General features: G+C 64.7%; 39 protein-coding genes and 1 other RNA gene (1 of these 40 only partly in view). 28 read left to right on the top strand and 12 right to left on the bottom strand.

Annotated elements, in window-relative coordinates; genetic code table 11:
• Nucleotides 1-793 carry the end of an FAD-dependent monooxygenase gene (locus tag AWB66_RS24265; RefSeq protein WP_087632638.1) on the top strand. The gene continues 926 nt to the left of window position 1, outside the view, so the window shows 793 of its 1,719 coding nt (coding positions 927-1,719); its start codon lies off the left edge, out of view; it ends in the stop codon at nt 791-793.
• Here AWB66_RS24265 and AWB66_RS24270 read toward each other — a convergent pair.
• The gene (locus tag AWB66_RS24270) at nt 790-1,395 is read right to left on the bottom strand and encodes a CDP-alcohol phosphatidyltransferase family protein (RefSeq protein ID WP_087632639.1); all 606 of its coding nucleotides are present in this window, start codon (nt 1,393-1,395) and stop codon (nt 790-792) included. The two genes, AWB66_RS24265 and AWB66_RS24270, sit on opposite strands and share 4 nt — an antisense overlap.
• Before the next feature lie 470 nt (nt 1,396-1,865).
• On the opposite strand from AWB66_RS24270, the gene AWB66_RS24275 reads away from it, so the two are divergent.
• Entirely contained in the window at nt 1,866-2,492 is a 627-nt protein-coding gene (locus AWB66_RS24275) for a lysophospholipid acyltransferase family protein (RefSeq protein WP_087632640.1), read from the top strand.
• A gap of 31 nt (nt 2,493-2,523) precedes the next feature.
• Nucleotides 2,524-3,465, top strand: coding sequence for a phosphatidate cytidylyltransferase (locus AWB66_RS24280; protein ID WP_087632641.1), 942 nt, complete (start codon nt 2,524-2,526; stop codon nt 3,463-3,465).
• A 51-nt stretch (nt 3,466-3,516) separates the two neighbouring features.
• On the opposite strand, the gene AWB66_RS24285 is transcribed toward AWB66_RS24280, so the two are convergent.
• From AWB66_RS24285 to AWB66_RS24300, 4 genes are all read right to left on the bottom strand, one after another.
• Nucleotides 3,517-3,762: a formate dehydrogenase subunit delta gene (locus tag AWB66_RS24285; RefSeq protein ID WP_087632642.1), complete on the bottom strand. Its 246-nt coding sequence runs from the start codon at nt 3,760-3,762 to the stop codon at nt 3,517-3,519.
• A 2-nt stretch (nt 3,763-3,764) separates the two neighbouring features.
• Nucleotides 3,765-6,710 (bottom strand): formate dehydrogenase subunit alpha, encoded by a 2,946-nt coding sequence (gene fdhF / locus AWB66_RS24290; protein ID WP_087632643.1) that lies wholly within the window; start codon nt 6,708-6,710, stop codon nt 3,765-3,767.
• Nucleotides 6,711-6,783: 73 nt separating this feature from the next.
• Entirely contained in the window at nt 6,784-8,340 is a 1,557-nt protein-coding gene (locus AWB66_RS24295; protein ID WP_087632644.1) for a formate dehydrogenase beta subunit, read from the bottom strand.
• The gene (locus tag AWB66_RS24300) at nt 8,337-8,846 is read right to left on the bottom strand and encodes an NAD(P)H-dependent oxidoreductase subunit E (RefSeq protein WP_087632645.1); all 510 of its coding nucleotides are present in this window, start codon (nt 8,844-8,846) and stop codon (nt 8,337-8,339) included. The genes AWB66_RS24295 and AWB66_RS24300 overlap by 4 nt, the downstream gene beginning before the upstream one ends.
• Nucleotides 8,847-8,975: 129 nt before the next feature.
• Between AWB66_RS24300 and AWB66_RS24305 the strand changes: the two genes are divergently transcribed.
• From AWB66_RS24305 to AWB66_RS24315, 3 genes are all read left to right on the top strand, one after another.
• Nucleotides 8,976-10,058 (top strand): substrate-binding domain-containing protein, encoded by a 1,083-nt coding sequence (locus tag AWB66_RS24305; RefSeq protein ID WP_087632646.1) that lies wholly within the window; start codon nt 8,976-8,978, stop codon nt 10,056-10,058.
• 151 nt (nt 10,059-10,209) lie between these two features.
• On the top strand, nt 10,210-10,476 hold the full coding sequence (locus AWB66_RS24310; protein ID WP_087632647.1) for a hypothetical protein: 267 nt from the start codon (nt 10,210-10,212) through the stop codon (nt 10,474-10,476).
• A 462-nt stretch (nt 10,477-10,938) separates the two neighbouring features.
• Nucleotides 10,939-12,012, top strand: a complete 1,074-nt coding sequence (locus tag AWB66_RS24315; protein WP_087632648.1) for a glycosyltransferase family 4 protein — start codon at nt 10,939-10,941, stop codon at nt 12,010-12,012.
• 111 nt (nt 12,013-12,123) lie between these two features.
• Here AWB66_RS24315 and AWB66_RS24320 read toward each other — a convergent pair whose 3' ends face one another.
• The 5 genes from AWB66_RS24320 to ompA form a co-directional block, all read right to left on the bottom strand.
• A complete protein-coding gene (locus AWB66_RS24320; protein WP_235021216.1) occupies nt 12,124-14,526 on the bottom strand; it encodes an FG-GAP-like repeat-containing protein in 2,403 nt (800 codons plus the stop codon).
• A gap of 209 nt (nt 14,527-14,735) precedes the next feature.
• Nucleotides 14,736-15,105: a transfer-messenger RNA gene (gene ssrA, locus AWB66_RS24325) on the bottom strand.
• 62 nt (nt 15,106-15,167) lie between these two features.
• Complete coding sequence (gph, locus tag AWB66_RS24330) at nt 15,168-15,926, bottom strand: phosphoglycolate phosphatase (protein WP_235021217.1); 759 nt, start codon at nt 15,924-15,926, stop codon at nt 15,168-15,170.
• Between the two features lie 4 nt (nt 15,927-15,930).
• Nucleotides 15,931-16,629, bottom strand: a complete 699-nt coding sequence (gene ubiG, locus AWB66_RS24335) for a bifunctional 2-polyprenyl-6-hydroxyphenol methylase/3-demethylubiquinol 3-O-methyltransferase UbiG (RefSeq protein ID WP_087632649.1) — start codon at nt 16,627-16,629, stop codon at nt 15,931-15,933.
• A gap of 216 nt (nt 16,630-16,845) precedes the next feature.
• Nucleotides 16,846-17,499, bottom strand: a complete 654-nt coding sequence (gene ompA / locus AWB66_RS24340; RefSeq protein ID WP_087632650.1) for an outer membrane protein OmpA — start codon at nt 17,497-17,499, stop codon at nt 16,846-16,848.
• A gap of 714 nt (nt 17,500-18,213) precedes the next feature.
• On the opposite strand from ompA, the gene gyrA reads away from it, so the two are divergent.
• The 17 genes from gyrA (at nt 18,214) to cysM (ending at nt 37,344) form a co-directional block, all read left to right on the top strand.
• Nucleotides 18,214-20,874: a DNA gyrase subunit A gene (gyrA, locus tag AWB66_RS24345; protein WP_087632651.1), complete on the top strand. Its 2,661-nt coding sequence runs from the start codon at nt 18,214-18,216 to the stop codon at nt 20,872-20,874.
• Nucleotides 20,875-21,027: 153 nt separating this feature from the next.
• On the top strand, nt 21,028-21,642 hold the full coding sequence (locus AWB66_RS24350) for a DUF2059 domain-containing protein (RefSeq protein ID WP_087632680.1): 615 nt from the start codon (nt 21,028-21,030) through the stop codon (nt 21,640-21,642).
• 184 nt (nt 21,643-21,826) lie between these two features.
• Nucleotides 21,827-22,909 carry a 3-phosphoserine/phosphohydroxythreonine transaminase gene (gene serC / locus AWB66_RS24355; protein WP_087632652.1) on the top strand — a complete coding sequence of 361 codons (1,083 nt, stop codon included), beginning with the start codon at nt 21,827-21,829 and terminating at the stop codon, nt 22,907-22,909.
• A 57-nt stretch (nt 22,910-22,966) separates the two neighbouring features.
• Nucleotides 22,967-24,049 (top strand): prephenate dehydratase, encoded by a 1,083-nt coding sequence (gene pheA, locus AWB66_RS24360; protein WP_087632653.1) that lies wholly within the window; start codon nt 22,967-22,969, stop codon nt 24,047-24,049.
• Nucleotides 24,050-24,088: 39 nt separating this feature from the next.
• Nucleotides 24,089-25,201: a histidinol-phosphate transaminase gene (gene hisC, locus AWB66_RS24365; protein WP_087632654.1), complete on the top strand. Its 1,113-nt coding sequence runs from the start codon at nt 24,089-24,091 to the stop codon at nt 25,199-25,201.
• A 36-nt stretch (nt 25,202-25,237) separates the two neighbouring features.
• Complete coding sequence (locus AWB66_RS24370) at nt 25,238-26,209, top strand: prephenate dehydrogenase (RefSeq protein WP_087632655.1); 972 nt, start codon at nt 25,238-25,240, stop codon at nt 26,207-26,209.
• 45 nt (nt 26,210-26,254) lie between these two features.
• Entirely contained in the window at nt 26,255-27,559 is a 1,305-nt protein-coding gene (gene aroA / locus AWB66_RS24375) for a 3-phosphoshikimate 1-carboxyvinyltransferase (protein WP_087632656.1), read from the top strand.
• A 49-nt stretch (nt 27,560-27,608) separates the two neighbouring features.
• Entirely contained in the window at nt 27,609-28,292 is a 684-nt protein-coding gene (cmk, locus tag AWB66_RS24380; protein ID WP_087632657.1) for a (d)CMP kinase, read from the top strand.
• A 217-nt stretch (nt 28,293-28,509) separates the two neighbouring features.
• Entirely contained in the window at nt 28,510-30,225 is a 1,716-nt protein-coding gene (gene rpsA, locus AWB66_RS24385; RefSeq protein ID WP_087632658.1) for a 30S ribosomal protein S1, read from the top strand.
• Nucleotides 30,226-30,247: 22 nt separating this feature from the next.
• A complete protein-coding gene (locus tag AWB66_RS24390) occupies nt 30,248-30,574 on the top strand; it encodes an integration host factor subunit beta (RefSeq protein WP_087632659.1) in 327 nt (108 codons plus the stop codon).
• A gap of 297 nt (nt 30,575-30,871) precedes the next feature.
• On the top strand, nt 30,872-31,165 hold the full coding sequence (locus AWB66_RS24395) for a LapA family protein (RefSeq protein ID WP_087632660.1): 294 nt from the start codon (nt 30,872-30,874) through the stop codon (nt 31,163-31,165).
• A 65-nt stretch (nt 31,166-31,230) separates the two neighbouring features.
• Nucleotides 31,231-32,406: a lipopolysaccharide assembly protein LapB gene (gene lapB, locus AWB66_RS24400; protein ID WP_087632661.1), complete on the top strand. Its 1,176-nt coding sequence runs from the start codon at nt 31,231-31,233 to the stop codon at nt 32,404-32,406.
• 90 nt (nt 32,407-32,496) lie between these two features.
• Nucleotides 32,497-33,888, top strand: coding sequence for a UDP-glucose dehydrogenase family protein (locus AWB66_RS24405; RefSeq protein ID WP_087632662.1), 1,392 nt, complete (start codon nt 32,497-32,499; stop codon nt 33,886-33,888).
• A complete protein-coding gene (gene rfaE1 / locus AWB66_RS24410) occupies nt 33,866-34,855 on the top strand; it encodes a D-glycero-beta-D-manno-heptose-7-phosphate kinase (protein WP_087632663.1) in 990 nt (329 codons plus the stop codon). The genes AWB66_RS24405 and rfaE1 overlap by 23 nt, the downstream gene beginning before the upstream one ends.
• 7 nt (nt 34,856-34,862) lie before the next feature.
• Nucleotides 34,863-35,855: an ADP-glyceromanno-heptose 6-epimerase gene (gene rfaD, locus AWB66_RS24415; protein WP_087632664.1), complete on the top strand. Its 993-nt coding sequence runs from the start codon at nt 34,863-34,865 to the stop codon at nt 35,853-35,855.
• Nucleotides 35,856-35,939: 84 nt separating this feature from the next.
• A complete protein-coding gene (locus AWB66_RS24420) occupies nt 35,940-36,284 on the top strand; it encodes a ComEA family DNA-binding protein (protein ID WP_087632665.1) in 345 nt (114 codons plus the stop codon).
• Between the two features lie 157 nt (nt 36,285-36,441).
• Nucleotides 36,442-37,344, top strand: coding sequence for a cysteine synthase CysM (gene cysM / locus AWB66_RS24425; protein ID WP_087632666.1), 903 nt, complete (start codon nt 36,442-36,444; stop codon nt 37,342-37,344).
• Between the two features lie 90 nt (nt 37,345-37,434).
• On the opposite strand, the gene mltB is transcribed toward cysM, so the two are convergent.
• On the bottom strand, nt 37,435-38,613 hold the full coding sequence (gene mltB / locus AWB66_RS24430; RefSeq protein ID WP_087632667.1) for a lytic murein transglycosylase B: 1,179 nt from the start codon (nt 38,611-38,613) through the stop codon (nt 37,435-37,437).
• 224 nt (nt 38,614-38,837) lie between these two features.
• Here mltB and AWB66_RS24435 point away from each other — a divergent pair, with 224 nt between their 5' ends.
• Nucleotides 38,838-39,761 (top strand): histone deacetylase family protein, encoded by a 924-nt coding sequence (locus AWB66_RS24435; protein WP_087632668.1) that lies wholly within the window; start codon nt 38,838-38,840, stop codon nt 39,759-39,761.
• A gap of 6 nt (nt 39,762-39,767) precedes the next feature.
• On the opposite strand, the gene AWB66_RS24440 is transcribed toward AWB66_RS24435, so the two are convergent.
• Nucleotides 39,768-40,658: an alpha/beta hydrolase gene (locus AWB66_RS24440; RefSeq protein ID WP_087632669.1), complete on the bottom strand. Its 891-nt coding sequence runs from the start codon at nt 40,656-40,658 to the stop codon at nt 39,768-39,770.
• Nucleotides 40,659-40,852: 194 nt separating this feature from the next.
• On the opposite strand from AWB66_RS24440, the gene AWB66_RS24445 reads away from it, so the two are divergent.
• From AWB66_RS24445 to AWB66_RS24460, 4 genes are all read left to right on the top strand, one after another.
• Complete coding sequence (locus tag AWB66_RS24445) at nt 40,853-41,887, top strand: methionine ABC transporter ATP-binding protein (RefSeq protein WP_087632670.1); 1,035 nt, start codon at nt 40,853-40,855, stop codon at nt 41,885-41,887.
• On the top strand, nt 41,877-42,530 hold the full coding sequence (locus tag AWB66_RS24450; RefSeq protein ID WP_087632671.1) for a methionine ABC transporter permease: 654 nt from the start codon (nt 41,877-41,879) through the stop codon (nt 42,528-42,530). The genes AWB66_RS24445 and AWB66_RS24450 overlap by 11 nt, the downstream gene beginning before the upstream one ends.
• A gap of 40 nt (nt 42,531-42,570) precedes the next feature.
• On the top strand, nt 42,571-43,365 hold the full coding sequence (locus tag AWB66_RS24455; RefSeq protein ID WP_087632672.1) for a MetQ/NlpA family ABC transporter substrate-binding protein: 795 nt from the start codon (nt 42,571-42,573) through the stop codon (nt 43,363-43,365).
• A 195-nt stretch (nt 43,366-43,560) separates the two neighbouring features.
• A partial coding sequence (locus AWB66_RS24460; protein WP_407642311.1) for an electron transfer flavoprotein subunit beta/FixA family protein occupies nt 43,561-43,787 on the top strand: 227 nt, incomplete at its 3' end.

Genomic DNA, 43,787 nt, shown 5'->3' on the forward strand with positions numbered 1-43,787 from the left:
GGGCATTCAGGAGGCGCTCAATCTCGGCTGGAAGATCGCGCGCATGCTGTCGGGCGGCGCGTCGGACCGGCTGCTCGACAGCTATCACACCGAGCGCCATCCGATCGAGCGCGACGTGCTGCGCCAGTCGAGCATGCTCACGCAGATGGCGGAGGCCGAGCACGGTCCGATGAAGCTGATGCGCGATCACGTGATGCCCGCGCTTGCCGCGATCGGCCCGTTACGCGACGCGATGCGGCGCACGGTGAGCGAGTTGTCGATCCAGTACCGGCGCTCGCCGCTCACGCTGGAGCGTCTGCTCGACGGCGGTCCGCGCGCGGGCGAGCGCGCGCCGGATGCGCGGGTGCATGTGCTCGACGGGCCGCTCGGTCGTGCGCCCGGCTTCTGCTGTCTCTACGACCTGCACGATCCGGCGTATTTCTCGCTCTTTTTGCTGATCACCCCGGAAGGCGCCGACGACATCGCGCTTGCGCCTGCCACCATTACGGTTGCGCACGCGATGCGCGATCCCGATCTGAACGGGCTCGCGGAACAGGTGGAGAGGGTGTTGCCCAACGCCGTGCGCGTGTGGCGCATCACCGACATCATGCAAGGCGAGGGCGCGCAATCGCTGACGGACAACTACGGACGCACGCGGCCGTCGTTCTATCTGGTGCGCCCGGACGGCTACATCGCGACGCGCGGACGGGCGCCGTCGGATGTGCATGGACTGTTGCGTCACTGCGAGACGTGGTTCAGCGCGAACGCGAGTGCCGGGGATGAACCGGCGGAGCCGCCGTATCGGGAAGATTAGCCGCGCGCCTCGGCGACGCCGTTCGCGACGCGCTTGACTATCGTGATCGCCGAAAGCGCCACGAGCGCGAGCCACAGCCACGAAGCGGCTGGCGCGACCGGCAGTCCCGCGCCGATCCACAAGCCGAGCGCGCCGATCACGACCGCGCGGTCGCTCTTGCCGAGCGGGCCGTCGTAGCGGCGGCTCGCGCCGGCGAGCGGCCCAATCAGCCCGGCGCATTCCACCAGCAGCGCCGCCATCGCGAAGAGCCAGATATCGGCGGCGCGAAACGCCGGAATCGCGAGGAAGGGCAGGGTCAGCGCGATGTCGGAGACGACATCGCCGAGTTCGTTGTAGTACGCGCCGAGCGCGCTCTTCTGGCCGAACTCGCGCGCAAGCATTCCGTCGATCGCGTTGAACGCCATGCGCAGAAAGAGCCACACGGGCAAGAGCAGAAAGAGCCGCTGCATCGGGAAACCGAATCCGGCGATCAGCCCGACCAGAATGGACCCGAGCGCCGCGGAGATCGTGATCTGATTCGCCGTGACGCCCGCGTGCGCGAGCTTGCACGTGACGGGCCGCAGCAGGTTCTGAAACTTCGGCTTCAGCGAGTACACGCTCATCGCGACTTCTCTTCTCGATTGTTTGATTAGCTGGACTTGCGATCGTGCAACGCCTCGCGAGCCAGGAAGGCGGCGCCGATCTTAGCAGCTTATCGGGTCAACTTATCGGGTCAACTTATCGGGTCAACTTATCGGGTCAACTTATCGGGTCAACTTATCGGGTCAACTTATCGGGACAACTTATCGGGCTCCTTTCGAGCGCCTGCGGCGTTCTTCTCGCGGCCGCTTCCGGGCGGTCTTTGTCAACCATTGTTAAGTGCTTGGCCGTCGCGCGCGCGGGGCGCCCAATCCCCGTACGTCTGTGGCCGTTTCGGACCGCGTTGGCGCCCACGCGCCCGCTAGTGCGGCGCGGCAAAAATGGTGATAATGCCGCGGGCACGAGAACCCCGATGAAGCCGGGTCATCGACTCGTCCCACAACAAGGGAGCTGATTTGCAATTCGAGACGAACGCGACCCCGGGACACGCGCAATGAATATCCTGCACGCATGGCAGCGCGACCTTTTGCTCGGTGCGGTGCGCCTCGTCGTCGGCGCGTATCCGGTCTGGCGCGACGGCGCGCCCAACGCCCGCCAGAAAATCTACATCTCGAATCACACGAGCCACGTCGATACGCTCGCGATCCTCGCGGCGCTGCCGCGCGCGCTGCGCGATCAGGTGCGACCGGTCGCCGCGCGCGACTACTGGCAAAGCGGCAAGGCGAAAGTGCATATCGCGCGCAATCTGCTCAACGTCGTGCTGATCGACCGCAAGCACGAAGGCGAGGGCGATCCGCTCGATCCCGTGCGCGAAGCGCTGCGGCTCGGCCACTCGATCATCATCTTTCCCGAAGGCACGCGCAGCGCCGAAGCGTTGCCGCAGCCGTTCAAGAGCGGACTGTTCCGGCTCGCGAGCGAGTTCCCCGAGATCGAACTGTGCCCGGTCTATCTGGAGAATCTGCAGCGCGTGATGCCGAAGGGCGCGTTGCTGCCGGTGCCGCTCATCTGCAAGGTGAATTTCGGCGCACCGGTCATGCGCGCCGCCGATGAACCGAAGCAGGACTTCCTGCAACGCACGCGCGATCTCGTGGTCGCGCTTGCTCCCGTGCCGGCGGCGTGATGCCCGCCTGTTCAAACAACGAAGCGACATCATGCGAACCGTGTTCTGGGAACTCATCGCCGGGCTGACCGGCTTTCTCGTGCTTGCGTCGGGCATCGGCGCGCTGCTTGCCTGGCGCGACGGCAAGAGCGGCGGCGGCAGCGCGACCATCGCCAATCTGAACCAGCGCATCCGCGCGTGGTGGGGAATGATCGCGATCATGGCGGCCGCGATCGGGCTCGGCCCGGCGACCACTTACGTCGTGTTCGCGCTGGTCTCCTATCTCGCGCTGCGCGAGTTCATCACGCTCACGCCGACGGCCGCAAGCGATCACACGACGCTCTTCATCGCGTTCTTCGTCGCGATTCCGGCGCAGTATCTGCTGCTCTGGGTCGAGTGGTACGGCATGTTCTCGATTTTCGTGCCGGTGCATCTCTTCATCACGCTGTCGCTCGTCATGGTGCTCACCCAGGACACGCGCGATTTCCTGAGCCGCAACGCGAAGATCCACTGGGCGCTGATGGTCTGCGTCTACGGGCTGAGTCATGCGCCGGCGCTCCTGATTCTGGATATCCCCGGTTACGCTGGACAGAACCCGCTGCTGCTGTTCTATTTCCTGCTCGTCGTGCAGATCAGCGATGTCTTCCAGTATGTCTGCGGCAAGCTTTTCGGCAAGCGCAAGATCGCGCCGAAGCTGAGTCCGTCGAAGACGGTCGAAGGGTTTGTCGGCGGCGGGCTGCTCGCGGCGCTCTGCGGCGCGGCGCTCTATCGCATCACGCCGTTCGGTTTCGGCACGGCGTTTCTGATGTCGCTCGCCATCGTGTTGGCGGGATTCGTCGGCGGGCTGGTGCTGTCGGCGGTGAAGCGCTCGCTTGGCGCGAAGGACTGGGGCGCGATGATCGCCGGTCACGGCGGCGCGCTGGATCGCGTGGATTCGATTTGTTTTGCGGCGCCCGTGTTCTTCCACCTCGTGCGCTATGTCTATGTGCAGTGAACGAACGCGGCGGGATGGCGTGCAGCGCGCCATCCCGCCGGCCCGCCCCTCTCAGGCCGCCGCCGAAGCCGGCGTCAAATCCTGCCGATGATCCGTCAAGGCCTCGCGCACGATCGGATGCATCGCGGCGCTCGCGTCTTCGTCATCGAGCGAATTGAGGATCGCGAGCCGCATGCGCGGCTCCCAGAAGCGGCGAATGTGATCGGCGATGCTGTCGGCGGCTTCATGCTGGTCCGGCAGCGAATCGAAGAACTCGCCGATGCGGTTCGCCATGTCGATCAGGTTGTCCAGATCCATGTCTATTTCCCCGAAGTCGTGACGAGCGCGTCGGTTGTCGCGTCAGTGCGCATTTCGAGCAGGCCGATCTGCTGCGCGTTGAAGCGCGAGTAGTCCTTCTGCCATTGCGACGGCTGCTCGACCGGCATCACCTGCACCGCCGTCACCTTGTATTCCGGACAGTTCGTCGCCCAGTCGGAGGAGTCGGTGGTGATCACGTTCGCGCCCGATTCCGGGAAGTGGAACGTCGTATAGACGACGCCCGGCTGCATCCGCTCGGTGATCTTCGCGCGCAGCACGGTCTGCCCCGCGCGCGATTCGATGCCGACCCAGTCGCCCGTCTTGATGCCGCGATCCTCGGCGTCGACCGGATGAATCTCCAGCCGGTCCTCGTCGTGCCAGCGCGAATTCTCCGTGCGCCGGGTCTGCGCGCCGACGTTGTACTGCGACAGGATGCGGCCCGTCGTCAGCAGGAGCGGGAACTTGCGCGTGACCTTTTCCGGCGTCGCGACGAACTTCGTGATGACGAACTTGCCCTTGCCGCGCACGAATTCGTCGATGTGCATCGTGGGCGTGCCTTCCGGCGCGTGTTCGTTGCACGGCCACTGGATGCTGCCGAGTTCGTCGAGCCGCTCGTACGAGACGCCGTGGAAGGTCGGCGTGAGACGCGCGATCTCGTCCATGATCTCCGACGGATGCGTGTAGTTCATCTCGTAGCCGAGCGCACGGGCGAGCAGGATCGTCACTTCCCAGTCCGCGTAGCCCGGCTGCGGCGGCATCACCTTGCGCACGCGCGAGATGCGGCGCTCCGCGTTGGTGAACGTGCCGTCCTTTTCCAGGAAGCTCGTGCCTGGCAGCAGGACGTGCGCATACTTCGCGGTTTCGTTCAGGAAGATGTCCTGCACGACGATGCACTCCATCGCCGCGAGCGCGCTCGTCACGTGATGCGTGTTCGGGTCGGACTGGACGATGTCCTCGCCCTGGCAATAAAGACCCATGAAGGTGCCGTGCGTCGCGGCATCGAACATGTTCGGGATGCGCAGGCCCGGCTCCGGTTGCAGCTTCGTGCCCCAGGCTTCCTCGAAGAGCGCGCGCGTGGCGGCGTCGCTGATGTGGCGATAACCCGGCAGTTCGTGCGGGAACGAACCCATGTCGCACGAGCCCTGCACGTTGTTCTGGCCGCGCAGCGGATTCACGCCGACGCCTTCGCGGCCGATGTTGCCCGTTGCCATCGCGAGATTCGCGATGCCCATCACCATCGTCGAGCCTTGCGCGTGCTCCGTGACGCCCAAGCCGTAGAAGATCGCGGAGTTGCCCGGCCGCGCATAGATGCGCGCGGCTTCGCGCACGAGCTGCGCGGGTACGCCAGTGATCGCTTCCATCGCTTCGGGCGAGTTGTCTTCCTGCGAGACGAAGTCGCGCCATTGACCGAACGCGCGCGCTTCGCAGCGCTCGGCGACGAACGCCTCGTCGACGAGACCCTCGGTCACGATCACATGCGCGAGCGCGTTGATCATCGCGACGTTGGTGCCCGGACGCAGCGCGAGGTGATGCGAGGCCTTGATGTGCGGACCGTCGACGATATCGGTGCGGCGCGGATCGATCACGATCAGTTGCGCGCCTTCGCGGATGCGCTTCTTCATGCGCGACGCGAAGACCGGATGGCCGTCGGTCGGATTTGCACCGATCACGACGATCACGTCCGACTTCTCCACCGACGCGAACGTCTGCGTGCCGGCCGATTCACCGAGCGTCGTCTTGAGACCATAGCCCGTCGGCGAGTGGCAGACGCGCGCGCAGGTGTCGACGTTGTTGTTGCCGAACGCGGCGCGCACGAGCTTCTGCACGAGATACGTTTCCTCGTTCGTGCAGCGCGACGACGTGATGCCGCCGATCGAGTCGCGCCCGTACTTGTCCTGGATGCGGCGGAATTCGCTTGCCGCGTATTTGATCGCTTCGTCCCACGAGACTTCGCGCCACGGATCGGTGATCTTCGCGCGGATCATCGGCTTCTGGATGCGGTCCTTGTGTGTCGCGTAGCCCCACGCGAAGCGGCCCTTCACGCACGCGTGGCCTTCGTTCGCCTGGCCGTTCTTGTTCGGCACCATGCGCACGACCTGGCTGCCCTTCATCTCCGCCTTCAGCGAGCAGCCGACGCCGCAATACGCGCACGTCGTCACGACCGAATGCTCCGGCTGGCCGAGCATGATGACGGTCTTTTCCTGCAAGGTCGCGGTCGGGCACGCGGCGACACACGCGCCGCACGACACGCATTCCGATTCCATGAACGGCACGTTTTCGCTCGCCGCGACGCGCGATTCGAAACCGCGCGCGGCGATCGTCAGCGCGAAGGTGCCTTGCGTTTCCTCGCAGGCGCGCACGCAGCGATTGCAGACGATGCACTTCGACGGATCGTAGGTGAAGTACGGGTTCGATTCGTCCTTCTTGTCCTTCAGGTGGTTCGCGCCTTCATAGCCGTAACGCACTTCGCGCAGGCCGACGACGCCCGCCATGTCCTGCAGTTCGCAGTCGCCGTTGGCGGGGCAGGTGAGGCAGTCGAGCGGGTGATCGGAGATATAGAGCTCCATCACGTTCTTGCGCAACGATTGCAGCTTGTCGCTTTGCGTGCGCACCTTCATGCCCGCTTCGACAGGCGTCGTGCACGATGCCGGATAGCCGCGCTTGCCTTCGATCTCGACGAGACACAGGCGGCACGAGCCGAACGGTTCGAGCGAATCCGTCGCGCAGAGCTTCGGCACGTTGACACCGGCTTCGATCGCCGCGCGCATCACGGAAGTGCCCGCGGGCACCGTCACCGGTTCGCCGTCGATTTCGAGCGTGACATCGACATCGGCGTGGCGCAGCGGCGTGCCGTAGTCGGTGAAGTCGAAGGGATCGCGCCGCTGGACCGATGCCGCGCTCTTGCACGCGCAATTTCCGGAGCCGCAGCCGTTGTTCGTGTTGGACATGTCTTGTCTCCTGTCGACCAGAGTTGGCGCTTTAGCGCCTTACTCTGGTCCCATGCAAGGTGTATAGCTTGTCTTAAGCCGCTTTCTGCGCCGGCGCTTTCGCAAGGCCGAAATCTTCAGGGAAATGTTCGAGTGCCGAGAGCACCGGGAAGGGCGTCATGCCGCCCATCGCGCAGAGCGATCCGGACACCATCGTGTCGCACAAATCGCGCAGCAGCGTGACCTGCTTCGGCGACGTATCGCCCGAGCGGATCTTCGCGATCACCTCGACGCCGCGCGTCGAGCCGATCCGGCACGGCGTGCATTTGCCGCAGGATTCGAGCGCGCAGAAATGCATCGCATACTGGGCGAGGTCCGCGAGGTTCGACGTGTCGTCGTGGACCACGAGTCCGCCGTGACCCACCACCGCGCCGACCTTCGCGTATTCCTCGTAGTCGAGCGGGATGTCCCACTGGCTTTCCGGCAAATACGTGCCGAGCGGGCCGCCCACCTGGACCGCGCGCGCCGGCCGGCCGCTCGCCGTGCCGCCGCCGTAGTCGTAGAGGAGTTCGCGCAAGCTCACGCCGAACGCGAGTTCGACGAGTCCGCCTTGCTTCACGTTGCCCGCTAGCTGGAACGGCAGCGTGCCGCGCGAGCGTCCCATGCCGAAGTCGCGATAGAACGAGGCGCCCTTCGCGAAGATGATTGGCACCGTCGCGAGCGTGATGACGTTGTTGATGACAGTCGGCTTGCCGTACAGGCCGACGAGCGCCGGCACCGGCGGCTTCGCGCGCACGATGCCGCGCTTGCCTTCGAGCGATTCGAGAAGCGCCGTCTCTTCGCCGCACACGTACGCGCCCGCGCCCTTCGCGACGAACAGGTCGAACGCGTGCGAGCTGCCGAGCACGCTCTCGCCGAGCCAGCCGGCTTCGCGTGCGCGGTCGATCGCGCGGTTGAGCGTCGTGATCGAATGCGGATATTCGCTGCGCACGTAGATGTAGCCCTGGGTCGCGCCCGTCACGATGCCCGCGATGATCATGCCTTCGATCAGCACGTAGGGATCGCTTTCCATGACGAGGCGGTCGGAGAATGTGCCGGAATCGCCTTCGTCCGCGTTGCAGACGATGTACTTCTGGTCCGCCAGCGCGCCGCGCACCGTGCGCCACTTGATGCCGGCCGGGAACGCCGCGCCGCCGCGTCCGCGCAGGCCCGATTCGATCAGCGACTCGCAGGCGGCATCGCCGTTCATGTCGAGCGCGTGGCGCAAGCCTTCGAGGCCGCCGTTCGCGGTGTAGTCCTCGACGGAGAGCGGGTCGGTGATGCCGATGCGCGCGAACGTCAGGCGCTGCTGGTTCTTGAGGTACGGAATGTCGTCGACCACGCCGACGTTTCTTTCGTGCGCGCCGCCTTCGATGAACCCGGCGTCGAAGAGCGCGCCGACTTCCTCGGCTTCGACATTCGCATAGCCGATGCGGCCTTGCGACGTCTCCACTTCGACGAGCGGCTCCAGCCACAGGAGACCGCGCGAACCGTTGCGCACGATCTGGACGTCGACGCCGCGCTTGGCGGCTTCATCGGCGATGGCGAGCGCGACTGCGTCGGCGCCGAGTGCGAGCGCCGACGAATCGCAGGGAACGTAGATGCGTGTCATGCCGTTTCCTCCGTGCCGGCGTTCGCGCGCGTTTGCGCGGCGGCGTAAAGCCGATCGAATTTCTGCGGCGTGACCTTCGCGTGCAGCTCGCCGTTAATCATCATCGACGGCGACAGCGCGCACTGACCGAGGCAGAACACCGATTCGAGTTCCGTATCCGCGTGATGGCCGCTGTCGAACTTGCAGCCCGTGTGGCCTTCGACATGCTGCGCGAGCGCTTCGGTGCCCATGCTGCGGCACGCTTCCGCGCGGCACAGCTGCACGGTGACGCGCGCGGGCGGCTCGGAGCGGAAGTGATGGTAGTAGGTGATGACGCCGTGGACCTCGGCGCGCGACAGCGACAGCGCCTGCGCAAGCGGCGGGACGACCGCGGGCGGCACGAAGCCGACATCGTCCTGGATCGCGTGCAGGATCGCCATCAGGGTGGCGCCCTGCGTGGCGTGACGGCGCACCAGTTCGTCGGGCGCACTGACGGATACGGCAAGGGCGTGCTGCGGGTGTGTCATTGGGGGCTCCTCCAAGCTCGGCATATGTCTATCGTGTGCATATTCAGGACTTATAATTCCTTGCACCGAGCCGATGTAGTGAACAATAGGCGCCGTGATATATCTTGGCAATAGGAAGGAGGAGTTCATATGATCGACGTCCAATGCCGCGCCGAACTCGTGCTGCGCGACGCCGACGGCCGGGAAACCAGTCTCAGCGCGGTTGTGCCGCTCTTGCAACTGGTTTCGCAGACCGGAAGCATCGCGAACGCCGCAGCCGCTAAGGGTTTGTCCTATCGGCACGCGTGGGGTTTGTTGCGCGAAATCGAGGCCCGGCTGGGCGGCGCGCTGATCACCAAATCGCGCGGCCGCGGCTCCGTGCTCTCCGAACTCGGCGAATCGGTGCTGCGCGCGCAGCGCATCTCCGGCGAAAGGCTCGACGCGCCGCTGCAATCGGTTGCGAACGAAGTGGCCGGCGAGCTGAACCGCCGGCTTTCGCGCGACGCTTTGCCCGTGCGCATCCACGCATCGCACGGTTACGCGGTCGCCACGCTCGTGCGCGCGCTCGGCGAAAAGCGCGTTCCCGTCGACATCAAGTATCGCGAGAGCGCGGAGGCCGTGAGCGCCCTTGCGCGCGGCGAGTGCGAACTGGCCGGTTTTCACTTGCCGATCGGCGAATTTCGCGCGACCTGCGCGCAGGTGTACCGGCAATATCTCGATGCCGGCAAGCATCAGCTAATCCATCTCACGCGGCGCACGCAGGGACTCTTCTTGCCGAAGGGCAATCCGAAGCGCATCGAGGGTTTACACGACCTCGCGCGCGGCGACGTGCGCTTCGTGAACCGCCAGCCGGGCTCCGGCACGCGCATGCTGCTCGATTTGTCGCTGCGCAGCATCGGCGTCGATCCCGACGAGATCAATGGCTACGCGACCACGGAACTGACGCATTCCGCGATTGCCGCGTTCGTCGCGAGCGGCATGGCGGACCTCGGCTTCGGCGTGCAGCCCGCCGCGCAGCATTTCGCGCTGGACTTCATTCCGGTCATCGACGAGGACTATTTCTTCGCCTTCGAGCGCAAGCGTCTGGATGAAGGACGGCTCGCCAACGTGATCGCCATTTTGCGCAGCGACGCGTTCAATGACAGCGTCGCGCATCTCGAAGGCTACGATCCGGTGCGCTGCGGCGTGGTGGTCGGGGTGGAGCAGGGATTGAGCGGCGTGGACGCGGCCTGAGCGGCGGCATCGAAACCCGCCGCCAGCGCCCGATCCGAAACGAACGGTAAAATTCGCCCGTCAGCAAGGACTGTCGCTCATCCCAAATTACGTTAACCTATCGGTTCGCCGTCCACGTTCCGCGCGTTGCCCACGCTGCGCCCAATCCGCCATGAAACTGCCTCTCGTCGCTTCCGCCTGTGCCGCGCTCGTCGCCGGCGCGGTCTATCTCGTTCCCGTCGCCTTTGCCCAGAACTCGCCGGGCATCCCGGGCGGCATCCTTCAGGATCAGTTCCGTCTGAACGAACATCCGCAAATGCAGTTCGCCGCGTCCGCGCCGGGCGACAAATATCAGCAGGGCAAGTCGGCCTCGCGTCGCCGTGCGGATAACGGCGATCCGAACGGCTGCAACCTGAAGTGCCCGAAAGAGCCTGAATAACCTCCCCAAGCGTCGGCGAACCCGCCTGGTCGCGGGTTCGCCGACCGCCGCTTTCCCCATCGCCGTTTTGTGCTGCTCTGCGCACGTATTCAGCCCGCGCGCTTCCGCTACACTGGAGAATCCATCCGCTTCATGGCACGGTTCGTTGCCGGGACGTGCGTCGTCTCCCGGCCGGTGTTGGTTATCGCGCGCTCAAGTTCAACAACCGCTGCACAGCGACCGAAAAACACTACGAGATGGCGGGCGTTTGGTATGACGTCAGGAGTAACTTAGCAAGGCGTCGCCGAATGTCGTTCGGCGACGGGCCACTTCCTTCCAGACAAACAATAAAGGAAGCGCGCTGGTTGATCCGAAGTCGCGCAAAATCAACGTGCGGCGACATGCGGCGTCGGGGGGCCGTGGCTACCCGTTTGCCCGTCGGGCCGCCAGACGACGCTTCGGATATGCCGAGGGACTGCATAAATGCGAATTCTCCAGGTCATACTGGCGCCGCGCCTGTCGGGGGCCGAGGTGCTCGCGAAGGGCGTCGCGATCGGGCATCAGCGCGACGGCCACGACGTGTGCATCGCGTCGCTCATGCCGCAGCACAGCGACTTCGAGCACATCAGCGCCGAGCTGCGCTCGCATGACGTGACGTGTCTGTTCCCGACGCGCGCGCACGGCAAAGTGGGCCGGCTGCTGTTCCTGTATCAGGCGATCCGCGCGTTCAAGCCGGACATCATCTTCGCGCACGCGACCATTCCCGCGCTCTACGTGCGCGCGCTGCCGACGCGCGTGCCGATCGTCTGGGTCATGCATTCGGGCGCCAACGATTTTTCGAACAACGCGCTGCTGCGCGCGGAACGCCTGTTGTCGGGGCGCGCGAAGGCGGTGATCGGCGTGTCGCAGAAGAATATCGACGACTACGTGAAGGAAGTCGGCCTGCATCCGTCGATGATCGTCGTGCCGAACGGCGTCGACGTCTCGCGCTTCACCGACGACGTGTCCGCCACGCCCGTCGCCTGCAAGCAGATCGTGCAGATCGGGCGCTATATCCCGGAGAAGAACCAGTTGCAGACCGTGGAGGCCTTCGCGCGGGTCGCGAGGGCCGATCCGGACGCGCGCCTCCTGCTGTGCGGCGTGATCGAGAACCTTGCGTATCACGCGTCCGTGGTCGATCTCGTCGCGAAGCTCGGGCTCACGGATCGCGTGGTGATCGACGGTCCGCAGTCGAACGTCGCGCAGATTCTGCGGGCGTCGGCGGCGTTCGCGATGCCGTCGAGCTTCGAGGCGCACAGCATCGGCTTTCTGGAGGCGCTGGCGTCGGGCATTCCGGTCGTCGCCAACGCGATTCCGTCGTTCGCGTTCGCGGGCAATTTCTCGGGCGTGCGCCTGCTCGACACGAGCGATGCCGACGCCTACGGCCGCGCCTTGCTCGAATCGCTGACGCAGCCGCGCGCGACGCGGCCGCTCAACGGACTCACGCTGCAAAGCACCGCCGACCGCTATCTCGCCATCGCACGCGATGTGCTGAATCTGCGCGTGGGATTGAGCTGAGCGATTGCGCCGATCAGAATGCGCCGCCGATGAGAATCAATGAGAATCGGCGGCGTTTTTTTCGGCTGAACGATCGAGGGCCGGCCGCGTGCCGCGCTGCCGGCGCGTCTCCTACTGGCTGAGCGAGCGCAGCCAGAGCGATTCGGAGAAAAGCCCCGGCAGGTTGCCCCAGATCTGCAAGGGACCGAGCCGCGTGCCGCCGTCGAAGTCATAGCCCGAGATGCTCGGCGCGCCGCCCGTGAAGTAGTACTCGCCGAGCGTCGCGTTGGCGCGCCTGAAGAGCATCAGCGTCGTGCGGTCGTTGCGGCGGACGATGGCGGGCATCGTGTCGGCGTAGGACGTGTCGGCGAGCGTCGCGATGCGCACCGGTGCGCCGAACGTCTTGCCGCCCTTCATCTTCCACACGTCGACGCTCGCGCTGTCGCCGCGCGGCTGCAAGAGAACGAGGTCGTCGATGCCGTCGCCGTCGACGTCGCCGGCGGCGGTTTTGACCCACGCGCCCGGGAATGGCGGATACGGCGTACCGCGCTCGCCGCTCGCGAACGCGCTGCCCGTGCTCGCGAGCGGCGTCACCGCGAGCGCCGACTTCACGTTTTCGATCGCGAGGACCCCGCCGTGCGCGGCGCCCGCGACGCGCGCCGGCAGGAAGCGCGCGGCGGCGTCGAGTTGCGGGGCTTCGAGCCAGCGGGCCGGCGCGCCGCTCGCCGTATTGCCCGACGCGCTGCCCGTCAGCACCCAGAGGTCGACGCCGGCGTCGCCGCGCTTTTGCGCGATCATCACGTCGGCGCGGCCGTCGCCGTTGAAGTCGCTCGCGACGTATTGCTGCGCCGTCGCGGGCGTGAACGCCGAGTCGGTCTGATACCACAGGCGGGGCGGTTCGAAGCGGCTGCCGCTGCTGCGCAGGAGCCAGAACGCCGTGCCGCCGTTGCGCGGTTCGACGACCATCAGATCGGCGCGACCGTCGCCGTCGAAATCCGCGACCAGGAAGCGTGCACCGTCGAAGCAGAGCGTGTCGGCGGTGCAGGTGGGGGCGGTGGCTTCCGGATCGAACGGCACGGCGTTCAGATACCACGGCATCGCGCCCTCGAAGCGCGACATCTCCGCGACCCACACGTTGAAGCCCGGGCCGTCCTTGCGCCGCTGGACGTAGACCGTGCTGTCGCGTCCCGCGCCGCGCACGTCGCCGTAGAGCGCGCCTTCCTCGCGCGTGTCGGTCCATTGCGAGCGCGGCGACACCGCCCAGCGATATTCGGCGGTTAAAAGCGAGCAGCGTCCGATCGACACCGCGCCGTTCACCGCGCCGAGGCAGCGGCCCGATGGCGTGTAGACGAGCCCGAAGTCCCACGGTGTCCAGCGCTGGGCGGTGGCGCTCGCGCTGCAGGTTTCCTCGACGAGGCGGCCGTCGCGCTCGGCGACGCACAGGCGCGTCGCCTCGTTGACGAGCTGCGCGTCGTTCTTGTCGCCGGGCGTGACGGGCAGCGGCTGCCAGTGCCAGTCCTGCGTAGCGGATTGCGAGCATGCCGCGAGGCGCGGGCTCTTGCCCGCACCGCCGCCGGAACCCAGGCACTGGCTGGAATATTCGTTGACGAGCCGGGTCGGGCGCGGCCGGAAGTCGGCGCCGGGCTCGCTCGTGCGGGCGGCGCTCCAATAGCGGCGCGCGACCCAGTTGCCGTCCCACTGGAATTCGCCGAAGACGTGGCCGGCGTCGTTGCCGTCGACGGAGAAATAGCTGCCGACGACATCGCGCTTGCGCAGCGTCTCCGCCGTGCTCAGGTTCTTCGGCAGGCCGCCCGTCGGGTAGGTGACGTGATAGCCGATCGGCAGGCTCTTGTCGAGGCTCTGCGCGAGCGTGCGCGTGATGCGCGCCGCGTAGATGTGGTCGGGATGCTCGATGAACGGCACGGTGTCCGGGTTGAGCGTGTAGACCTCGGTCGCCTGCGAAAGGATCGCGCGCAATGTCGCGATGAGGGCGGGGCGGTCGTAGGTCGTGAAGCCGGTGCCGTCGCGCTGCATCGGGTAGGTGCTGAGCGTGGCGCCGCGGTCCCACAGCAGGCCGAGCGGCACTTTTCCGCCGCGCACCGCGCCGCCCGGCAGACGCAGTTCGAGCAGCTTCACGCGCGGCTGCGCCTTCAGCACGAGTTCGTGGACCGGTTTGCCGGCGAACATCACGTTCGACTCGCTCCATTCGTTCGCGACGCCGGCCATGCGCGCGTAGGCGAGCTTGGTGCCCGTTTCGCGCAGGAGCACGTAGTCGAACTTCGCGCCGTTGGCGCCGCCGATCAGATGCACGACCGTGACGCACCAGCCGGCGTCGATTTTGTCGCTGATGCCGGGGTTGACGAAGAGCAGGTCGTCGTCGAGGTGCGCGACGACCGTCACGAGCGTGCCGGCGTGACAGTCGGCGGTCGATGCGCCGGTCGTCTCTTCCGCGTGCGCGTGCGCCGGGAAGAGCGCCGCACAGAGCGCGCAGACGAGCGCGAGCCACGTGATCGACATCGACTTGCCCCTGCCCATGCTTTCTCCTTAAACGCCCGTTTAGCAGAATAAATCGGAAGATTGCCGGGGGATAGGGCGGGAGTCGGTGGTCAAGCGAACATGGGCGGGGTTTCGGTGCATGTTAGGAGGCGTTGCCGTCGGGCTTTGCGTGGAAGGCCGCGACGATGGGCTGGAAAAGAAAAAATCCCGTAAGGCTTTGACCTTACGGGATTTCTTTTTTCAGCGATTGGTGGAGGCGGCGGGAATCGAACCCGCGTCCAGTAGCGCTCTACGACCAGTTCTACATACTTAGTTCTGTCTTTTGATTTAGCCGCACCGACGCGAACGAACACGCTTCGTTACAGCGATTCACTAGATTTTCGACCCTGGCGTCGTGACGCCACCAGGACTTAACTGACGTATATGACCTCTGTCGGTATTGCTACCGGTCTTGCGACACTAGCCCGTCAGTAAACTAGGCAGAGGACGGCGGCCCTTAGGCTGCCAGTGCGAACGTATCGTCGTTTGCAGTTACGTTTTTCCCATTGATTAACGAGGTGACGGGTCCTCGGTATGCCCTGGCCGCTTCGCAACCCCTGTCGAAACCAGGTCGCCCCCAAGCGGATTTCATTATCCCACAGAACCCCAGTTGAGGCGAACCGCCCGTTTTTGCAAGGCTGTCATCCGATGTCGCGCAGAAGATGCTGCAGTTCGACCGGCGAGTCCACCACGTGATTCGCGTGCCAGCGGCGCGGCGGAATGTCGTCGCCGCAATAGCCGTAGGCCGCCGCGACCGTGATCATGCCCGCCGCAAAACCGGCTTGCACGTCGCGCAAGTCGTCGCCGACATAGACGATGCGCTCCGGAGCGACGTCGAGCAGTTCTGCCGCGTGCAGCAGCGGGGCAGGGTGCGGCTTCGAATGCGGCGTGGTATCGCCGCAGACGAGGCACGCCGCGCGCGTGTCGAGCCCGAGCAGCGCGATGAGCGGCTCCGAGAGGCGCGTCACCTTGTTCGTCACGATGCCCCAGCGCACGCCGCGCGCGTCGAGCTGGTCGAGCAGGATGTCGATGCCGGGAAAGAGCGTCGTCTCGATGCACAGATCCGCTTCGTAGTTCGCGAGGAATTCGTCGCGCATCGCCGGGAAGTCGTGATGCTCCGGTCCGATCTCGAACGCGCCGCCAAGCAGCCCGCGCGCGCCCGCCGATGCGAACGGCCGCAGTGTCTCCAGCGGCCGCATCTCGAGACCGCGGTCGTGGCGCATCTTGTTGACCGCCGCGACGAGGTCGGGCGCGGTGTCGGCGATGGTGCCGTCGAGGTCGAAGAGCACCGCCTGGCACAAGCCCAGCCGGTCACCGTCCAGTACATGCTGCGGGAGGGGCGTGGGGTCGTCGGGCAGGACGGTCGGCTTTTGTTCGCCCATCAGGTCGTCTTGGTTCATGGCGTCAGGCTTCGCGGCGGCAAGCCATCAGGTAGTTGATGCTGGTGTCGCCCGAAAGGCCGAAGTGCTTGCTGAGCGGTCGGTACGTGATGCCCTTGATGTCGACGGGCGACAGTTCGGCCGCGCGCGCGAAGCCCGCGAGCTCCGACGGCTTGATGAAGCGCGCGTAGTCGTGCGTGCCCTTGGGCAGCATCCGCGCGATGTATTCGGCGCCGATCACCGCGAAGAGGTACGCCTTCGGATTGCGGTTCAGCGTGGAAAAGAAGACCCAGCCGCCGGGCTTCACGAGCGATGCGCACGCGGCCACGGTGCCCGCCGGATTCGGCACGTGTTCGAGCATCTCCATGCAGGTGACGACGTCGTACGTGCCGGGCTCGCGGGCGGCGAGCGCCTCTGCCGAGATCTCCTCGTAGGCGACTTCCACGCCGCTCTCCAGGCTATGCAGGTCGGCCACGCCGAGCGCGCTTGACGACAGGTCGATGCCTTTGACCGTCGCGCCGCGCGAGGCCATCGATTCGGACAGGATGCCGCCGCCGCAGCCGATGTCGAGCACGCGTTTGCCCATCAGATGTGCGTGCGCGTCGATCCATGCGAGCCGCACCGGATTCAGCTCGTGCAGCGGTTTGAACTCTGCGTTCGGGTCCCACCAGCGGTGCGCGAGCTCGCTGAATTTCTGAAGTTCGTGGGGATCGACGTTCGTCATGGTGAAAGCAGCCCTTCCTGATGTCGTGAATCGGTTAGCCCCGAGTATATAGGCGGCGCAGGGGGTGGGCAAAAGCGCTCAGGCGTCGCGGGCGCGCATCGGCGGCGGCGGGAATGCGTGCGGCACGCACGCGCCGGACCTGCCTGCGTTAAGTGTGCGCGCATAAAAAAACCCCCGCCGAGGCGGGGGTTCGATCCTGCGGCAACCTTGCTGCTATTACTGCGGTGCGCGCGAGGTACCGACAACTTCGACTTCCACGCGACGATCCGGTGCGAGGCAGGCGATGAGTTGCTTGCGGTTCTTCTGGTTGCAACCGGTCGTGACCGGGTTGCGCTTGCCCTTGCCTTCCGTATAGACACGGTTCGCTTCGATGCCCTTGCTGACCAAGTATGCCTTGACAGCTTGTGCACGACGCAGCGACAGGCGATCGTTGTACTTGTCCGAACCGATGCGGTCGGTGTAGCCGGTTGCGACCACCACTTCCAGGTTCAGGCCGCCGATCTTCGATGCGAGATCGTCCAGCTTTTCCTTGCCAGCCGGCTTCAGGACTGCCTTGTCGAAGTCGAACAGCGCGTCAGCCTGGTAGGTAACCTTTTGGCTCACGATAGCGGGTGCCGGAGCGACCGGTGCCGGCGGCGTCGGTGCTTGGGCGACCAGCGCGCCATCGCACTTTGCGTTTGCCGTGGCCGGCGTCCAGAACGCGTCACGCCAGCAAAGCTCGTTCGTGCCGTTCATCCACACGTATTCGCCCGTGCCGTTCACCCAGTTGTCGTTCACTGCTTGTCGCGATGCCGGCACCGACTGCGCCGAAGCCGATGCAGCCATAACTGCGGTAGCTGCAATGAACGCGAGCTTTGAAAGTTTATTCATATTTCTCCTCTCGAAATTGAGATTACCGCAGGTTTACTGCGAGCTTGTTGACGAAGACAAGTCATACATTGCTCGAAGTATAACATTACCGCGGAACAAAACGCGCCGTGTAGACTTCGAGCAGTGTCTAACTTTGTGCGTTGGCATTTTGCCATATCGTTCCCTTGCTTCGATAAAAAATATCCCCCCTCCTATAGACCCGCAACCTTATGTGGTGCTAGAGCAACAAGAAAGGGACAGGGAGCGAATGAAACTTTGCTGGGGCGCGTCGCTTGCGCATTTTGCGTGCCACAACGCGCCCGTTTCTTAGCTTTTTTTGCCAGTTCCCTGTCAAAGGGTCCCAACAGGCGAGGCGGAATCATAGCCGTTTCACATGATGATTTCACGCGCCGCGGTGCAGCAATTTGTAAGCGCGCGTGACTATGTTCGTGCGCCGTCGATTCCGGTGTATACGAAGCCCCCCCCGGCGACTATTCCATTCGTAACCGCTGCGAACTGTATGTATACGCACCCCGCCCGGGCACGGATGCCGCGCATGTTAGAATCGCGTGATTCGCTGCGTTCGCAGCGTCGTTGCGAAAGCGCAGTCAAGCGGCAGCCAACCCGGTGGCAAACGGTCCTAATGCGGGCCCTAGTGCGGGTCCTGATGCGGGTCATTAGCGCCCGAACCGGGCTCGCCGCCGCGCTGCCGTCGCACAGTTCAAGACACGGATAATGGATCAATTCGCCAAAGAGACTCTGCCAATCTCCCTTGAGGAGGAAATGCGCCGCTCATATCTCGATTACGCGATGAGCGTGATCGTCGGGCGGGCGCTTCCCGATGTCCGCGATGGCCTGAAGCCGGTTCACCGGCGCGCGCTGTATTCGATGCACGAGCTGAACAACGACTGGAATCGCGCTTACAAGAAGTCGGCGCGTATCGTCGGCGACGTGATCGGTAAATATCACCCCCACGGCGACGCCTCCGTCTACGAGACGATCGTCCGGATGGCGCAGCCGTTCTCGCTGCGCTACATGCTGGTCGACGGGCAGGGCAACTTCGGTTCGGTCGACGGCGACAACGCCGCCGCCATGCGCTACACCGAAATCCGCATGGCGAAGATCGGCCACGAGCTGCTCGCCGACATCGACAAGGAAACCGTCGACTTCGGCCCGAACTACGATGGCAGCGAGAGCGAGCCGCTGGTTCTGCCCGCGCGCATCCCGAATCTGCTGATCAACGGCTCGGCCGGCATCGCGGTCGGCATGGCGACCAACATTCCGCCGCACAACCTGCGCGAAATCGTCGATGCCTGTCTGCATCTGCTGAACAATCCTGAATCGACGATCGACGAACTGATCGAGATCGTGCCGGCGCCGGATTTCCCGACGGCCGGCATCATCTACGGCGTCGCGGGCGTGCGCGATGGCTATCGCACGGGACGCGGCCGCGTCGTGATGCGCGCGACCACGCACTTCGAGGAAATCGATCGCGGCCAGCGCATGGCGATCATCGTCGACGAAATTCCGTATCAGGTGAACAAGCGCACGCTGCTCGAGCGCATCGCCGAACTCGTCAACGAGAAGAAGATCGAGGGCATCTCCGACATCCGCGACGAGTCCGACAAGAGCGGCATGCGCGTCGTGATCGAGCTGAAGCGCGGCGAAGTGCCCGAAGTCATTCTCAACAACCTGTACAAGCAGACGCAGTTGCAGGACACCTTCGGCATGAACATGGTCGCGCTCGTCGACGGCCAGCCGAAGCTCCTGAACCTGAAGGAAATGCTGGAGTGCTTCCTGTCGCACCGGCGGGAAGTGCTGACGCGGCGCACGGTCTACGAACTGCGCAAGGCGCGCGATCGGGGCCATATCCTCGAAGGTCTGGCGGTTGCGCTCGCGAACATCGACGAATTCATCGCGCTCATCAAGGCCGCGCCCACGCCGCCGATCGCGAAGCAGGAGCTGATGAACCGCTCGTGGGATTCGTCGCTCGTGCGCGAAATGCTGACGCGCACCGAGACGGAAGCCGCGGGCGGGCGCATCGCGTACCGGCCGGAAGGGCTGAATCCGGCGTACGGCTTGCAGGAGGACGGTCTTTATAGATTGTCGGACGTCCAGGCGCAGGAAATCCTGCAGATGCGCCTGCAACGCCTGACGGGGCTCGAACAGGACAAGATCGTCGGCGAATATCGCGACGTGATGGCGCAGATCGCCGACCTGCTCGACATCCTCGCGCGTCCGGAGCGGATTCGTCAGATCATCGTCGACGAACTCGGCCAGATTCGCAGCGAATTCGGCGACGATCGCCGTTCGCGCATCGAACTGAACGCCACCGAACTGAACACCGAAGACCTGATCACGCCGCAGGAAATGGTCGTGACCATGTCGCACACGGGCTACGTGAAGTCGCAGCCGCTGTCCGAGTATCGCGCGCAAAAGCGCGGCGGCCGCGGCAAGCAGGCGACGCAGATGAAGGAAGACGACTGGATCGACACACTCTTCATCGCGAACACGCACGATCACATGCTGTGCTTCTCGAACCGCGGCCGCGTGTACTGGGTCAAGGTGTACGAAGTGCCGCAGGGCTCGCGCAACTCGCGCGGCCGGCCGATCGTCAACATGTTCCCGCTGCAGGACGGCGAGAAGATCAACGTCGTGCTGCCGATCAAGGAATTCTCGGCCGACAAATACGTGTTCATGGCGACCGCGCTCGGCACCGTTAAGAAGACGCCGCTCGAAGCGTTCCGCCGGCCGCTGCGCAAGGGCATTATCGCGGTCGGCCTCGATGAAGGCGATTACCTGATCGGCGCGGCCATCACCGACGGCCAGCACGACGTCATGCTCTTCTCCGACGCCGGCAAGGCCGTGCGTTTCGACGAGAACGATGTCCGCGCGATGGGCCGCGAAGCGCGGGGCGTGCGCGGCATGCAGCTCGAAGACGGGCAGCAGGTCATCGCGATGCTCGTCGCGGGCGGCGAGAACCAGTCGGTGCTCACGGCAACGGAAAACGGCTTCGGCAAGCGCACGCCGATCAACGAGTACACGCGGCACGGCCGCGGCACGAAGGGAATGATCGCGATCCAGACGTCGGAACGCAACGGCCGTGTGGTCGCCGCGACGCTCGTCGAGCCGGAAAGCGAGATCATGCTGATCACCAATTCCGGCGTCCTGATTCGCACCCGCGTGTCCGAGATACGCGAGATGGGGCGGGCAACCCAAGGTGTTACACTCATCAGTCTTGATGAAGGGACGAAGCTCTCGGGACTGCAGCACATCGCCGAGGCGGAAGCCGAAGCCGAGCTCGATGCCGACATTGACAACGCTGCCGACTCGAACGGCGCAAACGGCGTCAATGGCGAAGGCGACGTCAATGGCGATGAAGGCGGTGAAGCCTGATTCTCGTTTCTCTCGCGTGACTCGCGTTCTGAATGGATCAAGTCGTGCGACTCGCGTCATGCCGCCGGGCTCGCTCGTTTGAAGACGAGCCGGGCCACGGGCGGCGAAGCGGTGTCGCACGGCTGTTTTGAATACTTTTCAAAGGGAGTAATGATGCAAAAACGATTTAAACAGTGGATGTTGCTGGCCGCCCTCGTGCCGACCTTCGCGATGGCTCAGTCGCTCCAGAATCAGGCCCCGAACCAGGCAGCCGCTCCGGCCGCCCCGGCAGCGGCGCCGGTCGATTCTGCGAAGCAGGCGGCCATCAACGATCTGCTGAGCGCCATCGACGCGCAGAAGCTCGTCGGTGCCATCGGCAACAGCGCGCAGATGCAATCGAAGCAGCTCGTTCCGGCAATCCTGTCGGACGCGCTCTCCGAGAACAAGTCGATGAACGACAAGCAGAAGCAGGCCGCCGTGCCGGCGCTGCAGAAGAACGCCGTGCCGAAGCTGGTTGACGCGGCAGGCCAGGTGTTCGCGACGGATTCGTTCCGCCAGGACGCCATGAAGGCTCAGTTCGACGCCTACGCGAAGTACTACACGACGGAAGAAATCAAGGACCTGACGGCGTTCTACAAGAGCCCGACTGGCCGCAAGTTCATCCAGGTGCAGGATCAGGTTGGCCGCGACGTCGTGAACGGCCTGATGCAGAAGTACATGCCGCAAGCCATCAAGGCGACGCGCACGCAGGCCGACGCTGAAGTCGCCAACGTGAAGCCGGCCAAGTAAGGCGCTGATCGGCCTGAACCGGCCATCTGGGCGGGCGCCGCGCGGCGCCCGCGGATTGGCGGGTTTTCAGGACGGTGCGATAATGGCTGTTTGCGCGAAAGCGCAAACAGCCATTTCTTTTCCGGGCGCGGTTTTCCGTACGTGTTGTGCCTTCCCGCCGCGCCAGGCCATTCGGGGTTCCTAGATGCGCGTGTTCAATTTCTCCGCCGGTCCTGCGGCGATGCCCGAAGAAGTGCTGCGCCAGGCAGCCGACGAGATGCTCGACTGGAACGGCAGCGGCATGAGCGTGATGGAGATGAGCCACCGCGGCGCCGAGTTCATGTCGATCCACGAAGCCGCGCTCACCGATCTGCGCGATCTGCTACAAGTACCGGCGTCGCATCGCATTCTCTTTTTGCAGGGCGGCGGTATCGGCGAAAACGCCATCGTGCCGATGAACATGCTCGGCACGAAGCAGACCGCCGATTTCATCGTGACCGGTTCCTGGTCGCAGAAGTCGTTCAAGGAAGCGCAGAAGTACGGCACGCCGCACATCGCCGCGAACGGCAAGACGGAGCAAGGTTTCACGCACGTGCCGCGCATCGCCGAGTGGCATCTCTCCGACGACCCCGCCTACGTGCATCTCTGCACGAACGAAACCATCGACGGCGTCGAAACCTTCGAGATTCCCGATCTCGGCGACATTCCGCTCGTCGCCGATGCGTCGTCGCACATCCTGTCGCGCCCGATGGACATCGCCAAATACGGCGTGCTCTTCGGCGGCGCGCAGAAGAACATCGGCATGGCGGGCGTCACGGTCGTGATCGTGCGCGAGGACCTGCTCGATCGCGCGCTTTCGATTTGCCCGTCGGCGTTCGAATGGAAGACGGTCGCCGAGAACAATTCGATGTACAACACGCCGCCCAGCTACGCGATCTACATCGCGGGCCTCGTCTTCAAGTGGCTGAAACGGCAGGGCGGTCTGGAAGCGATCGAGGCGCGCAACGCCGAAAAGGCGAAGCTGCTGTACGACACCATCGATTCCAGCGATTTCTACGTCAACAAGGTGGAGCGCCAGTCGCGTTCGCGCATGAACGTGCCGTTCTTCCTCGCCGACGAATCGCGCAACGCCGATTTCCTGGCCGGCGCGAAAGCGCGCGGGCTGCTGCAACTGAAGGGCCACAAGTCCGTAGGCGGCATGCGGGCATCGATCTACAACGCGGTGCCGATCGAGGGCGTGAAGGCGCTCGTCGAATACATGAAGGACTTCGAGCAGGGCCGCGCGTAACGTGCGCGCCTTGCACCCCGCACTTTGACTTGCCCTCAACGCCCGCCCGCACAACGCATGGACGACGATCTCGATTCAAGACTCAAACCGCTGCGCGAACGCATCGACGCGATCGACGCGCAGCTCATCGCCCTTCTGAACCAGCGCGCCGGGGTGGCGCTGGAAGTCGGCGAGGTGAAGAAGCATTTCAACGCGCCCGTGTTCCGTCCGGAGCGCGAAATGCAGGTGATCCAGCGCTTGCAGGACATGAGCGACGGCCCGCTTGGCTCGGATCACATCAGCGCGATCTGGCGCGAGATCATGGCCGCGAGCCGCGCGCTCGAACAGACGATCCGCGCCGCGTTCCTGGGGCCGGTCGGCACCTATAGCGAGCAGGCGATGTTCGAATACTTCGGTCATTCGATCGAAGGCGTGCCGTGCCCGTCGATCGACGAAGTGTTTCGTTCGGTCGAAGCGGGCGCAGCGGAATTCGGCGTCGTGCCGGTCGAGAATTCGGCGGAAGGCGCGGTGTCGCGCACGCTCGACCTGCTGCTGCAGTCGTCGCTTACGATCGGCGGCGAACTGGCGCTGCCGATTCATCACAATTTGCTGACGTCGACCGGCAAGCTCGACGGCGTGACGCGCGTCTGCGCGCATCCGCAGGCGCTCGCGCAGTGCCAGCGCTGGCTCACGGCGAACGTGCCGCATCTGGAGCGGCAGGCGGTGTCGAGCAACGCGGAAGCAGCGCGCCTGGCGGTGAACGATCCGACCGTCGCGGCCATCGCCGGCGATCGCGCCGCGACGCACTACGGGCTCGGCGCGGTCTTCACGCATATCCAGGACGATCCGCACAACCGCACGCGCTTCGTGATGATCGGCAAGCAGCCGACCGGTGCGAGCGGGCACGACCAGACCTCGCTGATCGTGTCGGTGGCGAACGAACCCGGCGCGGTGTTCAAGCTGCTGGAGCCGCTGGCTGCGCACGGGGTCTCGATGACGCGCTTCGAGTCGCGCCCGGCACGCGTGGGCACGTGGGAGTACTACTTCTACATCGATGTGGTAGGACATCGCGACGACTCGTCCGTCGCGGCCGCGCTCGCCGAACTCGGCCAGAAGGCCGCTTTCCTGAAGATCCTCGGCTCGTATCCGCGCGCCCGCTAACGCGCGATCGCGCCGCATCGACTGGAACTGGAGAACACCATGACATCGCAATTCGGCCCTTCGTATGTGCGCGCCATCGCGCCGTACATCGCCGGCAAGCCGATTTCCGAAGTGGCCCGCGAGTTCGGCCTGAACGAAGCGAGCATCGTCAAGCTCGCCTCGAACGAGAATCCGCTTGGCATGCCGGCGTCGGCGAAGCGCGCGATGACGCTCGCCATCGAGGAACTCGGGCGCTACCCGGATTCGAACGGCTTCGAGCTGAAGGCCGCGCTCGCCGCGCGCTACGGCGTGCCGCCGGAATGGATCACGCTCGGCAACGGCAGCAACGACATCCTCGAAATGGCGGCGCACGCGTTCGTCGAAAAGGCGCAGTCGATCGTCTATTCGCAGTATTCGTTCGCGGTCTATGCGCTCGCGACGCAGGGCTTGGGCGCGCGCGCGATCGTCGTGCCGGCGCTCGAATACGGTCACGACACCGACGCGATGCTCGCCGCCATCGAGGACGACACGCGCCTCGTCTTCGTCGCGAACCCGAACAATCCGACCGGCACGTTCATCGACGGCCCGGCGCTCGAAGCGTTCATCGCGAAGGTGCCGCGCCACGTGGCGATCGTGCTCGACGAGGCCTACACCGAATATCTCCCGGCCGACAAGCGCTACGACTCGATCGACTGGGTGCGCCGCTATCCGAACCTGCTCGTGTCGCGCACGTTCTCGAAGGCGTTCGGACTCGCGGGCCTGCGCATCGGCTTTGCGATTGCGCAGCCTGAACTCACCGATCTGCTCAACCGCCTGCGTCAGCCGTTCAACGTCAATTCGCTCGCGCAGGCGGCCGCGGTCGCCGCGCTGAACGACCGCGCGTTCCTCGAAGAGAGCGCGTCGGTGAATGCGCGCGGCTACCGGCGGCTGACTGAAGCGTTCGACCAGCTCGGGCTTGCGTACGTGCCGTCTTACGGCAATTTCGTGATGGTGCGCGTCGGGGACGACGACGCCGCCGGCGCGCGCGTGAATCTCGCGTTGCTCAAACAGGGCGTGATCGTGCGGCCGGTCGGCAACTACGGTCTGCCGCAGTGGCTGCGCATCACGATCGGGCTGCCGGCGGAGAACGAAGCCTTTATCGCCGCGCTCGAGAAGTCGCTCGTGTCCGTCTGAACCCGCGCGCCGCAAGGCGCTTTTTGGCAAGGTCCCGTGGCTGCGTTCACTTTCAACAAACTGGTTATTTTCGGCGTCGGCCTGATCGGCGGATCGCTCGCGCGCGCGTTGCGCGAACGGGCGGGGCTCGCGGGCGAGATCGTCGGCGTCGGGCGCTCGGAGAAGTCGGTCGCGCGTGCGCTGGAACTCGGCGTGATCGATGCGGCGGTGTCCATCGACGACGACCGCGCGCTGCGCTCAGCACTCGAAGGCGCCGATGTCGTGCTGCTCGCCGCGCCGGTCGCGCAGACCGAGCCGCTCCTCGCGCGCATCGCGCCGTTTCTCGACGCGCGCACGGTCGTGACGGACGCCGGCAGCACGAAAAGCGATGTTGTCGCGGCGGCGCGCTCGGCGCTCGGCGCGCGGATCGCGCAGTTCGTGCCCGGGCACCCGATTGCCGGGCGCGAGTCGAGCGGCGTCGATGCCGCGTTGCCCGAGCTGTACGTCAACCGCAACGTCGTGCTGTGTCCGCTCGCCGAGAGCCCGGCGGGCTCGGTCGAACGCGTCGCCGCGATGTGGCAGGCGACCGGCGCCGCCGTGCACCGGATGAACGAGGCGCAGCACGATCGCGTGTTCGCGGCGGTGAGCCATTTGCCGCACGTGCTGTCGTTCGCGCTCGTCGAACAGATTCTCGAAGCGCCCGACGCCGCGCTCAAGTTTTCATTCGCCGCGGGCGGATTCCGCGATTTCACGCGCATCGCGGCGTCGAGCCCGGAAATGTGGCGCGACGTGTGCGTCGCGAACCGGGCGGCGCTGCTCGCGGAACTCGACGCGTACACGGCCGTGCTCGCGCGCTTTCGCGCGGCCATCGACGCCGCCGACGGCGCCGCGCTGGAAGCGGCGTTCGACCGCTCGCGCGCCGCGCGCACCGAATGGCAGGAACGCGGAACGATCGACGCAGCGAAGGCGCACGGCGCATCCGGCACGCCGAACGCGCCCAAATCCGCCGACGACTTCCCCGCGAAATAGGCGGCCGAACAGCCGCCAGACAAGGCGCGAATCAAGGACTCAATCATGGAATATCTCGATCTCGGACCCTTCTCACGTGCGTCCGGCACGGTCCGGCTGCCCGGCTCGAAGAGCATTTCGAACCGCGTGCTGCTGCTCGCCGCGCTGGGCGTGGGCGAAACCACGATCACGAACCTGCTCGACTCCGACGACACCCGCGTGATGCTCGCCGCGCTCGCCGCGCTCGGCGTGACCGTCCGGAACGACGGCGAACGCTGCATCGTGACGGGCACGGGCGGCGAGTTTCCGGTCAAGGCGGCCGAGCTTTTTCTCGGCAACGCGGGCACTGCGGTGCGCCCGCTGACGGCCGCGCTCGCGGTCAATGGCGGCGAATATCGCGTGCACGGCGTGCCGCGCATGCACGAGCGGCCGATCGGCGATCTCGTCGACGGTCTGCGGCAGATCGGCGCGCGCATCGACTACGAACTGAACGACGGCTTTCCGCCGCTCAAGATCCACCCGGCGCAGATCGCCGTCGACAAGCCGATCCGCGTGCGCGGCGACGTGTCGAGCCAGTTCCTCACGGCGCTTCTCATGACCTTGCCGCTCGTAAAGTCGCCGGGGGGCGCGATTCACGTCGAAGTCGAAGGCGAACTCATCTCGAAGCCGTACATCGACATCACGATCCGGCTGATGGAGCGCTTCGGCGTCACGGTCGAGCGCGACGGCTGGGCGCGCTTCACCGTGCCGGCGGGCGCGCAGTATCGGTCGCCGGGCACGATCATGGTGGAAGGCGATGCGTCGTCGGCGTCGTATTTTCTGGCGGCGGGCGCGATCGGCGGCGGTCCGGTGCGCGTGGAGGGCGTCGGGCGCGCGAGCATCCAGGGCGACGTCGGTTTCGCCGACGCGCTGATCCGCATGGGCGCGAACGTGATGATGGGCGACGACTGGATCGAGGTGCGCGGGGTCGAATCGGACGACGGGCGGCTCGCGGCCATCGACATGGATTTCAACCTGATCCCCGATGCCGCGATGACGATCGCCGTCGCCGCGCTTTTCGCCGATGGCCCGACGACGCTGCGCAACATCGCGAGCTGGCGCGTGAAGGAAACGGACCGCATCGCCGCGATGGCGACCGAGCTGCGCAAGGTCGGCGCGACGGTGGAAGAGGGCGCGGATTATCTGATCGTCACACCGCCTGTCGCGCTCGTCGCCGACGCCGCGATCGACACCTACGACGATCACCGCATGGCGATGTGCTTCTCGCTCGTCGCGCTCGGCGGCGTGCCGGTGCGCATCAACGACCCGAAGTGCGTCGGCAAGACTTTTCCCGACTATTTCGACCGCTTCGCCACGCTCGCCCAACCCTGAACCACCTGAACGACATGACTGTAACAACGCGTTTGCGCACCCTCATTCAATGAAACCGACCCGTCCCTTTCATCAGACTCCGGTCATCACCATCGACGGGCCGACGGCATCGGGCAAGGGCACCGTGGCGGCACTGGTCGCCGCGACGCTCGGTTTTCACTTGCTCGACAGCGGCGCGCTCTACCGCCTGACCGCGCTCGCGAGCCTGCGCTACCGCGTCGATGCGGGCGACGCCGACGCCCTTGCAAAACTCGTCGACGCGCTGCATATCACGTTTCGCGAAGGTTGCGCGCAACTCGACGGCGTGGACGTGTCGGCGGAAATCCGCGCCGAGGAAGTCGGCAACCGGGCGTCCGCGATCGCGGTCCACCCGGAGGTTCGGCGCGCACTGATTGCCCGTCAGCGGGCGTTCCGCAAGCTTCCGGGCCTCGTCGCGGACGGCCGCGACATGGGCACGGTCATCTTCCCGGATGCCACGCTGAAGGTCTTCCTGACGGCGAGCGTCGAGGCCCGCGCGGCCAGACGGTATAAGCAATTGATACAAAAAGGTTTTTCTGCTAATATGGAAAACTTGCTGAGAGATTTGCGTGAACGTGACGCGCGCGATAGCAATCGCGCGACCGCGCCACTCAAGCCCGCGGCAGACGCGAAGACGCTGGACACATCCGGCTTATCCATCGACCAGGCGGTCGAGCAGATCATCGGCTGGTTTAGCGAAGTGAGCGTCGAGTAGCGGCAGCAAGGAAGCAGCAAAAAAAGCAGCAAAAAAAGCAGCAAAAAAAGCAGCAAGGCTGGCGAGGCATCGCCGGTTCGCAAGGTGCTCCGTGAGAAACGCGGAGCGTGTTTCAACCCCTTAACCCCGCGTGGCATTCGCCCTTTTTGCCGTTTTGCCTTTGGTCGCCGACCAGACAGGCAGGCATCGCGAAATAGCCAGGCAACTATCGATTTTTATGTCCGACCTGCAAACCTCCACCCCGAATACCGAATCTTTCGCGGCTCTGTTCGAAGAGTCGCTGACCAAGCAAGACATGCGCGCCGGCGAAGTGATCTCCGCCGAAGTCGTGCGCGTCGACCACAACTTCGTGGTCGTCAACGCTGGTCTCAAGTCCGAAGCCTACATTCCGCTCGAAGAATTCCTGAATGACGCGGGCGAGGTCGAAGTGCAGGCGGGCGACTTTGTTTCCGTCGCGATCGACGCGCTGGAAAACGGTTACGGCGACACCATCCTGTCGCGTGACAAGGCGAAGCGCCTCGCTTCGTGGCTGTCGCTGGAAAAGGCCCTCGACAACAACGAACTCGTGACCGGCACGATCACGGGCAAGGTCAAGGGCGGCATGACCGTCATGGTCAACGGCATCCGCGCGTTCCTGCCGGGTTCGCTCGTCGACACGCGTCCGGTCAAGGACACGACGCCGTACGAAGGCAAGACCCTCGAATTCCGCGTCATCAAGCTCGACCGCAAGCGTAACAACGTGGTGCTGTCGCGCCGCGCCGTGATCGAAGCCACGCAAGGCGAAGAGCGCGCGAAGCTGCTCGAGACGCTGAAGGAAGGCGCGATCGTGGAAGGCGTGGTCAAGAACATCACCGACTACGGCGCGTTCGTGGATCTCGGCGGCATCGACGGCCTGCTGCACATCACCGACATCGCATGGCGTCGCGTGCGTCACCCGAGCGAAGTCCTCTCGGTCGGCCAGGAAGTCACCGCGAAGATCCTCAAGTTCGACCAAGAGAAGAACCGCGTCTCGCTCGGCATCAAGCAACTCGGCGACGATCCGTGGGAAGGCATTTCGCGCCGTTACCCGTCGGGCACGCGCCTGTTCGGCAAGGTCACGAACATCACCGACTACGGCGCATTCGTCGAAGTGGAATCGGGCATCGAAGGCCTGGTCCACGTGTCGGAAATGGACTGGACGAACAAGAACGTTGCACCGTCGAAGGTTGTGCAGCTGGGCGACGAAGTCGAAGTCATGGTTCTCGAAATCGACGAAGACCGCCGCCGTATCAGCCTCGGCATGAAGCAGTGCAAGCCGAATCCGTGGGATGACTTCAGCCGCAACTTCAAGAAGGGCGACAAGATCAGCGGCGCCATCAAGTCGATCACCGACTTCGGCGTGTTCATCGGTCTGCCTGGCGGCATCGACGGTCTGGTTCACCTCTCGGACCTGTCGTGGTCGGAAACCGGCGAAGAAGCCGTGCGCAAGTACAAGAAGGGCGACGAAGTCGAAGCCGTGGTTCTGGGCATCGACGTCGAGAAGGAACGCATTTCGCTCGGCATCAAGCAGCTCGAAGGCGATCCGTTCAGCAACTTCGTCGCGATCAACGACAAGGGCGCAATCGTCGACGGCGTCGTGAAGTCGGTCGATCCGAAGGGTGCGGTCGTCACGCTGTCCGGCGAAGTCGAAGGCTACCTGCGTGCTTCGGAAATCGCACAAGACCGCGTGGAAGACGCTCGCAACGTGCTGAAGGAAGGCGACAAGGTCAATGCGATGATCATCAACATCGACCGCAAGTCGCGCGGCATCAACCTGTCGATCAAGGCCAAGGATTCGGCCGAGCAACAGGAAGCGATGCGCGGTCTGGCAGCATCGGACTCGAACGCCGCTGCTACCGGCACGACCAACCTCGGCGCGCTGCTCAAGGCCAAGCTCGACGGCCAGAACAGCTAAGCCTTAACGGTACTGCTGCAGTATGACCAAATCGGAATTGGTCGCCCAACTGGCGTCGCGATTTCCGCAACTTGTCCTCAAGGATGCGGATTTCGCGGTGAAGACGATGCTCGATGCGATGTCCGAGGCGCTCGCCAACGGTCACCGCATCGAAATTCGCGGCTTCGGCAGCTTCGGGCTCAATCGTCGTCCGTCGCGCGTCGGGCGCAATCCGAAGTCGGGTGAAAAAGTGCTGGTGCCGGAGAAATTCGTGCCGCACTTCAAGCCGGGCAAGGAATTGCGTGAACGCGTCGACGGCCGCGCGGGCGAGCCGCTGAAAGCGTCCGACGACGAAGACGACGATCTCTGATCGGCATCGGAATCGAAGGCCGCCGTGTCCCGCCAGACGGCAATGACCGGAAAAAAGCACCCCACGGGGTGCTTTTTTTCGTCTGACGCTTTCGCGTGCGCCTACGCGGGCGCGCATGGGTTCGACTCTTGCTGCAGCAGGCGATGCCGTTTCACTCTTACCGGCCGTCACCGTTGCACTGCCGGGGATACGCATCAATTACAATACCGGTCACTTTCGGCCCGGGTCGTTGCCTCGCGCGGACTCACGCGCGCGGTCAAACCGATGCCGTCCGCCACCGCCGTCGAGAGAGTCTCCATGAAATTTTTTGTCTGGCTGATCCGTGTTCTCGTCTTCGTCCTGCTGCTGGTTCTGGCGCTCGCCAACACGCAGACCGCGGAGCTCAAGTTCCTCGCTGGCTATGTGTGGCAGGCGCCGCTGATCCTGATCGGCCTGGCATTTTTTGTCGTCGGCTTGCTGGCAGGGCTCGTGTCCGCGCTGCCCGCGATGTTCCGCCTGCGCATGGAGAACGGCCGTCTGAAGCGCGAACTGCGCATCGCGCGCGAGCAGCCGGTCGCGGTGGAAGAGCCGCCGATGCCGCCGCTCATCTGAGCCGCCGCCGCCCACGCCGGCACCCGAAACCCGACTCACCGACCTTACCGACCTCATCGCATCGCATGGATCTAGACTTCTGGTGGCTGCTTGTCATTCCCGTTGCCTTTGCGCTCGGCTGGATGGCATCGCGCTATGACCTGAAAACGCTGCTGTCCGAAAACGCGAATCTGCCGCGCTCGTACTTCCGCGGCCTGAACTTTCTGCTCAACGAGCAACACGACAAGGCGATCGATGCCTTCATCGAAGTCGCGAAGCTCGATCCGGAAACCATCGAATTGCATTTTGCGCTCGGCAACCTGTTTCGCCGTCGCGGCGAGACCGACCGCGCGATCCGCGTGCATCAAAACCTCCTGAGCCGCGCCGACCTGCCCGATGCCGAGCGCGATCACGCGCTTTTCGAACTCGGCCAGGACTTTCTGAAAGCGGGCCTGCTCGACCGCGCCGAGGAAACGTTCCGCTCGCTCGAAGCCGGCGAGTACGCGCTAGGCGCCCAGCGCGCGCTCCTGACCATCTACGAGATCGAGAAAGACTGGCCGAAGTCGATCGTGACGGCCGAGCGCATCGAGAAAATGGGCGCGCCGACGCTCGCGAAGGAAATCGCGCACTTTCACTGCGAACTCGCGCAGGAAGCGTTGCAGCGCAAAAGCCCCGACGACGCGCGCGCCGAGTTGAAACTGGCGCTCGACGCGAACCCGGACAACGTGCGCGCGACCATTCTCTCGGGCGACGTCGATGCGGCTGCCGGCAATCTCGTCGGCGCGATCGCTTGCTGGAAGCGCGTCGAGGAGCAGAATGCGGTTTATCTGCCGCTCGTCGCCGAGAAGCTGATGAACGCGTACAGCGCGCTCGATCGCGCGGAAGAGGGCGTCGATCTGCTGACCGATTACGTGAACCGCTATCCGTCGAACGACCTGCTCGACGTCGCGTTCAAGCACGTCGAGGCGCTGCGCGGCCTCGACGCCGCGCACACGCTCGCGCGCAAGCAGATGCAAAGCTCGCCGAATCTCGCGGGCATGACGCGTCTGCTCGAAGCGCAGGAAGCGGTCGCGGAAGAGCCGCGTCGCGGCGAACTGCAACTGATGCGCGCGCTCGTCAAGCAGCGCACCAAGAACCTGCCGCGTTATACGTGTCAAACTTGTGGTTTCCGCGCACGTCTTTTCTACTGGCAATGTCCCGGCTGCAGCGGCTGGGAAACCTATGCGCCGCGCCGCGTCGAGCCGATCACGGCGTCGGCCTGACAGCGCGAGCGGCAAGCCCGCCGGTATGAGGCGCTCGGGCCATCCCCCGTTCGCGTGCCTGCCGGCAACCTCAGAACAACGGGAACGCGAATGAAAATTACCATCGTCGGCACGGGTTACGTCGGTCTGGTGACCGGCGCGTGCCTTGCTGAAATCGGCCACGACGTGTTTTGCGTCGACGTCGATCCGCGCAAGATCGAGATCCTCAACAACGGCGGCGTGCCGATCCACGAACCGGGCTTGCTGGAAATGCTAAAGCGCACGCGCGCGGCCGGCCGCATCCAGTTCTCGACGGACGTCGAGGCGAGCGTGAAGCATGGCGAAATCCAGTTCATCGCGGTCGGCACGCCGCCCGACGAAGACGGCTCCGCCGACCTGCAATACGTGCTCGCGGCGGCGCGCAATATCGGCCGCTATTCGAACGGCTTCAAGGTGATCGTCGACAAGTCGACGGTGCCGGTCGGCACGGCGCTCCAGGTGCGCAAGGTCGTCGCGGAAGAACTGAAGGGGCGCGGGCTCGAGACGTCGGACGAACACGGCTTTTCGGTCGTATCGAATCCGGAGTTTCTGAAGGAAGGCGCCGCGGTCGACGATTTCATGCGCCCGGACCGGATCGTGATCGGTCTCGACGACGACGAAGCCGGCAGCATCGCGCGCGAAAAGATGAAGCGGCTCTACGCGCCGTTCAACCGCAACCACGAACGCACGCTGTACATGGACGTGCGCTCGGCCGAATTCACGAAGTACGCGGCCAACGCGATGCTTGCGACGCGCATCTCGTTCATGAACGACCTGTCGAACCTGGCGGATACCGTCGGCGCGGATATCGAAGCGGTGCGCCGGGGGATCGGTTCCGACCCGCGCATCGGCTATCACTTTCTGTATGCGGGCTGCGGCTACGGCGGTTCGTGCTTTCCGAAGGACGTCCAAGCGCTCGTACAGACGGCGCGTGAGAACGGCCATCGGTTGCGCATTCTCGAATCGGTGGAGGAAGTGAACGACGCGCAGAAGGAAGTGCTCGTCAACAAGATCACGAAGCGCATGGGCGAAGACCTGCGCGGGCGCACGTTCGCCGTGTGGGGCCTCGCGTTCAAGCCGAACACGGACGACATGCGCGAGGCGTCGAGCCGGCGTCTGATCGCGGCGCTGCTTTCGCGCGGCGCGACCGTGCGCGCCTACGATCCGGTGGCGCTAGACGAAGCGCAGCGTGTGTTCGCGCTCGATCTCGCCGGCCGTCCCGACGACCTGAAGCGCCTCTCGTTCGTGAGCTCGCAGAAGGAAGCGCTGCCCGGCGCCGACGCGCTCGTGATCGTCACCGAGTGGAAGGAATTCAAGAGCCCCGACTTCGCGCATCTGAAGAGCGAGCTGAAAATGCCGGTTGTCTTCGATGGCCGCAACCTGTACGAACCCGAAGCGATGGCCGAACTCGGCATCGACTATTACGCAATAGGACGTCCCCATGTCGAACTCGCCGGCGCCTGATCAGAAGCCCGAACAGTCAGGCAAGCAGGCCGCCATTCCGGTGGTGCCGCGCGCGCGCATCTCGGCGGCGCGCGTGCTGGTCGTCGGCGATGTGATGCTCGACCGCTACTGGTTCGGCAACGTCGACCGCATCTCGCCGGAAGCGCCCGTGCCGGTCGTGCTTGTGCAGAAGAAGGAAGACCGTCTGGGCGGCGCGGCGAACGTCGCGCGCAACGCGGCGGCGCTCGGCGCGCAGGCGGGACTGCTGTGCGTCGTCGGGCACGACGAGCCGGGCGAGCGCGTGGTCGAACTGCTCGGCGAGAGCAAGGTCGCGGCGTATCTCGAACGCGATCCCGAACTGCTCACGACGATCAAGCTGCGCGTGCTGTCGCGCCAGCAGCAGTTGCTGCGCGTCGACTTCGAGAACTCGCCGACGCACGAAGTGCTGCGCGCGTGCCTCGCGCGCTTCGGCGATCTTTTGCCGCAGCACGACGTCATCCTGATGTCGGACTACGCGAAGGGCGGCCTGACGCACGTCACGCAGATGATCGCGGACGCGAAACGCGCGGGCAAGCCGGTGCTCGTCGATCCGAAGGGCGACGACTGGGACCGCTATCGCGGCGCCACGCTCATCACGCCGAACCGCGCGGAATTGCGCGAAGTGATCGGGCACTGGAAGTCGGAGGAGGATTTGCACGAGCGCGTCGCGAAGCTGCGCCGCGAACTCGAATTCGACGCGCTGCTGCTCACGCGCTCGGAGGAAGGCATGACGCTCTTCACGAACGACCGCGTCGTGCACACGCAGGCTGACGCGCGCGAAGTCTACGACGTGTCCGGCGCGGGCGACACCGTCATCGCGACGGTCGCGACCATGCTCGGCGCGGGCGTGCCGTTGATCGACTCGATCGCCTACGCGAACCGGGCGGCGGGCATCGTCGTGGGCAAGCTGGGCACGGCGACCGTCGACTACAACGAACTTTTCGCTTGAGAACATCATGACCATCATCGTCACCGGCGCGGCCGGGTTCATCGGCAGCAACATCGTGAAGGCGCTCAACGATCGCGGCGAACAACGCGTGATCGCGGTCGACAACCTCACGCGCGCGGACAAGTTCAAGAATCTCGTCGATTGCGAGATCGACGATTACCTCGACAAGACCGAGTTCGTCGAGCGGTTCAAGCGCGGCGATTTCGGGAAGGTGCGCGCGGTGTTCCATGAAGGCGCCTGTTCGGACACGATGGAAACCGACGGCCGCTACATGATGGACAACAACTTCCGCTACAGCCGCGACGTGATGGACGCGTGCATGAAGCAGGACGTGCAGTTCCTGTACGCGTCGTCGGCGGCGACGTATGGCGGATCGAGCCAGTTCGTCGAGGAACGCGAGTTCGAGAAGCCGCTGAACGTCTACGGCTATTCGAAATTCCTCTTCGACCAGATCGTGCGCCAGACATTGCCCCGAGCGAAAACGCAGATCGTCGGCTTTCGCTATTTCAACGTGTACGGGCCGCGCGAGACGCACAAGGCGCGCATGGCGTCGGTGGCGTTTCACAACTTCAACCAGTTCCGCGCGGAAGGGCGCGTCAAGCTCTTCGGCGAATACAACGGTTACGCGGCGGGCGAGCAGACGCGCGATTTCGTCTCGGTGGAAGACGTGGTGAAGGTCAATCTCTTCTTCTTCGATCATCCGGAGAAGTCGGGCATCTTTAACCTCGGCACGGGGCGCGCGCAGCCGTTCAACGACATCGCATCGACCGTGGTGAATTCGCTGCGCGCGATGGACGGCGAGGCGTCGCTGTCGCTCGCGGAACTCGTGCAGCGCGGGTTGATCGAGTACATTCCGTTCCCCGACGCGCTGCGCGGCAAGTATCAGTGCTTCACCCAGGCCGACCAGTCGAAGCTGCGCGCAGCCGGCTACGACGCGCCGTTTCTGAGCGTGCAGGAAGGCGTCGATCGCTACGTGCGTTGGCTATTCGGCCAGCTATAAAAGCACGGTCCGTTTTTTTAAACTGGGTCTCACGGTCAGCGAGCGACGCTGACCGGTTCCTCACGGTTCTCAAGGGAGACTCAGATGATCAAGAAAGTAATCGCAGCGTTCGCGCTCGCCATGGCGGTCGGTTCCGTATTCGCGGCCGTCGACGTCAACATCGCCAACACCGACGCCTTGCGCGGCATCAAGGGCATCGGACCGGCAAAAGCCAAGGCCATTCTCGACGAACGCGAAGCGCACGGCCCGTTCAAGGACGCCGCCGAACTCGGCAAGCGTGTGAAGGGCATGGGCGGCAAGACGGTCGAACGCCTGCAGGCCGAGGGTCTTACCATCGGGCCGGCCAGCAAGACGGCCGCCGCAGCCCGTCCGGGCTCGGCTGCCTTCACGGCGAGCGCGGCCGGACAACCTGTCGTCGTGAAGAAATAGACGCGGCGCGGCGCACGCAGCCGACGCGCCGGTCGGTTCGTGCGCCGCTTCCTCGTGGCCGGATCCGCAATCCCTGAAGCCGATAGGGGCGGTCGGCGTCGAAATGACCGGTGGGCTACAATCGTTGGATTCCCCGCATCGTACGAACGCACCGCTTATGGCTTACATGACAATCGAAGACACGATCGGCAACACGCCGCTCGTGCAGCTCGTCCGCCTCGTCGACGACGACATTCGCAGCCGCAACAACGTGGTTCTCGGCAAGCTGGAAGGCAACAATCCGGCGGGCTCGGTGAAGGACCGCCCGGCGCTCTCGATGATCAAGAAGGCGGAAGAGCGCGGCCGCATCAAACCCGGCGACACGCTGATCGAAGCGACGAGCGGCAACACGGGCATCGCGCTCGCGATGGCCGCGGCCGTGCGCGGGTACAAGATGCTGCTGCTGATGCCGGAAGACCTGTCGGTCGAGCGGCGCCAGAGCATGTCGGCCTACGGCGCGCAGATCATGCTCACGCCTGTCACGGGCGGCATGGAATACGCACGCGATCTCGCCGAGCAGATGCAGCGCGAAGGCCGCGGCATCATCCTCGACCAGTTCGCCAACCCGGACAATCCGCTTGCGCACTACGAAGCAACCGGCCCCGAACTGTGGCGCCAGACCGAAGGGCGCATCACGCACTTCGTCTCGGCGATGGGCACCACCGGCACGATCATGGGCGTGTCGCAATTCCTGAAGGAAAAGAACGAGAAGATCGAGATCATCGGTGCGCAGCCGGAAGAGGGCTCGCGCATTCCGGGCATCCGCAAATGGCCGGAAGCCTATCTGCCGAAGATTTTCGACCGCAGCCGCGTCGACCGCGTAGAGAATGTGAGCCAGGCCGCATCGGAAGCGATGGCGCGCAAGATGGCCTCGGTCGAAGGCATTTTCAGCGGCATATCGTCGGGCGGTGCGTGCGAAGTCGCGCTGCGCATCGCGCGCCAGGTGGAGAACGCGACCATCGTGTTCATCGTCTGCGACCGGGGCGACCGCTACCTGTCTACGGGCGTATTTCCCGCCTGAGCCCGATTTCAGGCGCACCATGCAAAAGGCCGTTCCGATGAACTCGGAATGGCCTTTTGTTTTCAAGCGCTCACGGCGAGCGCCGATGCCTCACTGCACCGCCGTGCCGGAGTCGCCTGCTGCGATCCGAGCCTTCACGGCTTCGCCCAGCTGATACACCGCGAGCGCGTAGAAGAAGCTGCGGTTGTAGCGCGTGAGCGCATAGAAATTGCGCGTGCCGAGTGTGTATTCGGTGGGACGGCCGGGCGTCGGCAAATCAACAACTGTCACCGGCGTAGCGGCTTCCGCCGCGACATTCAGGCCCGGCTCGTTGAGCAGCATGCCCGCCTTGAGCAGTTGCGCGAGCGACCAGCGCGGTTCCGGCTGACCGTCGGCGCCGGCCTGCGCGATGCCCTGGCTGCCTTCGTCGCCGGCGATGCGCCACACGACCGGACGGCCCGCTTCCCAGCCGTGCTTGTTCAGATAATTCGCGACGCTGCCGATCGCATCGGCCTGGCTCGTGCGCAAGTCGATGCGGCCGTTGCCGTCGTAATCCACCGCGTACTGGACGATGCTGCTCGGCAGAAACTGCGGAATCCCGATCGCGCCGGTGTACGAGCCGAGCACGGTGGTCGGATCGATCTGCGCGTCGCGCGTCCACACAAGCAGGTCTTCGAGATTCTTGCGGAACGTCGCCTGCCGCTCCGCGCGGTTCGGCGTGTTCGGGTAGTCGAAGGTGAGCGTCGTGAGTGCGTCGAGCGCGCGGAAGTTGCCCATGTAGCGGCCGTAGATCGTCTCCACGCCGATGATCCCGACGATCACCTCCGGCGGCACGCCGTATTGCTCGGACGCGCGCTGCAAGGTCGCCTGATTGGCGCGCCAGAACTTCACCCCCGCGTTGATGCGCACCGGCTCGATGAAGCGCGACTGGTACACGCGCCAGTTCTTGACCGAAGGGGTCGGCGCGGGGAGGACGAGCTTGACCGCCGTCGCCGAATAGCTGACCCGGTTGAAGAGATCGTGCAGCGCGCTCGAATCGAAATCGTAGCGGGCGACCATGTCGTTGATGAACGCATCGACATTGCGGTTGTTCGCGTAGCGCTGCGGAACGATTTCTTCTTCGAAGACCTGCCCTTGCTGCGTCGGGGATTGCGGCTGGGACTGCGCGAACGCATTCGCGGCGACGAGACCGCCGAGCGCAAAAACGATGACAGCCCTGGAAACGACGGAAGCGAAGGAACGACGCTTGAACGCGTCCGGCAGAGCAAGCGGGGCAAACTTGAAGGTCATGGTGTGCGTTGTTGAGGCGATGTGTGGCAGTGCGTCGGACAGTCGGGGCAGTATAACCGACGCCTCCTTGCCGGGAACCGCAAGAAGCCTGCCGGGCATGGCGATGAACGGCGCGCGCAAGGGGTGTGGTAACTTAACGTCAATCGCGCGGCATGTGGCCGTGCGTATGACGAAAAGACACGAGACACGCGGACCCGGCGCCACGCGGGCCGCCGAGAACGACCATGGCGACCGGTTTCTATTCCCATCCCGACTGCCTCCTCCACGACATGGGCGCGTGGCATCCCGAATGCCCGGGCCGTCTGCAGGCGATCGAAGATCAACTGATCGCGAGCCGCATCGATGCGCTGATCGAACGCGAAGACGCGCCGCTCGCCGACGAAGCCGAACTCGCGCGCGTGCACACGCAGGCGCATATCGACTTCATCAAGCATCGGCAGCCGCTCGAAGGGCGCGCCGAGATCGATCCCGACACGACGATGTGTCCGCATTCCTACCAGGCGGCGTTGCGCGCGGCGGGCGCGGCGATCGCGGCAACCGATGCCGTCATCGAAGGCCGCTTCGACAACGCGTTCTGCAGCGTGCGTCCGCCGGGACATCACGCCGAGCCGGCCCGCGCGATGGGCTTCTGCTTCTTCAACAACATCGCCGTCGCCGCGCGCCACGCGCTGGAAGTGCACGGTTTGCAGCGCGTCGCGATCATCGATTTCGACGTGCATCACGGCAACGGCACGGAAGCCGCTTTTTCCGGCGATCCGCGCGTGCTGATGTGCAGCTTCTTCCAGCATCCGTTCTATCCGTTCACCGGCGCCGACAGTCACGCGCCGAACCTCGTGAACGTGCCGATGCCCGCATACACCAAGGGCATGGCGGTGCGCGAGGCGGTCGACATGCTGTGGCTGCCGCGGCTCGACGCGTTCAAGCCGGAGATGATCTTCGTGTCGGCGGGGTTCGATGCGCATCGCGAAGACGATCTCGGCAACATGGGCTTGGTCGAGGACGACTACACCTGGCTCACCGAGCAGATTCGCGCGGTCGCGGACAAGCACGCGAAGGGGCGCATCGTGAGTTCGCTGGAAGGCGGGTACAACCTGTCGGCGCTCGGACGCAGCGTCGTCGCGCACGTGCGGGCGCTGGCGGGCATCTAGCCGTACTCACATCCTCGCGCGCGCCAGATCGGCCCGCACGAGCGTCCACTCGATCAGCTCGCGGATCACGCGGTCGCGATCGAGATCGTTCAGCGTCTCGTGATAACTGCCGTCGAACATGAAGAGCGTGCTGTCGGTCGAGCCGACGTTCGCGTCGAACGTGCGACTGCCGTCGGGTTCGGTGAGCTTGTCGGCGGTGCCGTGGAAGATCAGCACCGGCAGCGTGATCGACGCGCGCTTCGCCGCGATGCGCGCCATCGCCGCGACGATTTGCGCGCCGGTGCGCGCGGGAATCGCACCGTGATGCACGAGCGGATCCCGCCGGTTCGCCTCCACCACACCGGGCGCGCGCGACAAGAGCGCGGGATCGATGGTCAGCGCCGGAAAACGCGGCGCCAACCGGCTGATGAGCCGGCCCATTGTCAGTTTCCAGCGCGGCACGTCGTGGCCCGGTTCGAGCGCGGCGCTCGACAGGATCAGACCCGCGAGCCTGCGCTTCTCCGCGCGCTCGGCCACGTAGAGCGCCGCGACCGCGCCGCCCATGCTGTGGCCCATCAGAAAGAGCGGCGCGTTCGCGGGCGGCGTGGTTTCAGCGGCTTCGACCAGCACGTCGGCGTCGAGCAGATAGTCGTCGAATCGCTCGATCCATACCCGTTCGCCCGACGATTTCCCATGCCCGCGCAAATCCACCGCGATCAATTCGATGCCCGCGGCGTTCAGTCGCAACGCGAACGCGTCGTAACGCCGGGCGTGTTCGGCGAGACCGTGCACGAGCGCGATCCGCGCGACCGGCCGCCCGTCGACGGTCGCCGGCTGCCAGCGATGCAGAAACAGTTCGACGCCCTGACGCGTGGTGATCGTGCTGGTGGAGTAGGTGCTGCGCGCGGGAGTGCTCATCGGATGCCGGCCATTTTCGAGATGAAGCCATGATAAGCGAGCGGTCCTTTAATGTCCGCGAGTTATGACGCACGCAAAATTCATTATTAAACCGAATGAGGCGGGTGCGGTAAAATTTGGGATTAAGACTAAGAACATTCCACGGCGGCCGGCTCCCGCGACATCCGCACGGAGCCTCCGCCGTTTGTATTTACATGATCGAAATACGCAATCTGTCGCAGCGGTTCGCGGGACCCCGGGGTTGGGTCGAAGCGCTGCACAACGTCAATCTGACGATTCCGGCCGGCGAAGTGTTCGGCATCATCGGGCGCAGCGGCGCCGGTAAAAGCACACTGGTCCGCACCATCAATCTGCTCACGCGCCCAAGCGAAGGCAGCGTGATCGTCGACGGACGCGATCTCACCACGCTCGCGCCGCCCGAGTTGCGCGCCGCGCGCCGCGACATCGGCATGATCTTCCAGCACTTCAACCTGCTCTCGTCGCGCACCGTGTTCGACAACGTCGCGCTGCCGCTCGAACTCGCCGGCATGAAGCGCGCCGAGATCGAGGCGACCGTCGCGCCGCTCCTCGATCTCGTCGGGCTAACGACGCAGCGCGACCGTTATCCCGCGCAGATCAGCGGCGGGCAGAAACAGCGCGTCGGCATCGCGCGGGCGCTCGCGAGCAAGCCGAAGGTTCTGCTCTCCGACGAAGCCACGTCCGCGCTCGATCCCGAAACCACGCGCGCGATTCTCGACCTGCTGCGCAAGATCAACCGCGAACTCGGCCTGACGATCGTGCTCATCACCCACCAGATGGACGTCATCAAGCAGGTGTGCGACCGCGTCGCCGTGCTCGATGCGGGGCGCGTGGTCGAAGAGGGCAAGGTCGTCGATGTGTTCATGCAGCCGCATCACGAAGTCACGCGCGCGCTGATCGGCGACGTCATCGCGCACGAACTGCCGCCCGCGATGAAAGCACGCGTCGCCGAGCGGCTCAGGACGGGCAGCGGCCATTTGCTGCGGCTCGCGTTCACGGGCTCGGGCGTCGACCAGCCGATCCTCTCCGAGACGATCCGCCGCTACGAACTCGATTTCAACATCCTGCACGGCCAGATCGACGAGATTCAGGGACAAGCGTTCGGCTCGCTCGCGGTGCTCGCGGGCGGTCAGCCGATGAAGATCGTCGAGGCGATCACGTATCTGCGTGAACAGGGCGTCGTGGTGGAGGAGCTTTCGCATGTTGAGTGAAATGTTCGATATGTTCGTGCAGTCGTTCTGGGAAACGCTCGTGATGGTGGGCATCTCGGGACTCGTCGGCGCCGCGGTCGGGCTGCCGCTCGGCGTGCTGCTCTATCTCACCGACCGCGACGGCGTGTTGCAGAACGTCGCGGTGAATCGCGTGCTCGGCGGCGTCGTCAATGCGGTGCGCTCGACGCCGTTCATCATCCTGCTCGTCGCGGTGATTCCCTTCACGCGGCTCGTCGTCGGCTCGTCGATCGGCACGGCCGCTGCCGTCGTGCCGCTCACCATCGCCGCCGCTCCGTTCATCGCGCGGCTCGTCGAAACCGCGCTGCGCGAAGTCGATCGCGGGCTGATCGAAGCGGCGCAGGCGATGGGCGCGACCACGAGCCAGATTGTCTTCAAGGTGCTGCTGCCGGAATCGCTGCCGGGCGTCGTCGCCGGGCTGACGATCACGTTCGTGTCGCTCGTCGGCTATTCGGCGATGGCGGGCGCGATCGGCGGCGGCGGTCTCGGCGATCTCGGCATCCGCTACGGTTATCAGCGCTTCCTGCCCGAAGTGATGCTGACGGTCGTCGTGATCCTGATCGTGTTCGTGCAACTCGTGCAGTCGTTCGGCGACTGGCTCGTGCGGCGACTCAGTCACAAATGAACGAGTCACCCATAACGCTTACTCACTCATCAAAAAAACCATGCAACGTCGATTCATTCTGAAGTTTGCCGCCGCGCTTTCCGCCGTCTCGCTCTTCGTGGGCGTCGCTCACGCCGATGAAGCCATCAAGGTGGGCGTCACCGGCGGCCCGCACGCGCAGATCATGGAAGTCGTGAAGCAGGTCGCCGCGAAGAACGGCCTGAAGATCACGATCGTCGAATTCTCCGACTACGTGCAGCCGAACGCCGCGCTCGCCGCCGGCGACCTCGATGCGAACAGCTACCAGCACGCGCCGTATCTCGACGCGCAGGTGAAGGACCGCGGCTACAAGCTCATCAAGCTCGCCGACACCGTCACGTTCCCGATGGGCATCTATTCGAAGAAGATCAAGTCGCTCGCCGAACTGAAGCCGGGTGCGCGCATCGCGGTGCCGAACGATCCGACCAACGGCGGCCGCGCGTTGTTGCTGCTGCAAAAGCAGGGCCTGCTGAAGTTGCGCGCGGATGCGGGCCTGAAGGCGACGCCGCTCGACGTCGTGGACAACCCGAAGAAGCTGAAGATCGTCGAACTCGACGCGGCGCAGATTCCGCGCTCGCTCGGCGACGTCGATGCCGCCGCGATCAACACAAACTTCGCGATGGAAGCGGGTCTGAAGCCGAAGTCGGACGCAATCGCGATCGAAGATCCGAAGGGACCGTACTCGAACATCATCGCGATTCGCGCCGCTGACAAGGACAAGCCGTGGGTCGCGAAGCTCCTCGCCGCGTATCACTCGGCGGAAGTGAAGCAGTACATCGAGAGCAAATACGCGGGCGCGGTGATCGCGGCGTGGTAAGACGCCCGGACGCAGGTCGATTTGCACCTCGGGTTTCTTTCTATTCAAAATAGCACGATCGTTCGATAATATTCGGACCATGCTGATTGATCGGCAACCCGGCGGCCGCTCTCGACCATTCGGTGGATCGGAGGGCAGGCGTCGCTCGTATAATGAGACGCTGGGTTGACGTAATCGTAACTTTGGAGCGTGTGCATGAAAATCCTGGTGCCAGTGAAAAGAGTGGTCGACTACAACGTCAAGGTTCGCGTGAAGTCGGACGGAAGCGGTGTGGATATCGCGAACGTGAAGATGTCGATGAATCCGTTCGATGAAATCGCGGTGGAAGAAGCTGTGCGTCTGCGTGAAGCGGGCATTGCGACGGAAGTCGTGGCCGTGTCGTGCGGCGTGACGCAATGTCAGGAGACGCTGCGCACGGCAAT

This window comes from Caballeronia telluris, from assembly GCF_001544495.1.
Lineage (GTDB): Bacteria > Pseudomonadota > Gammaproteobacteria > Burkholderiales > Burkholderiaceae > Caballeronia > Caballeronia telluris.

Excerpts from the sequence above, each read along its gene's own strand:
- mltB (WP_087632667.1), bottom strand. The coding sequence starts at position 38,613 with ATGACCTTCAAGTTTGCCCCGCTTGCTCTGCCGGACGCGTTCAAGCGT.
- aroA (WP_087632656.1), top strand. The coding sequence starts at position 26,255 with ATGGAATATCTCGATCTCGGACCCTTCTCACGTGCGTCCGGCACGGTC.
- AWB66_RS24445 (WP_087632670.1), top strand. The coding sequence starts at position 40,853 with ATGATCGAAATACGCAATCTGTCGCAGCGGTTCGCGGGACCCCGGGGT.
- ubiG (WP_087632649.1), bottom strand. The coding sequence starts at position 16,629 with ATGACGAACGTCGATCCCCACGAACTTCAGAAATTCAGCGAGCTCGCG.
- hisC (WP_087632654.1), top strand. The coding sequence starts at position 24,089 with ATGACATCGCAATTCGGCCCTTCGTATGTGCGCGCCATCGCGCCGTAC.
- AWB66_RS24310 (WP_087632647.1), top strand. The coding sequence starts at position 10,210 with ATGAAACTGCCTCTCGTCGCTTCCGCCTGTGCCGCGCTCGTCGCCGGC.
- pheA (WP_087632653.1), top strand. The coding sequence starts at position 22,967 with ATGGACGACGATCTCGATTCAAGACTCAAACCGCTGCGCGAACGCATC.
- fdhF (WP_087632643.1), bottom strand. The coding sequence starts at position 6,710 with ATGTCCAACACGAACAACGGCTGCGGCTCCGGAAATTGCGCGTGCAAG.
- serC (WP_087632652.1), top strand. The coding sequence starts at position 21,827 with ATGCGCGTGTTCAATTTCTCCGCCGGTCCTGCGGCGATGCCCGAAGAA.
- AWB66_RS24270 (WP_087632639.1), bottom strand. The coding sequence starts at position 1,395 with ATGAGCGTGTACTCGCTGAAGCCGAAGTTTCAGAACCTGCTGCGGCCC.
- AWB66_RS24435 (WP_087632668.1), top strand. The coding sequence starts at position 38,838 with ATGGCGACCGGTTTCTATTCCCATCCCGACTGCCTCCTCCACGACATG.
- AWB66_RS24390 (WP_087632659.1), top strand. The coding sequence starts at position 30,248 with ATGACCAAATCGGAATTGGTCGCCCAACTGGCGTCGCGATTTCCGCAA.
- AWB66_RS24295 (WP_087632644.1), bottom strand. The coding sequence starts at position 8,340 with ATGACACGCATCTACGTTCCCTGCGATTCGTCGGCGCTCGCACTCGGC.
- AWB66_RS24350 (WP_087632680.1), top strand. The coding sequence starts at position 21,028 with ATGCAAAAACGATTTAAACAGTGGATGTTGCTGGCCGCCCTCGTGCCG.
- cmk (WP_087632657.1), top strand. The coding sequence starts at position 27,609 with ATGAAACCGACCCGTCCCTTTCATCAGACTCCGGTCATCACCATCGAC.
- AWB66_RS24405 (WP_087632662.1), top strand. The coding sequence starts at position 32,497 with ATGAAAATTACCATCGTCGGCACGGGTTACGTCGGTCTGGTGACCGGC.
- ompA (WP_087632650.1), bottom strand. The coding sequence starts at position 17,499 with ATGAATAAACTTTCAAAGCTCGCGTTCATTGCAGCTACCGCAGTTATG.
- AWB66_RS24420 (WP_087632665.1), top strand. The coding sequence starts at position 35,940 with ATGATCAAGAAAGTAATCGCAGCGTTCGCGCTCGCCATGGCGGTCGGT.
- rpsA (WP_087632658.1), top strand. The coding sequence starts at position 28,510 with ATGTCCGACCTGCAAACCTCCACCCCGAATACCGAATCTTTCGCGGCT.
- cysM (WP_087632666.1), top strand. The coding sequence starts at position 36,442 with ATGGCTTACATGACAATCGAAGACACGATCGGCAACACGCCGCTCGTG.
- AWB66_RS24305 (WP_087632646.1), top strand. The coding sequence starts at position 8,976 with ATGATCGACGTCCAATGCCGCGCCGAACTCGTGCTGCGCGACGCCGAC.
- rfaE1 (WP_087632663.1), top strand. The coding sequence starts at position 33,866 with ATGTCGAACTCGCCGGCGCCTGATCAGAAGCCCGAACAGTCAGGCAAG.
- AWB66_RS24440 (WP_087632669.1), bottom strand. The coding sequence starts at position 40,658 with ATGAGCACTCCCGCGCGCAGCACCTACTCCACCAGCACGATCACCACG.
- AWB66_RS24275 (WP_087632640.1), top strand. The coding sequence starts at position 1,866 with ATGAATATCCTGCACGCATGGCAGCGCGACCTTTTGCTCGGTGCGGTG.
- AWB66_RS24300 (WP_087632645.1), bottom strand. The coding sequence starts at position 8,846 with ATGACACACCCGCAGCACGCCCTTGCCGTATCCGTCAGTGCGCCCGAC.
- AWB66_RS24395 (WP_087632660.1), top strand. The coding sequence starts at position 30,872 with ATGAAATTTTTTGTCTGGCTGATCCGTGTTCTCGTCTTCGTCCTGCTG.
- AWB66_RS24280 (WP_087632641.1), top strand. The coding sequence starts at position 2,524 with ATGCGAACCGTGTTCTGGGAACTCATCGCCGGGCTGACCGGCTTTCTC.
- gyrA (WP_087632651.1), top strand. The coding sequence starts at position 18,214 with ATGGATCAATTCGCCAAAGAGACTCTGCCAATCTCCCTTGAGGAGGAA.
- lapB (WP_087632661.1), top strand. The coding sequence starts at position 31,231 with ATGGATCTAGACTTCTGGTGGCTGCTTGTCATTCCCGTTGCCTTTGCG.
- gph (WP_235021217.1), bottom strand. The coding sequence starts at position 15,926 with ATGAACCAAGACGACCTGATGGGCGAACAAAAGCCGACCGTCCTGCCC.
- AWB66_RS24315 (WP_087632648.1), top strand. The coding sequence starts at position 10,939 with ATGCGAATTCTCCAGGTCATACTGGCGCCGCGCCTGTCGGGGGCCGAG.
- rfaD (WP_087632664.1), top strand. The coding sequence starts at position 34,863 with ATGACCATCATCGTCACCGGCGCGGCCGGGTTCATCGGCAGCAACATC.
- AWB66_RS24455 (WP_087632672.1), top strand. The coding sequence starts at position 42,571 with ATGCAACGTCGATTCATTCTGAAGTTTGCCGCCGCGCTTTCCGCCGTC.
- AWB66_RS24285 (WP_087632642.1), bottom strand. The coding sequence starts at position 3,762 with ATGGATCTGGACAACCTGATCGACATGGCGAACCGCATCGGCGAGTTC.
- AWB66_RS24450 (WP_087632671.1), top strand. The coding sequence starts at position 41,877 with ATGTTGAGTGAAATGTTCGATATGTTCGTGCAGTCGTTCTGGGAAACG.
- AWB66_RS24320 (WP_235021216.1), bottom strand. The coding sequence starts at position 14,526 with ATGGGCAGGGGCAAGTCGATGTCGATCACGTGGCTCGCGCTCGTCTGC.